Here is a 54,612-nt window from a genome sequence, read left to right as displayed (position 1 = left end):
GGCGTGATCGCCGTTACCTCGGTGTCGTTCCGCACCGGCAGGTCCAGCACGCGGCGATACCAGACAAGGTATTCCATCCACATCGCGCGCGGGATGCGGTCCAGCGCGGTCCAGGCCCTGGCGCCGAACTGCGCCTCGAACCAGGCACGCGGGGTCAGGGCGGGAACGCCTAGGGCGGGGCCCGTGATTTCCTTGGCCGTGCGCAAGGTCCGCATGCGGGCATAGGTCACCCAGGGCCCTTCCCGTCCCGCCGGCGCTCGGTCGAGCAGCACGATATTGCCCAGGCCGATGAACCGCAGCGCGGCGGCGGCGCAAAGGCCCGAAAGCCCGCCACCGATGATGGCGACATCGACCACCCCGGGCTTCGGCGTCAGCCACGCCTTCGCCGGCAGGTTCAGCAGGTCGAGCTGATGGGCCAGTTCCGCTTCAAGCGCCGCCAGGCCGGTCATGATGCGGGTTCCAGTTCCGTGGCCAGGGTTTCCGCGCCATTGGGCTCACACATCCGCAGCCCCGGCACCAGGCCCATCAGCAGCCCCGGCATCAGCGCGATCAAGTCGCGCAGCAGCGGCGGCAGGGTCCGCCCGGTCGTGGTGACCGCGCCGTAGCGGAACGGCAGGGCGACATCGATCGGCCGCATGACCAGCCCCTCCAGCGGCGCACCGGTGGGGGTCAGCGGCTCGATCAGCGCGATGCCCAGCCCCGCGCGAACCGCGCCGAGCGCGCTGAAGGAGGTATTGGTGTCGAGCGGCACCTGCCGCGACAGCCCGGCCGCGCGCAGCGCCTCGTCCACATGCCGACGCTGGCGGTAGGGGTTGGCGGTGGTGATCAGGCGCCGCCCATCCAGCCCCCGCAGCGGCAGCACCGCATGCTCGGCCAAGGGGTCATCCGCACGCAGCACGGCGACGCAATCGACCTCCGCCACCCAATGGATGTCGAACCCCGGGCTGCGCAGTGGCAGGCTGCACAGGCCCAGGTCGCTGATACGGCTCAGCAGCAGGGCCACCACCTCCTCGCCCCCCACGGCGCGCAGGTTGATGGCGGTGTCCTCGATCCCTGGCAGGGCCGCGATCGCCTGGGTCAGCAGCCCCGTGGCAAAGGCCGGGATGGCGGCGATTTCGAGCGGCGGCGTCTCGCCCCGGCGGATGGCGCCGGCGCGGTCGCGCAACTGTTGCAGCCCGGCCAAATGGCGGTCGACCTCGACATGGAACAGGCGGCCCCGTTCGGTCGGCACCACCCCACGGCCGCTGCGATCAAGCAGGCCGAAGCCAAGGGCGGTTTCCAATTCCTGGATCTGCCGCGTCACGCCCGGCTGCGACCGGCCCAGCAACTGGGCCGCGGCCGTGATGCTGCCCGACGCCATGACTGCGCCGAAGGCTTCCAACTGGCGGAGGTCGAGTGCGTCGGTCATGCGATATATGTATGAGTGAACCCATCATATATCGCAAGCGCATGTTTAGGCGGGGTCGCGACCCGCCGCTTCGGCCACCGTCTCCAGTGCCGCCGGCATGCCCGTAAAGACATGCGCATGCATGGCCGCCGCGGCATCCGCAACCCGCCCCTCGGCCAGCAGGGCGATGATGGCCTCGTGCTCCTCCGTCGCGCGGCTGGTGCGCAGGCTGCGGACCAGCAACGCATGGCGCAGCGGCTCCCCCACCTCGTAGATCACCTGCATCGCCCGTTCGAGCGGATCATTCGGCGCATGCGCCCGCAAGGTCGCGTGAAAGGCGATGTTGGCTTCGATATAGCGCTCGACATCGCCGGCATCCCGGTGCCGGCCCATCAGCGCATTGACCGCGCGCAGTTCGGACAGCAGCGCGGGTGTGATGCGGCCGACCAGCCCCTCGACCACATGTCGTTCCAACAGGGCGCGGAGTTCGTAGAGCTGCCGCACCTCCGCGGCATCCACCTGGCGCACGCGAAAGCCGTGGCGCGGCGCATGGGTCACCAACCCACGGCGTTCCAGCAGATGCAGCGCCTCCCGGATCGGGCCGCGCGAACACCCGTATTCGGCCTGCAGCGCCTGTTCGCGCAGCGCGCCGCCGGGCGGGTGCTGGCCCAGGATGATGGCGCGCCGAATCTGTTCCATCAGGTGATAGGGGATCGGCTGCGGCAATAGCCGGGCCTGGCCGTTATCCGGCGGGAGCGTGCTGGTCCTGCTGGCGTGGCTACCCATGGCTGGCTCCCTCCCGACTCTTTTCGCCCGGGGATTGTCGACAAATCACAAAATAGCCCCTAGCGTCCCGGCAACGCAAACATCCGTTCGCCGCATGAGGCGCGACCGGCCAACTGCACACAGGCCGCCATCCTGAGCGGCCAGGGAGAGGAAGATGTCCGTGTTCGCACGTCGTGCCATTCTGCTGGCTTCGGCCGCCGGCGCCGTCCTGCCGCTGCGCGCCCGCGCCGCGGGCTTCCCGGACCGCACCATCCGTATCGTCCTGCCCTTCGCCCCCGGCGGAAATTCCGACATCGTCGCGCGGCTGGTCGCCCCGCAGATGGCGCAACGGCTCGGCCAGGCCGTGGTGGTGGACAACCGCGCCGGGGCCGGCGGCAGCATCGGCGCCTCCGCCGTCGCGCGCTCCAGGCCCGATGGCTACACGGTGTTGTTCGGGTCGTCCGGCCCGCTATCGGTCAATCCCGCCGTGCAGGCGAACCTGCCCTATGATGCGGTGCGCGATTTCGCGCCGGTCGGCCTCGTGTCCCGCACGCCGCTGGCGCTTGCCGTCACCGCGTCCTTGCCGCCCCGGACGCTGCAGGAGCTGATCGCCTATTCCAAGGAAAACCCCGGGCGCGTCACCGTCGCCTCCGCCGGCACCGGCAGTTCCACGCATCTGGCGATCGAGTTGTTCAACGCGGCCTCCGGCGCCGGCCTGGTGCATGTGCCCTATCGCAGCGGCGGCGACCTGATCCCCGACCTGATGGCCGGCAATGTCGCCTCCACGATGACCGAGATCTCCACCGCCATGCCGCTGCACCGCGAACAGCGCATCCGCGTGCTGGCGGTCGGCTCGACCCAGCCCTCCGCCATGGCGCCGGGTATCCCGACCTTCATCCAGGCCGGCCTGCCCGGCTACACCGCCGGCAGCTACGCCGCCCTGGTCGTGCCGACCGGCACCCCCGCCGATGTGGTCGAAACGCTCCGTGCCGCCCTGGCCGGCGCGCTGACCGACCCCGCGCTCCTGACCCGCTTCCGCGAAATGGGCATCGACGCCGCGACGGGCGATGAGGTCACCCCAGCGGGCCTCGCCACGATCCTGCGACAGGAATTGGATGAATCGCGCCGCGCTGCCGACATCGCCGGCGTGAAACCGTGACCGGCAGCGTGCCCTGGTCGGCCGGCAGCGCGCCGGCCCGACTGCGCGCACCGCCCGGCGCCACCGACAGCCACCACCACATCTACGACGACCGCTTCGCCTACGATCCGGCGGCTGCCCTGAAGCCGGGGAATGCGACGGTCGCCGACTACCGCCTGCTGCAAGCGCAGATCGGCACCACGCGCAACGTGGTCGTGCAGCCTTCCAGCTATGGCACCGACAATCGTTGTTTGCTCGATGCGCTGGCCGGCTTCGGCACGGCCGCACGCGGCGTCGCGGTCGTCGATGAATCAGTCACGGACGCGGAACTGCGTGCCATGGACGCGGCCGGCGTGCGCGGCGTCCGCGTCAACATCGCCCGTGCGGGCGGCCCATCGGTCGCCAGTATCGAGGCGCTGGCCCGGCGGGTCGCGCCGCTCGGCTGGCATGTGCAGATCCATACCCTGGCCGATGCCTACCCCGCACTCGCCCCCGTCCTGGCCGGCCTGCCCGTGCAGGTCGTCATCGACCACCTGGGGCGCCTGCCGCAGCCCGAGGGGCTCGGCCACGCCGCCTGGCCCGCACTGCGCGCGCTGGTCGATACCGGGCGCTGCTGGGTGAAGATTTCCGGCGCCTACCACGACAGCCGCACCGGTGCGCCCGCCTATGCCGACACAAGCGCCGTCGCCCGCGCCTGGATCGACGCCGCCCCCGAGCGGCTGGTCTGGGGCACCGACTGGCCGCATCCCTCAGCGACCGCCGGCGAAAAACCGCTGCCCGACGACGCGGTGATGTTCGACCTGTTGGAATCCTGGGCACCATCCGAGGCACTGCGGCAGCGCATCCTCGTCGAGAACCCTGCCCTGCTCTACGGCTTTGCGGAGAGCGATTGAATGCTCAAGGTCTTTCTCACCTACACCGACGAGGAATTCGCCAATTACTACAGCGCGACGGGCCTCGCCGCGCTGCAACAACATGCCAATGTCGTGCGCAACACGACCGGCCGCGTCCTGCGCGATGCGGAACTGGCCGAGGCCGCAGCGGGCTGCCAGGTCATCGTCGCCCATCGCTCCGCCCCCGGCACCGCCGCGACCTTTGCCGCGGCACCCGACCTGGTCGCCTTCCTGCGCGGCGCGGTGGACATCAGCACGATCGATGTCGCCGCCGCTTCGGCGCAAGGCATCCTGGTGACGCATGCGACCGCCGGCTTTTCCGTGGCGGTGGCCGAACTCGGGCTCGGCATGATGATCGACCTGGCGCGCGGCGTGTCGCGCGCGGGGGCCGAGTATCGCGCCGGCCGCATGCCGGCACCGTTCAAGGGCATCCAGCTTTCCAGCGCGATCCTGGGGCTGGTCGGATATGGCGCCATCGCGCGCCGGCTCGCGGCCCTGGCGCTCGGCATCGGGATGCGGGTGCAGGTCTACGATCCCTATGTGACCTCGGCCGAACCGGGTGTCGTCCTCAGCCCGTTCCGCGAGGTCCTCGCGACGTCGGATTTCGTCGTCTGCCTCGCCCTTTCGACACCCGAAACAGCCAATCTGTTCAATGCCGAGGCTTTTGCCGCGATGCGGCCCGGCACCAGCTTCATCAACCTGTCGCGCGGCCAGTTGGTCGATGATGGGGCGCTGGAGGCGGCGCTGGACAGCGGCCACCTGCGCGGCGCGGGACTGGATGTCGGCCGCGCGCCCGACCAGATGCCATCGCCCCGCTTCACCGGTCGGTCCGACGTGGTCGTCACGCCGCATATCGGCGGGCTGACGGCTGAGGCACGCGAACACCAGACCATGGACACCGTGCGCCAGGTGGCGGCCCTCGCGCAGGGGCGCATGCCCGAGAACGCGGTGAACGCCGATGCGGCGCATCGCCTGAGCAGGCCCAAAATAAAGTAAAACAAAATAGGGAAACGGAACCGATGACCAGACCACCATCGCGTCGCGACCTGCTGCACCTGTCGCTGACCATGGCCGCGTTGCCCCTGGCCGGCGCCAGTGCGCAGACCGCCGACCGCTGGCCGACGCGCCCGATCCGCCTGATCGTCGCCTTCGCGCCAGGCGGCTTCACCGACATCGCCGGCCGCTTGCTCGCCCAGGCCCTGTCGGTGGATTTGGGCCAGCCCGTGGTGGTGGAGAACCGCGCGGGTGCGGCCGGGCTGATCGGCACGGAAGCCGCCGCCCAGGCGCCGCCGGATGGCTATACCCTGCTGCTTGGCACCATCAGCACCCATGCGATCAACATGGGGCTGTATCGCCAGCTTCCCTACGATCCGCAGCGCAGCTTTGTCGCCGTATCCGGCGTGGCCGCGGGGCAGCTTGTGCTGGTCGCGCATCCTTCGGTCAGGGCGACCAACGTGGCCGAATTGATCGCCCAGGCCAAGGCGCAGCCAGGCCGCCTGACCTATGGCTCCGGTGGCAATGGCACCACCAGCCACCTGGCCGGCGAATTGTTCAAATCCATGGCTGGGATCGACCTGCTGCATGTCCCGTTCCGCAGCCCTGCGCCGGCGGCCTCGGCGCTTCTGGCGGGCCAGGTGGATTTGATGTTCGATACCGTGCCCACGGCACTGCCGCAGGTGCGCGGCGAGAAGCTGCGCGCGCTGGGCGTCAGTTCGCGCGAACGCGTGCCCGAACTGCCTGCCGTTCCAGCGGTGGCCGAGACCCTGCCAGGCTTCGACACAGGCACCTGGGTGGGGCTCTTCGCCCCAGCCGGCACGCCGGCCGCGATCGTGGCGCGGATCGACACCGCGACCCGGCGCGCGCTGACCAGCCCCGACATGCGGGGCCGCCTGACCGAACTTGGCATGCAGCCCATGGTCGCCGGGCCGGATGACTTCGCGGCCTATGTGCGGTCCGAGATCGACCGCTGGGTGGGCGTGGTCCGCGCGGCGGGCATCACCGCCGACTGACGGGTCAGGCAGCGCTTCCACGGGGCGACAACCGCCGTTCCAACGCACGTTGCACGGCGATGAGCAGCGAGTTCAGGATCAGGTAGAGGACGGCCGCCGCCCCCAGGATTTCAAAGGGGCGGTAGGTCAGCGACACGATGCTATAGGCCTCGGCCGTCAACTCCGGCACCGAGACGAGCGCCGCGAGCGACGTGCCCTTCAGCATCAACGTCAAGTTCGACATCAACGGCGGCAGGCTTGCGCGCATCGCCTGCGGGAAGACGATCCGGCGATACATCCGCCGCGACGGGATGCCAAGCGCCCGGGCCGCTGCGAATTGTTCGGGCGGCACCGCGCGCAGCCCCGCCGCGATGAAGGTCAGGTTGTATCCGGTGCCGGATGCGCTGAGCGCCAGGATCGCCGAGGGCACCGGGTCGAGAAAAATACCCAGTGCAGGCAAGGCATAATACGCGAAGAACAACAGGACCAAGGTCGGGCAGGCGCGCATCGTCCAACTGAATGTGGCAACGGCCAGCGCCGCCGGGCGCGGACCGAATTCGTAGATCACCGCGAGCGGCACCGCGAGCGCCAACGAAATGCCGGCCGTGGCGGCGAAGATCGCGACCGTGTTCCAGGCCCCCCACAGCAGCGCGGGAGCATGGGCGAGGATCATATCCATGCTCAGGTCACCCGCCGGCCAAGCTGCATGCCATAGCGCCGCGTTACCATGACCTCGACCGCCATCAGGATGCTGCTGAGCAGGATGTAGACCAGCAGCGCGATCACCATCGGCTCGAAGGCACGCTGTGTGGATTCCATCACCAGCCGCGCCATCCCCATGATGTCGGTGACCGAAATGGCCGACACGATGGCCGTCCGCTTTAACGCACCGCAGGCATAGGTGACGTAGGACGGCAGCACCACGCGCAGCATCTGCGGCAGGATGATGCGGCGATACATGTGCGTGCGCGGCAGGCCCAACGCGCGCGCTGCCTCATACTGCGGTGCGCCGACCGCGGCGAAGCCGCCACGGAAGATCTCGTAGTCGTAGGCCGTGCCGATGCAGGCGAGACCCAGGATCGCGATCGCCGTCGCCGGCCAGTCCAGTCCCAATTGCGGCAGGACGAGGTAGCAGAACAGCAGCACGATCAGTTCCGGCAGCGACCGGAAAAACCAGCTATAGGCGCCAAGCGCGAAGGCCACGGGCCGCGGCCCGACCTTTTCCAGCAACGCAAAACCCAGGCCGACGACCGTGCCGATACCCGTGCTGGCCAGGAACACGCCGAGCGTCGTCAACAAGGCGCCGCCGAACAGCGGCAGCATCCCGAGCAACCGGGAGGGATCGAATGCGAGACCGTCCATGTGTCGTTCAGCCCGTCCAGGCGCCCTCGCGCTCCCGGAAGGAACGGATGAAGCGCGCGGTCTCGGGCTGCGTCGGGCGTTCCAGGATCACCGCGGGCGGACCGGATTCCACGATGCGCCCGCCGGCCATGAACACGACTCGGTCGGCCACGCTGCGGACAAAGCCCATTTCATGCGACACGATCACCATGGTCATACCCTCCTGCGCCAGGGCGCGGACGGTGCGCAGCACTTCCTCGACCAGTTCGGGGTCGAGGGCGGAGGTGACCTCGTCGAACAACATGACGCGCGGTTCCATCGCCAGCGCGCGCGCGATCGCGACACGTTGCTGCTGGCCGCCCGAGAGTTGCGCGGGATAGTGCTGTTCCCGGTTCTCCAGCCGCACCTTGGCCAGAAGATCACGCGCCAGGGCCACCGCCGCGTCACGCGACAGGCCGCGCACCGCCATCGGTGCCTCGATGATGTTCTCCAGCGCGGTCATGTGCGGGAACAGGTTGAAGGACTGGAACACCATGCCGACGCTGGCGCGGTAGCGCAGAACCTCCGACTCCGGTGCCGGGCGCGGCCCACCGGGGCCTTGCCGCACACCGACCGGCACGCCGTCCAGCAGAATCTCCCCGGCATCGGCGCGCACCAGCAGATTCAGGCAGCGCAGCAGCGTGCTCTTGCCGCTGCCGCTGGCGCCAATCAGCGCGACAACCTCACCGGCATGGATGTCGAGGTCCACGCCGGCCAGCACGTCCGTCGCGCCGAAACGCTTGGTGATGCCACGCGCGGCCAGCACGATCGGCCGTTCGGCATCGGGCTGCATCATTCGCGCACCAGGCTCCAATCAAGGCTGGCGCCGAACCACTTGTCGGTCATCTCCTTCAACGAGCCATCGGCGCGCCATTCGGCGATCAGCGCATTCACGCGGTCGGCCAGCGCGCGCTCGTTGCGGTTGATGACGACGCCGGAGGTGGTGATGCTCAGGGGCTCCGACAGCACCTCGATGCCCGTGCGGCCCTGCGACACCAGGTAGGTGGGCGTGAGGAAGTTGCCGATCAGATAGTCGATCCGGCGATTTTCCAGGTCGAGCAGAAGCTCCGTCCAGCCGGGGTATTCACGCGCCGGCAGCACGCAGGCCTCGCCAAGTTGCTGGCGCGCCGCGCCGATCTCCACCGCGCCACGCACCGCGCCCGCACGCAGGCCGCAGATGTCCCGCCAGCCGTTGATGCGCGTGTCGCCGCGACGCTTGGTCAACGCGATACCATTCACCAGGTAGGGCGCCGACATGATGAAGTCGGTCGCCGCGATCCGCTGCGGCGAGCGCGAGACGGAAGAGGCGACCATATCGAACCGGTTGGCGATCAGCCCCGGCAGCATGGCGGAAAAATCCAGCCGCACGAATTCCACCGGCACGCCGAGCGACGCACCGACACGGCGTGCGAAATCGATGTCGTAACCGATAAGATTACCGCCCGTATCGATCATCGTGGAGGGTGAGGAGGAGCCGGTCGTCCCAACCGTGAGCACACCGGGGCGGACCAGCCCGGATGTCGCATCCTGCGCCATCGCTGGCGTCGCCTGCAGCATCGACAGGCAGATCGCCGCCATGGCGGGCAGCGCGGTGAAAAGGCTTCGTCGCAACATGTCGGTGGCTCCTTGGGACGATGGAACATCGCGCCGTGACAATAGGAAAAACTAGCAAGTGTCGTGCCGAACGGTAAGCGCAATCGCACGTCAATCCATGGCGGAGATCAACGCGGCGGCACGTTCCGCGATCATCACGGTCGGTGCATGCAGCGCCGCATTCGGGATGCGCGGGATGATGGAGGCATCGGCGACGCGCAGCCCCTGGATGCCGCGCACGCGCAACGCCGCATCCACGACCGCCGTCGCGTCGCTGCCCATGCGGCAGGTGCCGCAGTAATGGTACGCCGTGCCGGAAAGCGCGCGTATCTCGGCCTCCGGCGACGCCGGCGCACCACGTTCCGGCACCAGGCCACGCATGGCGGATTGCGACATGATCTCACGCGTGACGGCAATGGCACGCGACAGGATGGCGATGTCGCGCGGATCGCTGAAGGCGCCGGTCCGGATGCGCGGCGGTGCCAGCGGATCCGCCGAACGCAAGGTGACATCGCCGCGGCTGAACGGCGTGCCCTGCTGCACCGCAAGCGTCACGCCATGCTCGCGCGGCAGCAGGCCGAGGCCGCGCGCATCGCCCGCCGGCATCAGGGCCGGGCTCATCACCACCTGCGCATCCGGTGCAAGCAGCGCCGGGTCGGTGCGAAAGAATCCTGCCGCGGCAAAAAGCCCCTCCGCGAGAATCCCGCGCCTTGCGGTCGCATAATCCACCGCCGCACGCAGCGCGCCGAGCGGCGTCACGTAGCGCGCGAGGGAGTCCGGCGCACCCCCACGGTAGCGCAGCGGGAACGACGGATGGTTCTGCAGGTTCCGCCCAACCTCCGGCGCATCGACCTGCACCGGAATGCCGCATGCGGCCAGTTGGGCCGCCGGACCGATTCCCGACAGCAGCAGCAGATGCGGCGTCTTCAACCCACCCGCCGTCAGGATGATCTCCCGTTCGGCACGGAGCAGCACCACACCCCCCTGCCCCGTCACCTCCACCCCGATGGCGCGACCGCCTTCGCAACGGATGCGCAGGACACTGCGGCCCGTCAGCACGGTCAGGTTCGGGCGGTGCAACGCCGGCTCCAGATACGCCGCCCGCGTGCTGGAGCGGCGGCCGCCGTCGATCGTCACATCCGTCAGGCCAAAGGCATCGACCGCATTCGTGTTGAGATCATCCAGGATCGCGAAGCCGGCACTCGCCGCCGCCTCAAGGAAACGTGCCGGCAAGGGCGATGCGGGCATCGAACGGCGCACACGCAGCGGCCCGTCGCCGCCATGCCAGTCCGAAGCACCACGCTCATTCGTCTCCGCCCGCCGGAAGAACGGCAGCACATCGGCAAAACGCCAGCCGGGCTCTGCCCAGGCGTCGTAGTCATATGCATGGCCGCGCGTGTAGACCATGCCGTTCACGCTGCTGCCGCCCCCCAGCACACGCCCCTGCAACAGCACCGGCGGCCGTCCATCGAGACCAGTCTCCGGCTCCGACGGGTGCCGCCACATGTGCCAGGCGCCACGGGCCGCGAAGGCGCCCAGACCAGGAATGGTCAGCAAGGGGCTGCGGCTTGCACTGCCTGCCTCGATGAGCGCCACGCGGCAGTCCGGATCCTCCGACAGCCGCGCCGCGATCACGCAGCCGGCCGCGCCGCCGCCGACGATGATGACGTCGAATGTCATGCCGTGCAGCGTGCCCCGGCGTTGCTGATCGGCGGCCACGCGATCATGCTGCGGCGCGGGGTGTGAACCCGATCCGGCACAGAGGCTTTGAAGCATGCGCATAACGGCGGTACGGGCATGGCTGCTCGATATTCCCCTCGCCACACCCTTCGTCATTTCCCGTGGTGCCGTCCACAGCTTTCGGAACTTGGTGGTGGAGATCGAGACCGACGACGGCATCCTGGGCTATGGTGAAGCCGTCCCGGTGTCGCTCCGCGGCGACCCGATGCGCTATCTGCGCGCGGTGGAGCAGGACTTCGCCCCACGTCTGCTCGGCCGCGATCCCGGTGATATCGAGGCAATCATGGACCGGCTGCTGCAGATGGAGGGCGAGGGCATCACCGCCGCCGCGGCCGGCGTGGACCTGGCGCTGTGGGATATCCTGGGCAAGCGCCTGGATGTACCCGCCTATGCGCTGCTCGGCGGCCTGTGCCAGGATGGCGCGTTGGTGGACTACACGATCAGCGTGGCCCACCCCGCCGTGATGGCCGATGCCGCGCGGGATGCGTCGATGGCCGGCTTCACCGGCGTCGTCGTCAAGGTTGCCTGCCGCGACATCGCAACCGACGTTGCCTGCACGCGCGCGGTCCGCGCCGTATTGCCGGATAGCGCCACCTTGCGCGTGGATTGCAACGGCGGCCATGACCGCGACGGGGCGCTGGCTTTCATCCGCGCGCTCGACGGCATCGATGTGGAATTTGTCGAACAGCCGGTCGCCGCCGCGGATATTGAGGGCCTGGCGTTGTGCCGTGGCCACGGGATGCGGATCGCAGCGGATGAAAGCCTCAATACCCCCGCGGACGCGCTGCGCCTGGTGGCGGCCGGTGCCTGCGACGTGCTGAACGTGAAGGTGCCCAAGGCGGGCGGCTTGCTGCAATCCAAGCGCGTCGCCGCCATCGCCGCGGCGGCGGGGCTGCCGCTCGTCGTGGGCGGCGGGCTCAGCTACGGTATTTCGCGTTTTGCCAGCCAGCATCTGGCGGTCAGCAGCACCGCCGCCTGCGGCGTCTGCCATGAAGGGCCGGGCCCGGCGTCCCAGTCGCTGACCGACGACATCACCCTGCCGGTCGTCACACGCGCGCCGTTGCTGGCGCATGGCGGGCGCATGCCCGTGCCTGCGGCACCCGGCCTCGGCTTTGCGGTGGATCGCGCGAAGCTGTCGCACTACGCGAAGCGGTCGGGGGCGTAGGGAGCGAGCGGCACCGGCGATGGCGCATCGGCCACAAGCGCCGCGACGATACGCCCGGTCATCGCGGCGCCCGTCAGCCCGACATGGCCATGACCAAAGGCATGGAAGGCATTCGCCGCGCGGCGGCTGCGGCCGATCACCGGCAGGGAATCCGGCGTGCTCGGCCGCAGCCCCATCCATCGGGTGATCGTCTCGTCCTGGCGCAGCGCGGGAAACAGGCTGCGGCCAAGCGCAAACAGTCCATCCGCCCGCCGCCAATCCGGTGCTGTATCGGCGCCCGCGAATTCCGCCGTGCCGGCGAAGCGCAGCCCGGTGTCCATCGACGCGGCAAAGACCTTGTCGGCGGTCGAAAACACCGGCCGGCGCAGGCGGATGCCGCAATTCTGCACCTCCGCATGGTAGCCGCGCTCCGCTTCGAGCGGCACGCGGTCACCCAGCCGCGCCGCCAGGCGTCGCGAATGCGCGCCCGCCGCAAGGATGACGGCGTCGGCCTGGATGTCCCCCGCTTCGGTTCGCACCGCCGCCACCCGACCGTCGGTGATTGCGACGTCATGCGCCGCCTGCCGCAGCAACCGCCCACCCTGCCGTTCCAACGTGGCAGCAAACCGTTGCATGAGCCGCCGCGGGTCCGGGCAATGCGCATTGCCGGGCACCAGCCGTCCGCAACGGAAGGCGGGGTCCAGCGCCGGCTCCAGATCAAGGACCTCGGGCCCGAGCGGCGTCGCCTCGATGCCGAGCGCCGCCCGCCGGCGCCAGGATGCCGCCTCGGCCTCCATGGTGGCGATCGATCGATAGACGATCAGGTGACCGTCCTGGCGCATCAGATCCGCCGCATCGGCATAGGCTAGCAGCGGCGCATAGACGGCTGGCGCATCGGCGGTCAGCGCGCGCAGGGCGAGCGTCGCGGCCTCCGCCCGCGCCGGCGTCGCGCTGCGCAAAAACCGCCACAGCCAGGGTGCGAGCGCCGGCAGATGGCGCCAATGGATCGCCAGAGGCCCCAGCGGATCGAGCAACCAGCCCGGCACCTTGCGATGGATGCCGGGCACGGCGGTCGGAAAGATCGAACTGACGCTGATGCCGCCGGGATTGCCCATCGTGGCACCCTCCCCCGGGCCCGCCGGGTCTAGGATTGTCACGTCATGGCCCTGCATTTGCAGCGTCAGCGCGCAACACAACCCAACCGCGCCAGCCCCCACGACCACGACCCGCATGGTCAGCCCCGGCCGGCCAGCACAAAGCGGCGGTCGTCGAAGCCGACGGGCATGACGCCGAGCGCCGCGAGGGCGGCGACGCGATGCGGCATCAGCACGGGGCAACCCAGCATCGCCTCCAACCGCGCGGCCAGGCCTGGCGGGTCGCGGTCGGCCATGCCCAGGCCGTAGCTCCAGACCACGACCAGATCATGCGGCTTGCGCGACAATTCCTCGGCGGCGGGCATGATATCGCCCTCGAAGGACGCGTAGTCGATCTCCAGGCGATCGGCGAAGGACTGCTGCCGCCAGAGGTCCACATCCTGCCGCGCGTGGCCGACGGAACTGGTCAGGCCGAAACGAAGCGGCCCCGCCGCCGCATGCACGCGATCCGCGACGGCGGCGCGCATCAGCGACGCGGGCTTCACCAGCGGCACCGGGCAGCGGAAGGCGTCCTCGGCGAAATCGGTCGCGCAGCACAGCAGGACCGCATGCGCACCGCGCGCAACCAGCCGGTCGATCGCCGCCTGGAAATAGGCCAAGGCCCAGTCCAGCCGGACATAGACATGCGCCCAGCCATCACCCAACCGGTTGCCTGTGGCGCCCGGCACGCGGACATGCGCGCCAAGCCGCGCCTCCGTTTCGCCGCCCAGGTGCTGGCTGATCTCGGGCCATTCCAGCCCTTCCAGGATATGCTCGTCGATCACATCCAGATCGACCCCGAGCGTGGCGGCCAGGCCCTTGTGATAGGCAGGGTATTCGATACGCGGCCCATGGCCCGTGGTGACGACGCCGAGGCGCATGGTGGCAATTCCCAAGATGTTGAGACAGCGCATATGCCAGGCAAGCCTGGCTGCGCAATCATCGCATCAGCGACGGCGATCCCAGACATCTGGCTGCACCAGATGCGGCGGCCGGCGGCCGGCCAGCACGTCCAGGATCTGGTCGGCGCATTGCAGCGCCGTCTCGCGCAGCGCGTCATCGGTCGCACCGCCCAGATGCGGCGCCAGCACCGCGCGGGGTTCGGCCAGCAAGGCGTCATCGACAGGGGCGGGTTCGACGGCAAAGACATCCAGCCCCGCGCCGGCGATACGCCCCTCACGCAAGGCCAGCGCCAGCGCCGCGCCATCGACCAATTCGCCGCGCGCCGTGTTCACCAGGATCGCGGTCGGCTTCATGGCCGCCAGTTCCGCCGCCCCGATGGTGTTGCGCGTATCCGGCCGCAGCGGGCGATGCAGGGACACCACGTCGGCCTGGCGCAGCAGCGCGTCCAGGCTGGTCGCACGCTCGGCGCCGGCCTCGGCCAGCGCGGCATCGGGGGCGCCCGGCGACCAGACCAGCAGCCGCATGCCAAATCCGGCGCGGGCGATCTGCGCGGTCATACGGCCGATGGTGCCGAAGCCGACCAGGCCCATGGTCTTGCCGTGCAATTCCAACATCCCGGGCGCATAGCGCAGGTCCCAGTTCCCGGCGCGCACGGCGGCATCGGCTTCCGGCACGCGGCGCGCGACGGCCAGCATCAGCGCGATGGCATGTTCGGCGACCGAACGCGCATTGGCGGTCGGCGTGAAGATCGTGGGAATGCCCAGAACAGCCGCGTGCGTCAGGTCGATCTTGTTGGTGCCGACGCCATGATTGGCGATGACCTTCAATGCGGTCGCCGCATCCATCGCCGTGGCATCCAGCCCGGCGTTGCGCGTGATGACGGCATCGCAGCCGATGATTTCGCGTGCGATGGTTGCCATGTCGGCAGCGGTCGCGATGCGGGCTATGACACCCCCGTCGCGAAGGCGTTCCAACCCGGCGGGATGAACAGGCTGAACGATGAAGCAGGTCGGCATCAGGATGATTGCACCATGACAAAGTTGACGAATACGCTGAAGGCCAAGCTGGCCGACGGAAAGGTGGCGTTGATCGCCACCTTGCAACTCGCGCGCAATGGCGACACCGCGCGCATCTTCGCGGCCAGCGGGTATGACGCGCTGGTGCTGGACCGCGAACACAATCTGATCCCCGAGGATGCGGTCGCCGACATCCTGATCACCGCGCTTTCCGCCGGCATCGCCCCGCTGGTGCGGCTGCCGGATGCGGCCCCCGGCCCGATCGGCCAGGCGCTTTCGGCCGGCGCCCTCGGCGTCGTGATCCCACGCGTTGAGGACGCCGAAACCGCCGCCACCATCGTCCGCGCCGCGACCTTTCCACCCGCCGGACGCCGCCCGGTGCCGCCGAACTTCCCGCATTTCCTGCGCAACCCGATCGGCCAGGCCGATGCGGTGGCCCAATTGGCGTCGGAATCGATGGTCGTCGTCATCATCGAAACCCTGGCCGGCGTCGCCGCGGCCGATGCCATCGCGGCCATCCCCGGTGTGGATGTTCTGTTCCTGGGCGCGTCCGACCTGATGACCGACATCGGCCGGCCCGGCGCCAAGGATGATCCGGCCTTGTGGGATGCCGCCGCGACCGTCGAAGCCGCCTGCCGCCGCCACGGCAAGACGGCCGGCATGGGCGGGCTGACCGAGGAAGCCCAACTCGCCCGCGCGATCGGCTTGGGCATGCGATACATCTCGGCCGCGCATGACGCGAGCCTGTTGCAGACGGCCGCCACGGCACGCGCCGGCCGTCTGCGCGGCATCTAGGCCGCCCGCGCGGCGGCCGAAGGCAGCGCGAAGGACTGCATCGTGATGGGCGCGGTGCAGTCGCTCAGCAACCGGCCATAGCCTTCGATCCTGTCTGGCAGGCCCAGCATCCGCAGGCAGGCCCAGAAGCAGGACTGGTTGCTGGTCACCACCGGCTTGCCCAGGTCGGCCTCGATCTGGGCAATCACGTCCAGGGTCGGCAGGTTGGTGCAGGAGATGAAGATCGCATCCGCATCGGGCCGGTCGCAGGTGCGCGCCATGCGATAGACGTGTTCCGGCGGCACGCGGCCGATACCGCGGCGTTCTTCCTGCGTCTCACCCAGGTTCAGCCCGTGCAGCGAGGCGACTTCGAACCCGTAGTCCTGCAGGAAGCTGCGCTCGCTCTCATTGACGAAATCGACATAGGGCGTGGCCACCGCCACGCGCCGCGCGCCCAGCGCACGCAGGGCCGCGACCACGGCCCCCGCCGTCGCCAATGCCGGCGCCTTCGCCCGCTCCGTCAGGTCCTGCACGATATCCTGCAGCGAACAGACGATGGAGCCGGAGGTGCAGCCATAGGCGATGACATCGACTTCGGCCGTCGCCAGGTCGTCGGCGGCGGCTTTCACCGCCTCCGCCATGCTGAAGTAGCTTTCGCGCGTGGCCTTGCCCAAGGCCGTCGCGCGCGCCGTGTGGATCGTCACGCCCTTGGGGGCGAGGCGGTAGAACTCAGGCTCGTTGATCGTGTTGGTCGAGGGCACGATCAACCCGATCTTCCCGCGCCAGCCATAGGGGGAGTAGTTCGAAACCGCCTTCATGGTCGCTTCCTTTCGCGCTCAGGCCTTCAGCACCATCGTCGAAAACCGTTCCGCCGCCTCGACGCCATAGGCGAGGGAGGCGTCCCAGATCTGCGCGCCCTTGGCGGCGGAGGCGAAGGTCGGATCGCCCTGGATGCCGAGCGGCGAGTAGTCGGAGATATCCGAGAAGACCATGAAGCTGGACTTGCCCAGCGCGACCTTGCCCGAGGACACCGTCTTCACGCCATCGGTGAAGGCGCGCAGCGCGGCGGGGGCCTTGGCCTGGTCCATGAACACGAGTTCCGGGCAGACATGCATCGCGGCGGAGGTGACCATCTCACCACCATGGCCGGTCGGCGCCTGCTTGGACTCGTAGGTCACGCCCGCGACGTCGCGCATGATCGAGAACACGTCGATCAACCCGCCCACCGCGCCATGGTCCTTACGCAAGCGGCGGCACACGCTTTCCAACGGCCCCAGCGATCCGGCGTGGATGTTGATGAAGAAGAAGTGCCGGAACCCCTGCCCCGCCAACCCGTCGCAGACCTGCGCGACATAGGACTCGATCGTTTCCATGTTGGCCGAACAGGTGCCGGCGTAGTCGAGGAACATGTGCGAATAGTTGAACGGAATGATCGGCGTCACGGCGAAGCCGGTCTTCTCGCCGATCTGCGTCGCATAGGCTTCGCAGAGGCGTAGCTCGGTCCCCATCGCGAGATGCGGGCCATAGCATTCCGTGGCGCCGATCGGCACCAGCACGGTGTCATGCCTGGTCAGGTATTCGGTGACGTGGGTCGTCGGAACGTGGTCGATGCGCATGACAGGTCCTTACTGGTTCCAGGGCCGCGTCGCCCAAAGGGCGCGGTGGGTGGCATTCGCCTCTTGCAGGTAGGCGACGTATTCGGTGGAGGGCAGGAAGCGCAGCGGCTGGAAGGTCCGCTCGCTGACCGCACGGAATTCGGGGTTTTGGAGCACCCGGCCGACCGCGGCCGACAGGCGTTCGGTCACTTCGGGCGGCAGGCCGCTCGGTGCGCCGATGCCGCGCAGCGACCCGCCGCGCAGGTCGTAGCCCGCTTCCTTGAAGGTCGGCACGTCGGCCGCCATGGCGGAACGATTTTCCGACATGACGCCCAGGGTCCGCCAGGGTTGCGCCTGGGCAAAGGTCAGGCTTTCGCCCAGGTTCGCCGTGGTCACCTGAAGGTCGCGCCGCAGCAGCGCCAGCGCGGCCGGGGCCGCACCGGCGTAGCTGACCGGTTCGAAGCGGATGCCGGCCGCCTGTTCCAGCAGCAGCATGCTGATATGCCCCGCCGAACCGACGCCCTGGGTGCCGACCGTGACTTCACCCGGCCTGGCCTTCGCCGCCGCCACCAGGTCGGCGATGCTGCGGATCGGGCTGTCGGGATGCACGGCGAAGGTCGCCGGGTCCTCGACCACGCCCGCGATGAAGGTGAAGCTATCCATCGTCCAGCGTGGCGAACGCTCGATCGGGATGGTTACGATGCCCGGCGTGTTGATGATGCCGATGGTGTAGCCATCCGGTCGTGCGCTGGAAATCGCGGTCAGCCCGATCTCGCCACCCGCGCCGGCACGGTTCTGCGCAACGACGGGCTGGCCGAGGTCCCGTTCCAGGAACTGCGCCATGGTCCGGGCCGATACGTCGGTCCCGCCGCCGGCGGCGAAGGGCACCACCAATTGGATCGACCGGTCGGGCCAGGCCGCGCGGGCCAGGCGGGGTGCCGCAAGCAAGGCGGCGGTCGCGCCAAGCAGCGCGCGGCGGGTTGTCGTCATCGCGGTCATGTCCTTCATCGGTTCCAGGGGGTCGTGGCCCAGAGCGCGCGCAGCTGCGCGTCCATGCCCCCCAACAATTGAGCGTACTCATCGCCCTTCACGTAGCGGATGGCCTGGGTCGCGGCCTCCATGGCCGCGCGGTATTCGGGGTCGGCCATCACGGCATCCAGCGCATGCATGATTTCGGCCACGATCTCCGGCGGCGTCGCGCGCGGCGCGCCCAAGCCGCGCAGCGAACCGGTCTGCACCGGGAAGCCGGCCTCGGCGAAGGTCGGGATGTCGGGGTGGCTCGCCATCCGTTCGGGGGCCATCACGCCCAGGATGCGCCAACGCGCCCCGGAGGCATCGGTGCCACCTTGGGCAAAGCCGATGGCCTCCCCGAAATTCGCCGTGGCGACGGTGATATGCCCGCCCAGCAGCGCGGTCGCGACCGCGGAGGAGCCGTTGTAGGGAATGTGCTCCGCCGTGACGCCGGCAACGCTGCCCAGCAGCAGCATCGCGATATGCCCCGCGGACCCCACGCCCGCGGTGCCGTAGGTGACCATGCCGGGCCGCGCCCGCATGGCCTCCACCAGCGCCTGCACGGAACCGATCGGGCTGTCGGATCGCACCGACAGCGTGCCCGGGTCATCGACAAGATTCGCCAGCGGCACGAACCTGTCCAGGCGGAAGCGCGCGGCGCGTTCGATCGGAATCGTCAGCACGTTGGGGGTATTCAGGATGGTCAGGACCGTCCCATCCGGGGCCGCATCGGCCCCCGCGGCCATGCCGATCTCGCCACCCGCGCCAGGGCGGTTCACCACCACCACGCCGCGCCCGCCCGTGTGCTTGTCCAGGAAGCGGGCCAGCAGGCGCGCGGTCACATCCGTGCCCCCGCCGGCGGCGAAGGGCACGATGATCTGCACCGGCCGTTCCGGCCAGGCAGCATTGGCCGTTGCCAGAGGCAGCGCCACGAACAGGAACAACACCAGCAATCTGATCGACATGGGGCCCCCAAGAGTCCGGGCCGTGTTGTCGTCCAGCGTCCACCTCACGCCACCCTCCCTCATGCCGGCCGTGAACGGATTGGCTGGAGATCGTCCGGGCTTGCCCGGCGATGGTCGACGCATGGTATACCGGCCAGCGACCGCGACCGGCAAGTGGGCATTGGAGGGCTTTTTCTGTGTCTGACGAGTTTGACGGCGTCCTGGCCGCCCCTGCCCGGGGTGCCGGCAGCCTGGCCTATGAAAAACTTGTCGAAATGCTGCTGAGCCGCCGCCTCAGCGCCGACACGCCGGTGGCGGAACGCCGGCTTGCGATCGAACTCGGCGTCTCGCGCACGCCGCTGCGTGAGGCGCTGCACCGGATGGAGGGCGAAGGCCTGCTGCTCCGGCGCAGCGACGGCACGCTGACCGTGCGGCGCCTGGACATCGAGGAACTGCTGGAAGTCCTGAACGTCCGGCGCCTGCTGGAAGTGGAGGCAACCGGTGCCGCGGCCGGCGCCATCCCACGCACACGGCTGGAGGCCTTGCGCGCCCGTGTGCTGCGGCTGCTGGAGGAAGGCGACCCCGAAAGCCCGGAACGCCTGGCGCTCGACCTCGCGATCCACCAGGCGATTGGCGAGGCTTGCGGCAACCGGACGCTGGCCGGACTGATTACCGACCTGCGACGGCGCACCCAGTTGCTGGCGACCCGCCGCACGCCGGAGCGGCTGGAGCCCGTGTGCGCCGAGCACCTCGCGATCCTGGATGCCCTGGCGGCGGGCGACGCGCAGGCGGCCAAGGCGGCGATGGCGGCCCATGTGGACAGCACCCGGGCGGGCATCCTGCGCCGCTTGCTCAGCACCTAGGACAGTGTAACCAGATCATCAGAATCACGACCGGCCTTCCCTCGGAGCCTTTTCACCGCTACCTGCGGGCAGACTGCTGCTGCGCGACCGGACCTGCGCGCCAATATCTCGATGCAACCTGAACCTCGGTAACCATGAGCCTGATTCACGCTCCGACCCCTCCCGCGGCCGATGCCGTCACCACGCAGACGGACGACACCGTCCTGTGGCTTCATGCCGCATTCTGCGAAATGGGGCTGCCGATCCGGGCCGCCCGGGGGAACTGGCGCCGCGATATCGGCACCGGGTCGCTTCGCATCGAACCAGGAACGCCCGAAGAGGCCCCGCCGAGTGGGCGGACCCTCCGGCTGGTGCTGATGCATATCTGCGATGCCGCCATGCGCGCGAACAGCGTCGTGGTGGCGCTTGGGGACACGGCCGCCGCCTTCGCGGATCGGATCGGCGGCGATGCGAAGGCGCGCGACCTGGCCGACCAGACGCAGCGCATGCTGGCGGCGAAGATCTCGGTCGCGGTGGGTGGTGGCCCGGAATACACCATGTTCGATGCGCGCAGCCGCTCGCGCGTGGACAATCCGGAATGGCGGTCCAGCATCCGCCTGACCAGCCGGTTCCTGACGAGCCTGGCCGATCACGCGATCGCCCTTGACCGCCGCGTGGTGAACGAACTGTCCGACTCCCCGCTCGCGCTGGATGCCTATGCGTGGATCCGCTTCTCGCTGCATGGCGAAACGCCGGACAGCACCCTGACCACGTCGTGGGATGAATTGCTGAAACGGTTCGGCACCGCCTCGCAGACCGTCGCCTCCTTCAGGACCGCCTTTGAATTGGCCTTGCGCCTGGTCTTCGATGCGGATCATTCCATCGAACTCGCGGTCGATGATGAGGGCGTGAGCGTGCGACAGGCCGCCGAGGAGCAGGCCGAGGCCGCGGCCGATGTCCCCCCGGCGCCAGCGCCCGCGCCGCCGGCACCAGAGCCCGTGGCGGAGGTCGTCGCCCCCGTCAGCATCGCCCCCCCGCCAGCACCGCCCGAACGCCCACATCCCAGGCCCGCCCGCAACCACCCGGCGCCCACCGCCCCGGCGCCATCCGACGAAATCACCCAGGACAGCATCTGCCTGGCCCGCCACCTCACCGGCCTACCGCAGGGCATCTGGCTGCGGCGCGGATATGGCGATCCCAGCGTCCTGATCGGCGTCACGCCCGGCGCACGTTTCGAACCCGAAAAGCTGACCGTCCTGGCGATGGAGCCGATGGTCCTGCAGGTCAGCGGCGGCCTGTACCAGCAGGATTTCGACCGCGTTTCCGCCTGGGTGATGGCGAACCGCGACCTGATCGATGAATTCTGGGAGGGCGGTATCACCACCTTCGAGGAGATTAACCGTCGCGTGCGCAAGGCCCCCGCCCCCGGCTGGCGCTGACACGCCCGCGCTTTAACCGGCTGTTCAAACGCCTGCGCCACACTGTCCCGGATACGCGCCGGCTCGCCTCGCCCCGCGCGAAAAAAGGGCAGCCGACCATGATGCGCCTCACGCGGCTGCAATGACGACCGCTGGCCATGCCGGGCTGCTGGCACAAATCCATGGCCCGGGCGGTTGCCTGATGCTCTACCCTGATCGCCTGCACATGGTGCGGCACGGCCCCTGGTTCACCGCGATCAACCTGGTCTTCCATCTGGAACGTGAGATGGAGACGACCATCCTGTTGCGGCGCCTGACCGGGGTGCATGTGGTCCGATCGCTGCTGCTGGTGCAGTTCCTGCGCTTCACCTATGCGGGCTGCCCGCATCCCAGCGGGCATTACCTGCGCGATGCCTTCGCGGAAAACGCCTTCCTCGCCAGCTTCGTCGACAACCGGCCGCTCCTGGCCTTGCAGCATGCGGTGACGGCGGCGGCCGAACGCGCCTGATCAGGCCCCAGGTTGGGCTGATGGGCGAAACCAGCGGGTGGAACGGAAGGGCCAGAATCCCTCGGCGCGGGGGGCGAGGGATTCCGACTCCGCCATCGCCGTGGCACGGCGGCGTGCTTCGGCCATGGTCACGTCGGGGCCGGCCAGGCGGCGATAGAGTGTCGCCGCCTGCGTTACGTCCTGGCTGCCGATCTTCCCCGCACGATCCTTGCGAGAGGTGAGGAAGGCCGCGACATCCCGCGCGCCCGCCCGGCCGCCGGCAACGCCCCGCCTCGCGCCCGCCGCCTCCAGCGCCTCGCGCGCAGCCTGGGCCGTCAGGCCGTAGCGCGTGACGCCCTCGCTCAGCAGCGCCAGTTCCGCCGAAGGATCGAGCGGCGCGCCGGCCCTGACCCGCGCGAGCTCCGCAAACCCCGCCGCATCGGCCTGGGCCATGTCGCGTGCCACCGGCGCGATCTCCGCCCCCTGGCCGCGCGATGCCGCGGCGATGCTGACGGCGGCGGGGCCGAAGCCTTCAGCGCGAAAGCCTTGCGGCACGCAAGCGGCGCAAGGCAGCACACGGACAGATCCGTCGAGGTCCATGAGCTTGATCTCGACCAGCAGATCGGGATGCCGCGCCCGCACGGCCTCGGCGGCCTGGTTCAGTACCTCGGTGTGTTGGCGAAATTCCTCCGCCGGATCAGCGGCCAGGCTGCGCCCGGCCCATAGCGTCATCGCACCGCAATCGCGATGGTTCAGGAAGGTGACCTTGCGGATGCCGTGCATCTGGCGCGACGCGGCCAGATTGTCCCAGAAGGCCGCATTCCAGGCCGGGCGATTGGTGTCGATCGCCGCCAGCGCGGCACCGGCGATACGCATTTCGCTGTAGCGATCGGTGCGTCCCAGCGCGTTGAAGTAATGCGTGGTGTCATCGGTCAGCCGCGGGTCGATGCAACTGACGAGGAAGGTGTCCGCCTTGGTCGGAAGCGCGCTGGAAGCGATCATCGGTCGGTCCTTTTTGGACGGGGATCAATACACCTGCTCCACATGCGACACCCCGGCTAGGCGGTGGTGGATGTGGGAATACGACAGCCCGGCGGCGTAAAGCAGCGCCAGCACGGACAGCAGCAGCAACCGGGTCCCGCCCATGTCCGGGCCGTCCGGCAGCAGCGGCGAAATCGCCATGAAACCGGCAAAGATCGCGCCCGTGACCAGCAACACGCCGCGCCGCTTCAGCACGCCGATGACCGTGCCCCAGATGAGGCCATGCAGCAGCACCAGCATCAGCGTGACCGCCAGCTTGGCCCAGAACCCCCCCGCCCCCAACCAGAACCAGTGCCACCAGGAATGACCGCTGGGGTTGTAGACGGCGAAGACGGCGAAGAAGCTGAACAGCACCCGTGCGACCACGCCCTGCCAGTCGAACCGAGTCGTCACGGCACACCCGCCCGCGCGGTGGCCAGTTGGATCAGCCTTGTCGCCGCGGTATCGGCGCGCAGCCGCATGGCGACCTGGGCCCGCCAGGCGACCAGGACCGGCGGGGCGTTCAACCCGTCCATCGCGGCATCGGCGGCCAGGATGTCACCGCGGGCGAGTGCGGCTTCGGCCTGCCGCGCGGCCTCCAGCGCCGGGCTGCCGCCCATGCCGATGGCGGCGCCCAGGCGCATCGCCCGGGCCGCCAGCACGGCGAAATCGCCATTCGGATGGAAACCGGCCTCGTAGGCGATCGTCGCCTCGGCCACCGGGGGGAAGGCCTCGGCCAAGGCGCGCGGCATCGGTGCGCCGGAAGCGGCCAGGGGCGCGATCCCGCGCAGCAGCAGTGTCAGTTCGGCATCGCCCTCGGCCAGCGACAGCGCCAGGGCGTAAGGGCGCGGAAAGGGCGCGCTGCGCGACAGATGCGGCAGCAGCAGTTCGACACCGACCATCGCCAGCCGGTCCTGCGGCGCGATCAGCGCGGGCTGCGGCACGCCGCGCGCCACGGCCGAAACCAGCGCCGCCGCCGACAGCAGGCAGGCGAGCAGCGCGAGCGGCAGCAGCAGCGCCTCCCGGCGCAGGCGTGCGGTGATCCGCCGCAGCCGCGCGGTCAGCCGCATGGCCCCGCCCCCGCCCGCATCGCCACCAGTCGCGCGGACAGCGCCGTGGCCGTCGCGATCCCCGATTGCCCGGCGATCCGCGTCTCGGCCGTGGCGATCGCGGCCAGGGCCTGCGCCTCGAACTCCGTCCGGTTCAACGCGGCATCGATACGGTTCAGCAGCCAATCGATACCCCAGGACAGGCCGACACCACCGGCCACGCCAACAGCCACGCCAGGCGCGCCGCCGACCGCGAAGCCAAAGGTGCCGCCGGCCGCGATCAATGATCCGGCTTCGCTCGCACGGACCGCGACCGCGCCCATGCGCGCCGCCATGGGGCGCATGGAGCGCAGGAAGATCGCGGGCGGCTCGCTGCCGTCGCCGATCACAAGGTCGAGCGGATCGTCGGGGGCCAGGGCGACCAGCGCGGGAGTCATCGGCACGCCGGCGGCCGCCAGGTCGAAGCGGGCGGTCACCGCCATGGCCAGCCCAGGCACGACGGGGCTGGCCAAAACCGGGCTGCCGGTCGCCAGGAGCACGCCCGCGCCCGCCAAGGCTGCGGCCCAGGCGGCGTCCACGATATGTCCCGCATGCTCCAGGTCATCGGCCAGCCGGCCATCGACCTCGGTCGGTGCCAGGACCCGTTCGCGGAACGCCTGGCGCATGGGTTCGGAGATTTCCTGGCCGATCCGCTCCAGCACCGGCGCCTCATCGGCAACCGACCCGGCCAGGCCTTTGCCCAGCCGCCAGAGCACGCGGTAGGAGGTGACGTAGCTCTGCACCCAGTCATAGGCCCAGGCCGAATAGGCCGGCACCTGTTCACGCGCGACGGCGAAACGGGCGGAAGCCGCGTCCTGCATCAGCCGGGCGGCGACACCCGGCAGGCGCGCGGCCTCGGCCTCCAGCGCCGCCTGGGTGCGCGCCAAACGGACCGGATCGACCGCTCGGATCGTGCAGGTGCCGTCGCCAAGGCGGAGCGCGACCGGCACCGGTTGGGCGTCGGCCGCAAAAGCCCGCATGCAGGCGATCAGCGTCAGGCTTGCCAGCAGCAGGTGCTGCGGGGAGTGTGCGGCATGGACATGGCGACGATGCTGGAACCCCTGGCGCTGCTGCTCGCAGGACTGCTCGCGCTGGGGATGGTGCGGCTGGGCGCTCTGCAATACGGGCTGGTGGCGCCGCATGATGCGGAGGCCGTGCCGCTGCTGCATGTGCTGGCCGCCGGCACCGGGCTTGCCGGCGGCATCGCGCTGCTGCTGTCCATGCCCGACCTGACCGCCTTCCTGCCGACGCGGATCTTCACCAACGACTCGCCCTGGTCGGTGACGCTTGGCGGGATCCTGGGCGGCTATGCGCTGCCACGGCTGGTGACGCTGCGCTCGCTGGTCGCCGCCCTCGGCGGTGACGGCGGCCTGGCCCAGGTCGCGGCCGGCTGGATCGCGGTGGCTGGGCTGCTTGCCGGGGCCGTCCTTGCAACGCGCCTGTGGCACGGGCGCGATCGGGTGCGGGCCATCGCGGCCTTCGTGTTGCTGGCTGTCTGGACCGCGCTGATCCTGCACTACGCGGCACACTTGGCGGTCTGGATGATGACCCAGTTGAATTTTTGGCTCTTCGCCGTGGCGCTGGTGCTGTTCCAGCACTGGCGCTATCGCGCGCCCAGCTCGGGACACTAGATCCTGCATCACGACACCTGCATGAGTTCGTAATAGGCGCGCGGGCTGAGCAGCGCCGGATCGCCCACAAACGGAAAAGCCAATTTCAGCGCGACCAGCAGCACCGCGCCCACGATGATCGCGATCACCGCCCCCATGGCGTAGTGCATGCCCTGGCTGCCGCCGCCAAAAAACCATTGGAAGGCGATCACCGCGACCGACACGGTCAGCACCAGGAACCAGATCAAGCCCGACAAGGTGCGCGACATCACCGACAGCCGCGCGATCCGCGCGTCCGAAACATTCGCCACCCACTGCACCGCATTCTGCGCCACCGCCTGCTGCGATGCCGTGGCCGGATCGGCGTCGAGGAAGGCACGCGCCAGGCGCTGGAACGCGCGTTCGGAACCGAGCGCCACGGGCGCACCCGCCTGCATCGCCGGCCAGTCATCCGACACGACCGAGGCCGCATAGCCCCGGATGGCCGCCCGCATTTCCGTCCGCGTGTCCTGCTGCTGCGGAAGGTTGTAGGCGTCGACGGTCAGCGCGAGCATGTAGACCGCCCCGACCTCCTTCTGCAGGGTATCGCGCGCGGTCTGGTAGATCTCCCACGATCCAACCAGGGTCAGCGCCGCGACGACGGCATAGACCTCGACCACGAAGCTATACTTGACCGATCCGACGAAGGCGTTGGCCGTGAATTCCAGCGGCGTGAACAGCGCGAACATCAGATGGCCGAAGCCCAGCGCCAGCAGCACGGGCACGCCGATCGTCAGGATGGCGGCGACACTGTTGGGCAGTGCCGCGATACCATGGGCCGACAGCAGGTCGAAGGGCATGGGGCTCAGTCCAATGCGTCGTGGTGCTGCACCCAGACCCAGTTCCCTGTGACCAGCCCCGCGACACCGCCGATCACCGTCGCCAGGCCGCCACCGTGGATCATGGCCGACCCGAGCACGGCGCCGATGAACAGCCCCGCCCCCAAAGCCACCGCGTGCCCCGGCGAAAGGTTCGGCACCGACGGCAATTGCACCGTCACGGCCGATGACGCCGCCTGGCTGGTGGCGGGTTGGCTGGCCGCGACCTGGTTGCCGACCGGCTGCGTGGCCGCGGCCTGACGCGCCACCGGCGGCCGGGCCGTGGTCTGGGCTGTAGTCTGGGCCGTAGTCTGGGCCATGGCCGGCTGGACGATCATGGGCGTGGAGACGGCCAGCATCATCATAAGGCAGGGAATGCGTCGCATGGTTGGGTGTCCTTTCCTCAGGCTTCGATCGCGCGATACCAGCGCCTGGTCGGCACCAGCCGGCCTGCTCGGCGGGGCGTCAGGTCGGATTGCTCCATCAGGCGCTTGACCCGACGCTCCGCCTCAATCTGGGAAAGGCCCGCGCCGGCGCGGGCGCGGTAGAAGGCCGCGGCCTTGCGGAAATCCTCGCGCGTGACGCGGGAGCGGCTGTCGGCGAGCGTGCGTAGAAGCTGCGCGGCGGAGCGGGAGAGTTCGCGCTCCGTCGCCACCTCATCCTGTTCCGCGGCGACACGCACCGCCCCTGCCGCCTGGTCGAGCGTCAGGGCGTAGCGTGTGACCCCTTCCTCAAGCAGCCGCGTTTCCTGATCGCGGTCGAGGAAGCGCCGCCCCTGCATATGGAGCTTCACAAGTTCCTCGAACTGGCCGCGGGTCGGCGTTTCTCGAGCCATCATGGCAAAGGCTTTCCTTTCTGGAGGCCTGTCGGATGTGGGCGACCTGTCAGAGCGAGGCGGGGCGCACCCTGGGCGGGCTGAGGGGCGGCGTGATGCCAAACCCCTGCTGGCTTGGCGACATGGTCTGGATGCGGGCATTCAGCCGGTCGATCGCGCGCATGATCCGCGCGGATTCGATACCAAGCGGTGCATCGCTGGGGGCCAGCACGAATTTCACGCTGGGCAGGGGGAAGAAATCGACCTCCACCTTGTCGACCGAGAAACTGCCCAGCTCCGATGCGTCGAGCACGGCGCGGACGATCGTCCGCTGCACCACCGCCAGCGGCCCGCCATGCAGCCGCGCGTGGCGTTCCAACTGCCGCTCCACATAATCGCGATCAGCCTCGGTCAGTTCGCGGGCCTGGCCGAAGGTGAGGCCGAGGGTCGGGATGATGCCGACGGAGGACTCGATTTCCTTCAGCTTGAAACCGGCGATGTCCATCAGCCAGGCGAAGTCGTCGCGCATCTGCGCCTGGCGCTGGGCCGCCGCATTGTGGCTGCGCATGAAGCCAGACGAACCGAGCCCCATGCCGAACAGGCCGAGCATGTCGGTCCAGAGCTGTTGCACCCGCTCACCAAAGGTATCGGATGCCGCCAGATCCTGCAGCGGCGCCGTGACGACGGTTCTGCCGGAGGGCGCCGTCTGTGCGGTCCCGATGCCTGGCAGTGCGAGCATGGCCACCAGTGCCAGGGATGTGGCAGAGGCGATCTTGGGCTTGCGGGTCATGGTTGCGGCCTCCCTATGGCGCGATCAGCGGGACATCAGTGTCTGGGTTTCGGCGACGCGGCGTTGCGCAGCCCGTTCGGCGGGGCCAAGCGGCACCAGACCCGCGGATGTCAGGTAGCCGCCTGGGCCGGTGGTGCCTTCGCTCGCGGCCTCATTCAGGAATTCCTGGATCCCGCGCACCACGCCCACGCCCTGCTGGTTCCGCGCATGCTGACGCTTGGCGTAGAGGTAGACGGTGCGGGTCTGCTCGTAGTCGAAGTTCGCGATCGAGGCCGCCGTCGGCACGACCCCGTCGAGTGAAAGCGCCACGAAATTGCCGCCGCTGTTGGAAACCTGCTCATAGGTCAGCACGCCGATGGTGCCGGGCGGTGCGGTGAGCAACGCGGAGGGCGCGTTCACCATGCTGACCGACGTCGCCCGCCCATCGGTGCGCTGCGTGATGCATTTTGCGCGGCGGTAGGTCGCCTCGAACAACAGGCGGATCGGCCGGACGTTGCGGCAGCCGGCCTCCATCACCAGGTCGTCGAACAAGGCGCGGTTGCCGCTGGCGTCGTCCGGGACCATCATTCGGATCTCGGCACGCGGCAGCGTGGGGCTGATGTCGGACCAGGCGCGCACCCGGTTCGGCACGAACTCCTCCTCGACATGGCGTTCGGCCGCCAGCGCCTCCCACACCTGGCGGGAGGTCAGTGCCGGGGTCGCTTCGCCACGGCGTACCGCGAGCACCACGGCGCCAAGGCCGAGGTCCATCTCGATAATATCGCGCACACCGTTTGTGTTGCAGGTTTCGATCATCGCCCGTGGCATGCGGCGCAGGGCCACAAGCATGTCCGGCGTTTGCGGCCCGGTACCGGCGCAAAAGACTTCGACAGCGCGGGCGGTCGGAAGGCTGTGCAGGATCGGCGCGGCGGTTTCGCCATAGCGTTCGGCGAAGCCGCGCGTCAGCCCCTCCGCCAATGCGGCCGCAGAGATCGAGCTGACGACGACCAGCCGGTCGCGCAGCGTCATCGGCGCGGTCAGTTGCGCCTGGGCCGGCGTCGACATGATCGGCGCGATCATGGCGCCGAGGGCGGCAAGGGTCAGTGTGAGATGGCGCAACGGAGTCTCCTGTTTTGGGATGACATGACGTGTCCGGGGCAGCGGCGCCGCGCTAAGCGGGCCGCGCGACCGGGGACAAGGCGTGCAGCAAGGTTTCCTGAATGGCCTGTTCGACCGCCAGCCGCGCGCGCGCCTGGGCGAGCCAGCCGGCGATGAGGGGCTGCACCGAAGCGTCCAGGGTCGCGGCATCGGCCACGGCCGCGGCCAGGCTGCCGCGCCGCAACTGGTTGGCGATGCCGGCCAGCGTCGCGTCGGTCGGCGACGGCGCCGGCGGGCTGACCAGCCCGACATTCGCAAAGCCGCCGCGCACGGTCGAGCCTGCCCGCTCCAGCAACCCGCCGCCGGCCGGCACCCGGGCCGCGAGCACGGGCGTCAGGGTCATGAAGCGTTCGCGCAGATCGGCCTCGGTCGGGATGCCGCGCGCGGCGTGGCTGGCCAAGACCTCCCCCAGCGGGCGCGCCAAGGCGCCGGGCGGGGCGAGTGCCACGACCAGTTCATATTCGCGCAGCCAGGGGCGCGGCGAGGCGATGGCGGCCTGCAGGTGAAGAGCGGCCGCGAAGAAGCGGTCGGCCTGCGGGGCGCGCTGGATGTCGCTGCGCGTGGCAGCGGCGGCCTGGGCCTGATGGCGTGCTTCCAGCGCCAGGAGGCGGTCTTCCAGCGCCACCTCGATACTGGTGGGCCGGGACGGCATCGCGGCCGCGGCATCGGCGGTCTGATGCCGGCCGAGCAGCACGGTCGAGCCGATCGCCATCCCGATCAGGAGGCAGGCTCCGGGAAGGGCCATGCGCCGCCACAGCGGCACGGCAGGCCATTCGGTCACGGGCGGGTTGTCGGTCGGAACGGTCACAGGTCTTCACCGAGCGGTTTGATTGGCACGGGAGGCACTGTGGTCGGCCGCGACTAACAAAGAGTGTAAAGTTCGGCGTGACTCTTCAGGGAAACGACACTTGCCCGTCCTGCGGTGCGCGGAGGGTCGAGACAGGCCAAACGCGGGCGGGCCGCCGGATCAGATCGGGCGGCTCAGCCCGGCAAACGTTATGGGAACATGAACGGCCATCGAATCGGCACGATTCGAGACCTGGATGCGACGCCGACGGTTGCGTCGGTGGCCCAGACTCGGCCTGACCGCCGAGGCGCCACGAATCCCCGGCGGCAGCCGATCCGCTAAAGCGTGATCCGTGCGCGCTCGATGACCTCGCGCCAACGCACCACTTCGTCCCGCAACAGGGCCTGTGACTCCGCCGCCGGCAATGGCGTTGGAATGATCCCCTGTTGGCTCAGCCGCACCGACACCGCCGGGGTTTCGACCAGCGCCACGATCTCGGTGCTCAACCGCGTGCGGATCGCGGCGGGCAGTGCTGCCGGGGCCAGGATGCCGTAGACGGAGGCGACGTCGAACCCGACGACGCCGGCTTCCGTCGCGGTCGGCACATCCTGCAGGACGGGGCTACGTGCCGGCATGGCGATGGCGAGGACCTTCACCCCGCTGCCGTTCTGCATGACATTCGGCAAGGTCGCGAACATGACCTGGACCTGACCCGCGATCAGGTCGGTCATCGCCGGCGCACCGCCGCGATAGGGCACGTGCAGCATCTCGATCCCGGCACGCAGCGCGAAAAGCTCGGCCGCGAGATGTTCGGTCGAGCCATTCCCCGCCGAGGCATAGGACAGCCGGCCCGGGTTCGCCTTGGCATAGGCGACGAGTTCCGCGAGATTCGCCGCCGGCACCGAACCATGCACGGCCACGACGATCGGCACCGCGCCGATCGTGGCGACGGCGGAAAAATCCTTGTCCATATCGAGGTTGAGGTTGTTGTTCGGCAGGCCGGCCAGCATCGCGAAGCTGGTCACCGGCGTCATCATCAGCGTGTAGCCGTCCGGCGCCGAGCGGGCGACGAATTGGGCACCAATGGCGCCACCCGCGCCGGTGCGGTTTTCCACCACCACCGACTGGCCAATCCGCTCACCAAGGCCTTGCGCGACCAGCCGGCCGACGAAATCCACGGCACCGCCGGCAGCGAAGGGCACCACGATTCGCAGCGACTGGGTGGGCCATGCCTGCGCCCGGGCCGAAGCGAGCGGCAACAGCCCCGCCGCCATCGCGGTTCCAAGCAATCCCCGGCGACCGAAGGTGCCGATCGTCCGACTGTCCTGATGTGCCATCGTGATGTCTCCAAGGATGATGGGTGCTCAACCGCTCCTGCGGCGACCAAGCGCGAGGCCAGACGTCTCCAGGTCCCAACAGCCTGCCGTCGTGCGCGGCAGTTCGAGTTTGCGGATCCGCTGCGTGGGCGTGCGCGGAAAATCATCGACGAAGGCGACATAGCGCGGCAGTTGGAAGGCCGGCAGGCGCGGTTCGCACCAGAGCAGGAGGTCGGCGGCATCCAAGGTCGCGCCGGAGGCGATGCGGATGAAGATCTTGATCTCATCCTCGCCCAAGGCGCTCGGCACGCCGATCAGCGCCACTTCCTCGATCGCGGGATGATCAAGCAGCACGCGCTCCACCTCCCAGGCCGAGATATTGATGCCGCGCCGACGGATGGAATCCTTGGCGCGGCCGGCGAAATACAGAAAGCCATCGGCATCCGCGCGCGCCAGGTCGCCGCTGCGAAACCAGTCGCCGCGCATCGCGTCGGCCGTCGCAGCCTCGTTGCGGAAATAGCCGAGGAAGCCGAGGCCCGCGTGTTGCGCGCGGAAGCACAATTCGCCGGTCTCACCGGTCGCGCAGGGCTTGCCATCGGAATCCATGACGGCGGCGTCGTACCAGGACAGTGCCTGGCCAACCGAACCGACGCGGCCTTCAAGGTTGAGGGTGCAGAAGGTGATCAGCTCCGACAGCCCATAGCCTTCGCGGATCTGCACACCAAAACGTTCCTCGACCGGGCGCCAGATCTCGGCCGGGCAGCCGCCGCCCCAGGCGATGGCCACGCCATGGTCGCGGTCGTCGGGGCCTTCCGGCTGCTTCAGCACCATGGGCAGGACGCTGCCGAGGTAATGCACGCGGGCCGCACCCATCTGCTTCGCCTGGCTCCAGAAGCGGCTGGCGCTGAAACGGTCCACCATGCCGAGCGTGACCTTGCCGAGGACCGCGGCGATGCAGACGGCGACGCCGGCGCCGTGATGCAGCGCCTCCCAGAACAGGAAGGTCTCGCCAGGCTGCGCCTCGGTCAGGCGCAGGATGGCCATGGGTCCGGCGCGCAGCGTGCGGTCGGATTTCAGCACGCCCTTGGGCGCGCCGGTGGTGCCGGAACTGGGGGTGATGGCGATGATGTCGTCGGCTGTTGGCTGCACAGCCGGGGGCGATGCGTCGGGGTGTTCGGCCAGCAGGTCGAAACCCTGCCCGCCGGACGGCGGCGTGCCGCGCCAGAAGACACGGCGCAGCGCGCCCTTGGCCAGCACGGGTGCCAGCGTTTCGGCATAGGGCGCATCGGCGATCAGCGCGTCAGCCGCAAAGGCCTCGAACGGGTAGTCGAGGGCCGCGCCCTTGAGGCTGGTGTTGATCGGCACCCGGACCAGGCCGATTTTCGCCAATGCCAGGATGCAGATGATGTGATCGGGATGGCCCGGCAGCATCAGTGCCACACGATCGCCGGGCCGCAGCCCCTGGGCCAGCAGCCCATTCGCCACACGGTTCACCGCGCTGTTCAATTCACCGAACAGCCAGGCCCGGCCGCCAAAGGTGCAATAGACGCGGTCGGGATCGGTCAGCGCCTGCGCGTCCATGACCTGGCGCAGCGTGGTATCGCCGACGGGGGGCATCGTCACCATGTCGTGCAGTCCCTCATTGTCCCTGGAAACGCGGGCGGCGTTTTTCGGCGAAAGCCAGCGCCCCTTCGCGCAGATCGTCGCTGGCTTCGATCCGCGCGAGCAGCGCCTCGATCGCCGGCGCGTGGCGCGCGGGTTCGGCGGTCGCCAGGGCCGTGAAGATGCGCTTGGTGGCGGCGATGGTCAGCGGCGCGCTGTCCAGCATCGGTGCCAGCACATCCAGGGCCGCGGCGACGCTATCGCCCTCGGTCAGCGTGTCCAGCAGCCCGATCTCCGCGGCGGTGGCGCCATCGATGCGGTCGCCGGTGAACAGGATGCGGCGCGCCCAGCTCAGCCCCACCAGCGCCTGCAACCGGGCGCATTGCACCAGCGGATAGACGAAGCCGAGTTTCGCCGCGGGGATGCCGAGCGACGCGGCCGGCGTCCCGACACGGAAATCGCAGCACAGCGCCAGGCTGAGCGCCCCGCCGATGCAGAAGCCGGGAATGGCGGCGACGATGGGGAACGGCACTTCGGTGATCGCGTCGAAGGCCCCGGCGATGGCCGCCGCGTAGCTGGCAGTGGTCTCCGGCGTTTCGCGGGCAAGCGTGGCATCCAGGATGTCGTCGCCCGCGGAAAAATGCCCACCCGCGCCGGTCAGCACGGCGCCGCGCACGCCGTCCTTCGCGAGCGCACGGAACGTGGTGCCGAGCCCCGTCCAGACGACGCGGTCGCAGGCGTTGCGCTTGCTGGGGCGGTTGATGGTGACGATGGCAATGCGCGGATCAGGGCGCGTGACCAGCAGCACCTCAGCCGACATCGAAGGTGACCCCCTGCGCGAGCGGCAGGTCGCGGCCGTAGTTGATGGTGTTCGTGGCGCGCCGCATGTAGCCTTTCCACGCGTCGGAGCCGGATTCACGGCCGCCGCCGGTTTCCTTCTCACCACCGAAGGCACCGCCGATCTCGGCGCCGGACGGGCCGATGTTGACGTTGGCGATGCCGCAGTCGGAGGCCGCGAGGAAACCTTCCGCCTCCCGCAGGTCATTGGTGAAGATCGAGGAGGAGAGGCCCTGCGGCACGTCATTGTGCAGGACGATGGCCTGCGCGAGATCGTTGTAGGACAGCACATACAGGATCGGTGCGAAGGTCTCGTGCCGCACGATCGCGGTCTGCGCGGGCATCGCGACCAGTGCGGGGCGGCGATAGGTGCCGCCGGGGCCATCGATGGCCTCGCCCCCCCAGACCGTGCCGCCATCGGCGCGGGCGGTGTCGAGCGCCTGCTCCATCGCCGCGCCGGCGGCGGAATCGATCAAGGGGCCGATCAGCGTGCCCGCCGCGCGTGGATCGCCGATCGACACCGTGCCATAGGCGCGGCGCAGCCGTTCCAGCAGCGTGTCGCGCAGATCCTCCTGCACGATCAACCGGCGCAGGGTGGTGCAGCGCTGCCCGGCCGTGCCCATCGCGGCGAAGGCGACGGCGCGGACCACCAAGTCCAGGTCGGCCGAGGGCGTCACGATGGCGGCGTTGTTGCCGCCGAGTTCCAGGATGGATCGGCCGAACCGGGCCGCGACGCGGGGCGCCACGGCACGCCCCATGGCGGTGGATCCCGTCGCCGACAGCACGGCGACGAGCGGGCTGTCCACCAGCGCCTCGCCCAACTCCCGCCCGCCGATGAGCAGGGTGGAAAGCCCGGCCGGCACGCCGCCGTACCGGGCCGCGGCGCGTTCGAACAACGCCTGCACCGCCAGGGCGCAGAGCGGTGTCTTCTCCGACGGCTTCCACACCACGGCATTGCCGCAGACCAACGCCAGTGCCGCGTTCCAGGCCCAGACCGCGACCGGGAAGTTGAAGGCGGTGATGACGCCGACCACGCCGCAGGGATGCCAGGTTTCCATCATGCGGTGATGGCGGCGCTCGGTCGCGATGGTCAGCCCGTGCAACTGGCGCGACAGCCCGACGGCGAAGTCGCAGATGTCGATCATCTCCTGCACCTCGCCCAACCCCTCCGACAGGATTTTTCCGGCTTCCAGCGTGACCAGGCGGCCGAGGTCGGACTTGGCGGCGCGCAATTCCTCGCCGAGCAGGCGGATCAACTCGCCGCGCAGTGGCGCCGGGACGTCGCGCCACTCGCGGTACGCGGCATCCGCGCCGGCGATGGTGCCGCGCGCATCAGTGCTTTCCGGCACCATCGCCAGGATTTCGCCGCTGATCGGCGTGCGCGCGGCGAGGCTTCCGCCCGTGAGCGCGGCTGCGGGCACGCCCAGGCGCGCGAGCAGCGCCGCGGCATCATCGACCAGGGGGATCATCGGGCAGGTTCCTTGGCAAGGGAAAGTCGGTCCCAGCAGGCGGCATCCTTGGGCAAGCTGTGCTTGGTGATGCGCTGGCTGGGCGTGCGTTCGAAGGCATCGACAAAGGCGATGTAGCGGGGCCGCTGGTAGGTCGCGAGGCGCGTGGCCAGCCAGTCCCAAAGTCCCTCCGGGTCCAGCGTGGCGCCAGGGCGCGGCTGGACGAAGAGCTTGATATCGTGTTCGCCCACGTCGCTCGCGACGCCGATCATGGCGCAATCCTCGACGGCGGGATGGGCGGCGGCAACGTGCTCGACTTCCCAGGCCGAGACGTTCTCGCCCTTCACCCGCACGCTGTCGGTGATGCGGCCGTGGAAGATGAGGTTGCCATCGGCATCCCAAGCGCCGAGGTCGCCGGTATGCAGCCGCCCCTCGCGCAAGGTCATGGACGTCGCTTCGGGGTTGCGGAAGTAGCCGGGGGTCAGGGCGAGCGGATGCGGGCTGGAGACGATGATCTCGCCCCGCTCACCCGGCGGCGCCAGCACCGCGACATCGAACCAGGGCATCGCGCGCCCGACCGAGCCGATCACGCCGCGATCGTTGAAGGTGGTGAAGGAGGAAGCCTCCGTCATGCCGTAGCATTCGCGGATGCGCAGGCCAAAGCGCTGTTCGAACGCGGTCCAGATCTCCGGCGGGCAGCCACCGCCCCAGGCGATGCGGACGGCATGGGCGCGGTCCTGCGGCGACGCGGGTTGCTTCATCAGGATCTGCAGGATGCCGCCCAGGAAATGAATCTGCGTGGCGCCGCTAGCGATGACGTCCGGCCAGAAGCGGCTGGCGCTGAAGCGCGAGACCATGTGCAGCACGACGCGGCGCAGCAGCGGCAGCACCATCAGTTGCGATCCGCCGATGTGATACAGCGGTTCCCACATGAAGAAGACGTCGCCGTCCTGCGCATCGGAGACGAGACGGGCACCCTCCCCCGCCAGGCGCAGCATCCGGTGCGTGACCAGCACGCCCTTCGGCGGGCCCGTGGTGCCGGAGGTGTAGCTGATGGAGAAAAGATCGGCCGCCCAGGGCGGCGCTTCGGCCCAGGGCGCGCTGTGCGGCAGGTGGGTCACCTCAGCCTCGGTCCACAGCAATGCCGGCAGGGTGGCGCCGCAGTCCTGTGCCAGGGCCATCAGGTCGTCGTCGGCGATCAGGGCGACGGGTGCCGCGTGGTCCAGAATGTAGCGCAGGCCGGCGCCGCGCAATTGCACGTTCACCGGCACCCAGACGATGCCGGCCTTGGCCAGGGCGAGCAGCAACGACAGGGCGGTCGGGCTGTTGCGCAGCATCACCGCGACCCGGTCGCCCCGCGCGACCCCGGCGCTGCGCAAGCCGGAGGCCAGCGCGTCCGAGGCCTGGTGCAGCGCGCCGAAGGTCAGCACCGCGCCGTCGAAGCGGGCAAAAACCCGGTCCGGCTCGGCGCGCGCCATGTCGGCGAAGCGACCGATGAAGCCCTCTGGCTGCATCAGGTCAGGCGGGCTGCTTGCGCTGGGCGCGGGCGGCCAGGAAGGCTTCCATCATCCGCGCCGGTTCGCCGGTGGCATAGGCTTCCCGCTGGTTGCGGACGCCGGCGGCCAGGCAGTCGCGGAAGCCGGCCTCGGTCACCTCGCGGAAGCGGGCCTTGTTGAGCCGCATCGCGTTCGGCGGCTTGGCGGCCAGGTCGGCCGCCAGCGCCAGCGCCGCGGGCATCACCTGGTCCTGCGGGACCAGGCGGTTGATCAGCCCGATCGCATGCGCCTCGGCCGCGTCCATCATCCGCCCGGTCAGGGTCAGGTCGATGGTGCGGGCGATGCCGATCATCTCCCGCATGATCCAGGGGCCGGTGGTGCTGGCGATGCCGGAGTTGATCTCCGGCTGGCCCATGGTGACGCCGGGGTGGCCGATGCGGATGTCGCCCAGCAGCGCCACCTGGAAGGCCGAGCCCGCGGCCACGCCGTTCAGCGCGACCACGATCGGCTTGCTGAGCGAACGGATGCGGTCGTAGAGGCGCTCCCACTCGCCGATCCAGAGTTCGGCGCGGTCGGCGTCGAAGGTTTTTGTCTCGTTCAGGTCCTGGCCGGCACCGAAGGCGCGGTCGCCGGCGCCGGTCAGCACGATGCTGCCGATGCCCGCCTCGGCCTCGGCGTCATCCAGGCGGGCGCGCAACTGGTCGCGCATCGCCATGTGCCAGGCGTTCAGGACCTCAGGGCGGTTCAGCGTCAGGACCGCGACGGCCCCTTCCGTGGAACGCAGGACGAAATCGTTGCTCATGGCTGCTCCTGGCCGCCCAGGTTTGCGACGGCAATGTATTGCAATGCGATAACTAGTATTGCTATTATCATCACGCGAGTGCCACGCGCTTGTCAACGACGATTCACCGAGCCCGGAGTCACCCCGTGACCAAAGCCCCGCAACCCGATTCCGCGCCGGAGGACAGGCTCTATGTCCAGTCGGTGGAAAAGGCCTTCCGCGTGCTCGGCGCCTTCGGCGGCGGGCGGCGCAGCCTGGGGCTGACCGAGGTCGCGGCGCTGACCGGGCTCGACCGCAGCGCGGCGCAAAGGTTCCTGCATACGCTGGAGGGCCTCGGCTACCTGGCGAAGGATCCGGCGACGCGGCGATTCGAACTGACCGTGCGGAACCTGGACCTTGGCGCCGCCTACCTGCGCAACAGCCCGCTGGTGGACCGTGCGCTGCCATACCTGATGGAGCTGAACCGCAGCACGCAGGAGGCGGTCAACCTGACCATCCTCGACGGCACCGACATCGTTTATGTCGCGCGGCTGCTCAGCCGCGCCACGCTGCACGCGAACATCATCGTCGGCAGCCGGCTACCGGCCTATTGCACGGCCCCTGGCATCGCCGCGATGTCGCGCCTGCCGCGGGTGGAGGCGGAGCGTATCCTCGGGGCGTCAAGCATCAGGGCCCATACGCCCTACACCAAGACCGATATGGGCGAGATTCTCGGCAGTCTCGATCTGGCCTTGCGGCGCGGCTATGCGGTCACGGCGGAGGAACTGTTCATCAATGACATTTCCATCGCCGCCCCCGTGCTCAACACGCAAGGCGCGCCGGTCGCCGCGATCAACATCGCCGTGGACAAGCTGCGTTGCCCAATGGAGGAGGCAGAGGCGCGTTACGCGCCGCTGATCACCGGTGCCGCGGCGGCGATTTCGCAGATGCAGGGGCTGCGCGACTAGACCATTTTCCGTTCGCAGGGGCTCACGTCATCTGGTCTAGCCTGTTGTTTTGGCGCATTTTCCAAGTCGCCAGGTGAGGCCACCTGAGCTGAAAATACTCAAAGCGCCGCGACATCGAACCGCTTTTTCGGTGGCCAGAGCCAAGGCCTTCGGCCGTCTACAGTGCCAAAGCATCCGCGATCACCGGCGCCAGCCCACGGAATTCCGCGGCCCTGGCCCCCCGCCCCCGCCACGCCAGGCCGATGCTGCGGCCCTGCGGCGGGTCCAGCGGCCGCAGGGCGATCTCCGCCCCGGCGAGCACGCCGCCCTGCACGGCCAGGCGCGGCAGCAGGGTCAACCCCAGCCCGCCCGCCACCATCTGCACCAGCGTATGCAGGCTGGTCGCGGCAAAGCCATCGCCCGACGCCGCCCCCGGCAGGCCGCAGGCAGCCAGCGCCTGGGCGCGCAGGCAGTGACCGTCTTCCAGCAGCAGCAGCCGTTCCGATCCCAGCGCCGCGACCGGCAACGGGTCCTGTGCCGCCAGGCGATGGCCCTGCGGCAAGGCGGCCAGGAAGGGGTCGGTCGCCAGGGTCAGGGTCTCGATTCCCTCACCCGCCACCGGCAAGGCCAGCAGCAGCAGATCGAGTCGCCCGGCGGTCAGCTCGTCCATCAGCCGATCGGTCTGATCCTCACGCAACCACAGCCGCAGCCGGGGAAAGGCGGTTCGCAGCCGCGGCATCAGGCGCGGCAGCAGGAAGGGGCCGATGGTCGGGATCAGCCCCAGCCGCAGTGGCCCCGATAAAGGCTCGCGCGACGCATCTGCCAGTTCGGTCACCGCCCCCAATGCGGTCAGCGCCGTCCGCGCCCGGCCCAGGACCTCCAACCCCAGCGGCGTGAACACCGGCCGCTTGCCGCCGGCGCGGTCCAGCACCTGCGCGTCCAGCAGCCGTTCCAGCGCCATGATCCCGGCCGACAGGGTCGATTGCGTGACCGCGCAGGCCGATGCGGCGCGGCCGAAATGCCCGTGCTCGGCCAAGGCCGTCAGGTAGCGCAATTGTTGCGGGGTCGGCAGCGGGCTCATCGATCCAGTCGATTATCCTGTGTTAAACTATTCATTGGCATGAATTGCTGCACTGCGCCATATCCCTGCCCAGGCGCACCACGGCGCCCCATTCACGGAGAGACCGCATCATGCTGACCGTTGGCGACACCTTCCCCGCTTTCAACCTGAGCGCCGTCAAGGGCGGTCCCGATGGCCTGGGCGGCCCCGGCGTGTCCTTCACCGAGATCTCCAACGCCACCGACGAAGGCAAGTGGAAGATCTTCTTCTTCTGGCCGAAGGACTTCACCTTCATCTGCCCGACCGAAATCGCCGCCTTCGGCAAGCTGAACGGCGAGTTCTCCGACCGCGATGCGGTGGTCTACGGCGGCAGCACGGATGGTGAGTTCGTCCATCTCAACTGGCGCAAGTACAACGACGACATCCGCGACCTGCCGTTCCCGATGCTGGCCGACACCAAGCGCGAGTTGTGCGATGCCCTCGGCATCCTCGACAAGGACGCGGGCGTGGCGCTGCGCGCGACCTTCATCGTCGACCCGAACGGCACCATCCAGTGGGCCTCGGCCAACGGCTTGAACGTCGGCCGCAACCCGCAGGAAGTCGTGCGCGTGCTTGACGCGTTGCAGACCGACGAACTCTGCCCCTGCAACTGGACCAAGGGCACCGAGACCCTGGCCCCGCAGGCCCTGTTCGACAAAGCGGCGTAAGACACGCCCTCAGGCGCCGGGCGCGCGCTTTGCTCGCCACATAGGCGGCAGCGCCCATTCGGGCTTGCGGCACGCACGAAAGTGCGTGCCGTTTCCCCGCACCACCTTATAATCCCGAAAATTCAAGAGGAGCCCGGCCATGTCGCTGGAAGCCCTGCGCGCGCGCTTGCCCGAATATGCCAAGGACCTGAAGCTCAACCTCGGCAGCCTGGCCACGGAGCCCTTGCTGAACCAGCAGCAGCTTGCCGGCACCTTCATCGCCTCGGCCCTGGCCAGCCGCCATGCCGCGACCACCCAGGCGATCGTCGCCGAATTCGGCCCGAAACTCTCGGCCGAGGCGCTGACCGCCGCCAAGGCGGCCGCCGCGATCATGGGCATGAACAATGTCTATTACCGCTTCACGCATCTGGTCGGCGGCGATTACCCGAACATGCCCGCCAAGCTGCGGATGAACGTCATGGCCAAGCCGGGCGTCGAGAAGGCTGACTTCGAACTCTGGGCGCTCGCCGTCTCCGCCATCAACGGCTGCGGCATGTGCATGGAAAGCCACGAGAAGATCGTGCTGCACGGTGGGCTGTCCAAGGAACAGGTGCAGGCCGCCGTCCGCATCGCCGCGACCGTGCATGCGGTCGCCGCCGTGCTGGATGGTGAGGACGCGCTGGCGGGCTGAACCGCCCGACCGCGAAAAACCCTTCACGGCTTGGCAAGGCCGGTCACGCCATCCTGCGCCATGGCGTGGAGATGACATCGTGATCGTGTCTGACAGGACGATGTCGGACGCCCCCATGCCCGCGGCGCGCGGCGGAGGCGAGGCCGCGCTCTCCGCCCTCGGCGGGCGGGAGCGCTTCGTCGCCTTCGCCTTCGCCGCGGCCGAATGCCTGCTGGAAACCGACAGCCGGGGCGTGATCGGCTTTGCCGTCGGCGCCTTTCGCTCACGCTTCGGGCGCGAGGCCGACAGCCTGATCGGCCAGCCCATCGCCGCCCTGGCCGCCGCCGAGGACCGCGCCCTGCTTGAGGCCGCCATTTCCACCCTGGCCTCCCGCGGGCGCCTGGCCCCCTGCCTGATCCGGCTGGGTGGGCATGCGGTGCTGTCCGGCCTGGCGATGCCAGGGGTCGATGGCCAGTTGCGGCTGTGCCTGACCATCGGCCCCGCGCCGACCGGACTCTCCGCCGCCGCCCTGCCCGGCAACGACGCCCCGACCGGGGCCGGGTTCCTGCGCGCGGCCGAGGCGCGAATGCTGGAATCGCCAAGCAGGCTTGGTCTGCTGGAAATCACAGGCCCGGCCGCCGCGCGGATCGCCGCCGGCGACGCGGCGCTTGGTGGCGCGCTCGCCTCGGCCCTGGCCGAACACGCAAGTCCCGGGGCGCTCGCCGGCAGCATGGCCCCCGGGCGCTTTGGTGTGATGCAGACCGGCGAAGGGACCCTGGCCCTTGATGCCGCCGCCAGCGCCATGTCGCGCCTGCTGGCCGAACGCGGCGTCGCCGGCGGCATCACCACGCTGGAACTGCCGCTGGCGAGCGAGGGCATGAACGAGACGGAAGCCGCTCGCGCGCTGCGCCACGCGCTCAGCGCCTTTACCCGCGGGGGTGGCGCGGGGCTGGCGGCCGCCGGGATGTGCGGCGGGTTGCAGGCTTTCCTCGGCGTCGTGGCGCAACGTCGCGCCGGCTATCGCCGCGCCATCGCCGAACGCCGCTTCCGCATGGACTACCAGCCGATCTGCGGCCTGGCGGACCGCCAACCGCACCACTACGAAGCCCTGCTGCGGCCCGAGCCCGGGCTGCCGGGGGTCGAGGAATTCGTCTCCATCGTCGAGGGCGCCGGGCTGTCGGAGGAATTGGACCTGGCCGTCGCCGGCGTGGCGATCGAAGCCTGCAAGGCCGGTCCCTCCATCGCCTTCAACATCTCCGGCCATTCGGCCCAGAGCCCGCGCTTCCGCGCCAGCCTGCTCGACCTGGTGGATCTGGCACGGGTGCCGCCCGGTCGGCTGCTGATCGAATTGACCGAAAGTGCGGAGATCGAGGACGAACAACAGGCCGCGACCACCATCGCCGCCCTGCGGGAACGGGGCATCGCCGCTTGCATCGATGATTTCGGCGCGGGGGCCGCATCCTTCCGCTACCTGCGCGCCTTCCGCGTCGATTACGTGAAACTCGACGGTTCCTACGTGCAGGCGGCGGCGACGCAGGAGCGGGAGCGCAGTTTCATCGCCTCGATGATCGACCTGGCCCGCGCGGTCGGCGCCAAGACGGTGGCCGAACGGGTGGAGACGGAAGATGACGTGGCCCGCATGATCAAGCTGGGCGTGGACTACGGCCAGGGATGGCTGTTTGGCCGGCCAGGCCCGATGCCCAGTGGCCGCCGTCGCGGCAGCGCCACGGAGACCTGGTCGTAGCGGCCGGAGCGAGATCCACTGACGCGCCCCAAGGGATGACGCACCGCGGGAACGACGGCATAAGGGCCCAAAATCTCTGCCGGAGTGAACGCCCATGTTTTCCCGCCGACAAATGGCCGGAGCCGTGCTCGGCTCGGCCACCCTCGCCACCCCTGCCCTGGCCCAGGCCGGCTGGCCGCACGCCCGGCCGATCGAGATGATCGTGCCCTACCCGCCTGCCGGCGGCATCGACATCATGGGCCGCCTGGTCGCCAAGCATCTGCCGAACCACCTGCCCGGTGCGCGCTTCGTGGTGAACAACCGCGTCGGCGCCGGCGGGCAGATGGGTGGCGAGGCCATCTTCGCCGCCCGGCCCGATGGCTACACGCTCGGCGCGGTCGCCACCCTGTCCTTCGCGACGCGTCTGCTGGATCGGCCGGCGCGTTGGTCGACCGAACGCTTCACCTACATCGCCCAGGTCGTCGATGACGCGGGCGCTTTCTGGGTCAAGAAGGACTCGCCGCTGCAGAACCTGGCCGATCTCCAGGCCGCCTGCCGGCGTGGGGCGGAGTCCGTCTCGGTCGGCTGCGCCGCCGGCATCGGGTCGGACGACCATATCCTGCTGCTGGCCTTCGAGCAGAAGGCGGGGGTGCGCGCGCTCAACGCCCCCTATAACGGCACGGCCATCGTCATCCGCGACCTGCTGGGCGGGACCATCGACGTCGCCTCCTACAACAACAGCGAGGGCGTGGCGCTGCTGCGCCAGGGCACGACGCGCTGCCTTGGCTCGGCCTCCGCCGAGCGTTGGTCGGCGATGTCCGATGTGCCGACCTTCCGCGAACAGGGGTTTGACGTGATCGGCGGCTCGGCGCGCGGCTTTGTCGCCCCGCCGGATCTGCCGCCCGAGATCGCCCAGCCCCTGGTCGCCGCCTTCCGCACCATGCTGGCCGACCCGAGTTTCACCGAGGAAGCCACAAGGCTGACCTTGCCGCTGAGCATCCTCTACGCCGACGAGTATCGCCAATCGGTGCTGCGCGAGGCCGAACTCGTTCAGCAGCTCTATCGCGAGCGTCCCTGGAGCAACAACTGACCATGCGCCGTGTCCTGATCCCCGATGCCATCCATCCGGATGGCATCGCCCTGCTGCGCGACCATGGCGGCTTCGACGTGCTGACGCAGGAAGCCCTGGCCGATCCCGCCGCCCGCACCGCCGCTTTGGCCGGGGCCGAGGCGATGATCGTGCGCGGCATGCCGGTGAACCAGGCGCTGCTCGACAACGCACCGCTGCTGCGCTTCGTCTGTCGCCATGGCGTTGGCTACGACACGGTGGATGTGCCGGCGCTGCTGGCCCATGGCGGCACGCTGGCGATCACGCCGGAGGCCAATGCGCTGTCGGTCGCCGAACATGCGCTGATGCTGATGCTCACCCTCGCCCGCCGGCTGGTGGACTACAATGCCGGGCTGCGCCGCGGCGAATGGCGGGTGCAGTCGGACTCGCCGACCTTCGACCTCGCGGGCCGCACCGTGCTGCTGATCGGCTTCGGCCGCATCGGCACGCGCGTCGCGAAACTCTGCGCCGCTTTTGGCTTGCGCGTGCTGGTGCATGACCCCGCCATCCCGGCCAATACCATCCGGGGCCTGGGCTTCGTCCCCGCGCCGGATCGTGCGGCGGCAATGGCGGAGGCCGATATCGTCAGCCTGCACCTGCCGTCCAACAAGCACACGCGCGGGTTGGTGGATGCGGGTTTCCTGGCGGCGATGAAGCCGGGATCCGTGCTGATCAACACCGCGCGGGGGACGCTGGTGGATGAGGCGGCGCTGGAAGCGGCGCTGCGTTCCGGCCACATCGCCGCGGCGGGCATCGACGTGATCCATACGGAACCGATGACGACACCGATCCCCCTGCTCTCCCTGCCGAATGTCGTGGCGACGCCGCATGTCGCCGCCAGCACGGCGCAGAGCCTGCGGCGCATGTCGCTTTCGGCCGCGACGAATGTGATCGACTACTTCAACGGCTGCCTGGACCCGGATTCCGTGATCCTGGAATAACTATCCCGCGTAGCCCGCCTGGCGCGGCAGCCAGAGGGCGATGCCCGGAAAGGCGATCAGCAGCCCGGTGCCGATCGCCAGCATGATCATGTAGGGCATGATCGACCGGTTCACCTCCGAAAGCGGTGCACCGGTGATCGCCTTGATGACCACCAGGTTCATCGCGACCGGCGGCGAGATCAGCGCCATCTCCAGCGACAAGGTCAGCAGCACGCCGTACCAGACCTTGTCGATGCCAAGCACCTCCATGGCCGGAAGGATCGCCGGCATGGTCAGCAGGATGATGCTGAAGGATTCCAGCACCAGCCCCAGGATGAACAGCAGCACCATCATGGCGATGAGGAAGCCGGTGCGGTCGAGGCCGAGGGCCGCGATCTCCCCCGTCAGTTTTTGCGGCACGCCCAGTTTGGTCAGCATGTAGCCGTAGATCGCCGCCCCCGCGATGATCAGCAGCAGCATGGATGAGGTCCGCGTCGCCTCCTGCACCCCCGCGATCAGGTCGCGCCAGGTCAGGGTGCGATAGATCACGGCGGCGATGAACAGGGCGTAGAGCGTGCCGGTGCCGGCGGCCTCGGTCGCCGTGAAGACGCCCATGTAGATGCCGCCCAGCACGAAGACCGGCAGCGACATCGACCAGCCGGCGCGGGCCATGACGGGGCCGATCGCCTCGGGCGGCGGATCGCCCTCGGGCACCACGGCGCGGCTTTCGGTGATCATCACATAGGCCGCGAACATCGCCGCCATCATCAGCCCCGGCACCAACCCGGCCAGGAACAGCGCGCCGACACTGGTTTCCGTGACATAGGCGTAGAGCACCATCGGCGCCGATGGCGGGATCAGGATGCCGAGCGTCCCGCCCCCGGCGACCACGCCGAAGGCGCCCTTGCGCGACATGCCGTAGCGCAGCATCTGCGGGATCGCGATCTTGCCGACCGTCAGCGCCGTCGCGACCGAGGACCCGCTGATCGCCGCGAAGATCGTGCAGGCAAGGACCGTGGCGATGCCGACGCCACCCCGCACGCGGCGGAACAGCGCGAAGGCCGCGCCATACAGGTCATCCACCACCCGCCCGCGCACCATCACATGCGCCATCAGCATGAACAGCGGGATCGCCACCAGCAGATAGCCATCGAGCTTGCCGATGACCATTTCGCCAAGCGCCGGCACGCCACCCTCGACGGCCAGCAGCACGCCGAGCGGCAACAGGAACAGGGCCGCGAACATCGGCAGGCCGAGGTAGAGCAGGCCGATCAGCGCGACCATCAAACCCAGGAAAAGCACCCGACTACTCCCGGCTGGTCAGCGAATCATGGGTGAAATCCGGCTCGTCATCCGGCTGGAAATCGGGTGTGCCGCCGGTCACGAGGACAATCGCCTGCACCACCGCCACCAGGAAGAGCACGGCGGCCCCGACCGGCAGGATCACCTGGATCCACCATTCCGGCACGCCCTCGATATCGGTCATCAGCCCGACCATGCGGGAGAATTCCACCGCCTCCAGCCCCGCGAAGAACAGGATGGCGGCCACCACGGCGACCGAGACCGCGCCCGCGATCCGGGCGGCGCGTGCCCAGGCCGGGCCGATGCGACCCACGGCGATATCGACGCCGATGTGTTCGAAGCGCCGCTGCGCCTCCGGCGCCGCCAGCAGCACCAGGGCCACGACCAGCCAGCCCGCGACCTTGTCGATCCAGCCCTGCGGCTGGCCGAAGACATAGCGCGCGACGACCGACCAGCCGATCAACAGCAGGCAGGTCACGGTCGCGACGCTGCCGATGGCGCCCGCCAGCCGCGACAGCGCCGCGACGGCGGATGCCAGCGGCTTCACAACGCGCGCAGCAGTTCGAGGATGCGCGGCCCGCCATCCGGCGCCTGGCGCAGGAAGTTCGCCAGCACGGGCGGCTGCATCACATCGCGCCAGGCGGCGGCCTCGGCGTCGGTCTGTTCATGCACGGTCATGCCCTTGGCCCGAAGTTCCACCAGGGCCGCGGCGGCCGTGGCCTCGGTCACGCCGATGGCATCGGTCTCGGACTTGCCCATGGCGGCCTCGATCGCGCTGCGCTGTTCGGTGCGCAACCCGTCCCACCAGCGCGGATTGACGTAGACCTGGGTGAAGACCGCGAAGAAGGGGGCGACGGTGCCGAAACGCTGCACCTCGTAAAAGCGGCGCGACACGGCGGCGGACACGTCGGTCAGCCCGGCGTCCAGCACGCCCGATTGCAGGGCGGCGGTGACTTCCGGGGCTGGGGTCGCGGCCGGGGCGGCGCCGGCGGCGGACAGCCCGCTGTCGATCAGGGCGTTCAGGCCGCGGATCTTCAAGCCACGGAAATCGGCCAGTTCGAGGATCGGGCGCCTCTGGCTGGTGAAGATGCTGGACCGCGTGGTGAACAGCCAGCCCAGGCTGCGCACCGCGCGCCGCGATGTCGCGGCATCGAGGAAGCGCCGCGCATCGCTGCCGGCGAATTTCTGGATACGGTCCAGGCTGGTGAACAGATAGGGGATGGTCGGTGCCGACATCTCCGGGATCGTATTGCCCCAGGTGAAGTTGGTGGCGACCGCGGCCTCGAAGGCGCCACGGGCGACGCCGGGGAAATTCTCGCTGACCCGGGCCAATTGTTCGGCCGGAAAGATTTGGACCACCACACTGCCGTTGCTGCGGATCCCGACGTCGGCGGCAAAGGCCTCCAACAGGCGGGAGATGTGATGCGACGGGGGATATTGGTGCGACAGGCGCATGGTCGCGACGCCCGGCGCGGGCGCTTGGGCATGGGCCTGCCCGGCCGCGAAGGCGGCTGGCGGGATGGCGAGGAGCAGGCTGCGACGGCGCATGATGGGGCCTCCGTTGGGGCAATATGATCGGACGTTCCTGACAGCAATCCATGCGGCGCAGCCCCGGCCCGGTCAACCGGCCAGCCGTCCAGGTTGACGCCGGGGGCGACGGCGACGCAGTTTCCGCCGGCATTGAGAGAGGTTTGGCTGTGACGATCGGAATGCAGGCGTGAGCATGGGCCCGCTGTCACGGATGCTCGGACGGGCGGAGCCGCTGACGCCGCTGATCCCGTCGGCCGCCGATTCGGCCCCCGAGACCCCCTTGATGCCTCTGCTTTCGATGGAAATGCTGCGCAACCCGCCGCACCGGACCTGGCTGGAGGCGGCGATCCGGGCGCGCTGCAGCGCGATCCCGCTGGGCGACGACCTGCTGCTGTGCCGCATCCTTGGCCGCTTCAAGTTCCATGTCGATGCGAAGGATGAGGGCCTGGCGCCCCACCTGCTGCTGGACGGCTATTGGGAATACTGGGTTACCGAATACATCTGCCGTAACACCGAACCAGGCATGGTGGCGGCGGATGTCGGCGCCAATGCCGGCTATTTCACCGTGCTGATGGGTGACCTCGTAGGCGCCAATGGCCGCGTGCACTCGGTCGAACCCGGTGCGCGTTCGGTGCGGTTGCTGGAGCGCAACGTCGCGGTCAACGGTTTTGGCGGCCATACGACGATCCACCCCCTGGCGGTGGGGGCGGAGGCCGGGATCGCCATCCTGCGCAGCACTCTGGCCGAGCCGAAGAACGCCTATACCGTGCCGCCCGGCTACCCGGCCCCGCGCGGGGTGATCGAGGAGCAGGTGAAGACGGCCCCCCTGGACGACCTGATGGACGTGGTCGACATCATGAAGATCGATGTTGAGGGTGCCGAGGAACAGGTCTGGGCGGGGATGCAGCGCCTGCTCGGCCGGTCGCCGCGCGCGCGCATCCTGTTCGAATTTAACGCCGGCCGCTGCCATGACCCGGCAGCCCTGCTGCGCGACATGGCCGGGCGCTTCACGCTGCGGTTCCTGGACTTTGATTCGCTGACCAAGCCGGCCGACGTCGCGGTGCTGCTGGGCAATCGCGAGGACACGATGCTGGTGCTGGAGGCGGGGGCCTAGGCTTCCAACGCCAACAACGCGAAGGTCGCGAGCCAGTGTTCGCCCATGTAGTCGTCGATCAGATGCGACAGGCTGGCATCCAGATGCGCGTCGGCGGCCTGCATCATCACCGCCCCCCGCGGATCCACGGGCGGAAGCGCCGAGGCCAGCGCCCGGAAGCACCAGGCGCGGCTGAGGTTCAGCCCATCCAGGTGGGCGATCTTGCCATCGCTGCGGTCGGTCGCCGCGGCGGGCCGGAACAGCGTGGCGGGTTCGCGCGCCGCGAGGCGCGGCAGGAAGTCGTCAAACCAGGGCAGGAAGCGTTCCGGCGGCAGCAGGCGGCGCATGCACTCGGCCTCGATCAGGGCCGAGGATTGGAAATCATCCCCGCCCGGCTCGCCCCAGGCCGGGCAATCCCTGTCTTTGCCGTACCAGGCCTCGGCCGTGTTGAGCAGAAGCGCGGACAGCGCGGCGTCGCCCGTGCCTTCCGCGTAGTCGGCTGCCATGCGCAGGCCGAAGGCGGTGTTGAAATGGGTGCCGACGCGGACCGGATAGGGCGCGATAGGCAGGAAGTCGCGGAAGCGCTGGGCGAACGTCTCGGCCAAGGGGGCGATGGTCCGGGACCATCGGGGTTCCGGCAGGTGCGACAGTTCATCGGCGAGTTTCAACAGCCAGGCCCAGCCATAGGGCCGCTTGAAACCGCGCGCCGAGGGCCTGGCCAGATAGGCGCATTCACCGGCGATCTTGTCGGGCACCAATTGCCGATCGAACAAGTCCCGGATCGCCGGGGCCTGCGGCCCATCCGGAAAGCGCCGCAGCACGCGCGCCAGCAGCCAGTAGCCATGGACACAGGAATGCCAATCGAAACTGCCGTGGAAGACGGGGTGCAGGGCCGAAGGTGTTGCCGCATCCTGCGGCCCCTCCAGCACGTGTTCCGGCTTGTTCGGGTACTCGCGGGTGACGTGGCCCAAGGTGATGACGGCGAAACGCGCGCCGACTTCGGCCGTCAGGACATACCGCATTGGTCGTCTCCAGCGCATGGGCCCATGAACTAGACCCCGAGGAACACCCGCAGTTCCGCAGCGAAGCCAGCGGGGTTTTCGAGGTTCGGCAAATGCCCCGCCGCCGGCACCTCGACATACCGCGACCCCGGCGTCGCCGCCTGCATCGCCTTCAGCGCCGGGATCAGCCCGACATCGGCGGCACCCGCCAGGAAGGTCACCGGCAGCGCCAACCCGGGGAAATCGGCGCGATGGTCGAAATCGGCGAGTGCCCGGCCGCAGCCGCAATACCCCTCGACCGAGGTCGCCCGCATCATTGCCCGCGCGTGGTCCAGCACCGGGGGCGCGGCGGCCAGGGTGGGCGGTGTGAACCAGCGGTCGATGGTGGGTTCGACCAGCGGTTCCAGCCCCCCGGCCTCCGCCTGCGCGACGCGGGCGAGCCAGGCGTCGCGGCCACCGGGGGCCGTGCCCCACTGCCCGTCGCTGGCCAGCACGCGGGAGGCGACGCCGGGGCGGGTCGCGGCATGGCGCAGAACCGTGGCCGCCCCGATGGACAGGCCGACCAACGCCGGCTTTTGCGCGCCAAACGCCGTGATCACCGCATCCAGGTCGCCCGTCAGCAGGGTGAAATCATAGGCGCCGAAGGATGCCGTGCTCGCCCCATGGCCGCGATGATCGTAGCGCAGGACACGGTGGGTCTCGGCGAGCCAGGCCACCTGCGAATCCCACAGCCGATGGTCGGTGAACAGCGAATTGGAGAAGACCACCCAAGGCGCACCCTCCGGCCCCTCGGCGCGAGCAAAAATCCTTGCGCCGGCGTGGTCGATACGGCGTTCGTCGATCACAGCAATTCCTCCGCGACCGAGTCCGGCGCGCCGATGTGGAAGGTGTTCAGGGTCATCGAGACAAAGGCGTAGTAACCCAGCACGCTGACCAGTTCGACCACGCCCCTTTCGCCGAGGTCCTGCACCCCGCGGGCATAGAGTTCGTCCGGCACGCCGCGCGTATCGAGCAGGCTGCGGCTGATGTCGTAGACCGCCCGCTGCGCCGGGGTCGCCAAGGGGGGCATGCGATGCGCCGCGATATCGGCGATCACGTCGGGGGGGACGCCGGCCTTCAGCGCCTCCTTCTTATGGGCGATCCATTCGTAATGGCTGGTCCAGTGCCGCGCCGTCAGCAGGATGGCCAGTTCCGACAGCGCCGGCCCCAGGGTCGTCTCGTAGCGGACGTATTCGCCCAGCGCCTGCGCACGGCGCGCCAGTTCCGGGCTGGCCAGCCAGGCGATCATCGGCCCCGGGACGCGGCCCCGCTTGCCGGCGGTGACTTCGGCGACGGCCAGGCGCTGGGCATCGCTGAGGGCGGCCTCCGGCGGCAGTGCAATGCGGGCGCGATGGGACACGGGCGGGATCCTCGGGACGTTCGGATCCCGAGGCTAACCCGGCTTTGCCCGCCCCTACAGCCCCGCCGCCCGAAGATGTGGCGCAAGCCGGCCGGTCAGCATCAGCGCGACCAGCCGCAGATCCGACCCCAGTGACCAGAACGGATAGGTGAAGGTCGCCGGGCGGTTGTGTTCCACCAGCATATGCGACCCCCAGGCCCCGGCATAACCCGCGACCACCCCCGCCGGCAGCAGCCACCAGGGGCCGAACAGCAGCCCCCACAGCACCAGCGCCACACCGATCACCGTGCCCACGGCATGGATCAGCCGCGTCGTCGGATTGGCATGTTCGCGCAGGTAATGCGGCCAGAATTCGGCATAGGTTCGGATACGTTCGCCCATGACGCGCATTTAACCACGCCGAGTGGCGGTTTCCAGCGTCTTGTCGGGCGCCCGCTACGGCGGGATGGGTTAGGGTCACACATGGCTTCTGCTTTCGCGCCGCTCCGGCACCCCGCGTTCCGCATGCTCTGGTGGGCGAATCTCGCGGCCAATACCGGCGCCTGGGTACAAAACACCGGTGCCGGCTGGATGATGACCTCGATCGACCCGTCGCCGCTGATGGTATCGCTGGTCCAGGCGTCGTCGCTGCTGCCTGTGTTCCTGCTGGCGCTGCCGGCCGGGGCGCTGGCCGATATCCTGGACCGGCGGAAATTCCTGATCGCGGCGCAGGCCTGGATGCTGCTGGTGTCGCTGATCCTCTGCGCCATGACCTGGGCGGGGGTGCTCGGCCCCTGGGGGTTGCTGGCGCTGACCTTTGCGGTCGGCGCGGGCACGGCGATGACCTTTCCGGGCTGGGCCGCGACCACGCCCGAACTGGTGCCGCGGCACGACCTGGTGCAGGCGATCGCGCTGAACGGCATGGGCTTCAACATGGCGCGGTCGATCGGGCCGGCGCTGGGCGGCTTTGTCATCGGCTGGTTTGGCACCGCCGCGTCCTTCGCGGTCAATGCGGTCTGCGCGGCGCTTCTGCTGATCGCCCTGCTGTTCTGGCGGCGCGAGCCGGAGGAAGCCGCGCGCACCCTGCCCTCCGAACACTTCCTGTCGGCGATGCGCGCCGGTGTGCGCTTTGTCGCGGCATCGCCGCTGCTGAAGGCGACCATCCTGCGTGCCGTCGCGTTCTTCTTCTTCGGCGCGGCGATGTGGGGGCTCTTGCCACTGCTCGTGCGAGAGCAACTGAAGCTGGGCCCGGAATCCTTCGGCTTGATGCTGACGGCAATGGGGGTCGGTGCGGTCGGCGGTGGCTTCGCCATGCCCTGGATGCGGACCAAGGCCAATCGCAGCCAGATCGTGGTGATCGGGGCGATGGTGTCCAGCGTGTCGCTGGCGCTGCTGGGGCTGTCGTTCCATTGGGTGCCGGCCGCTGTCGGCATGTTCGGCTATGGCGTGGCCTGGATCGTGGTCGCCAGCACCTTGCAGGCCTCGGCGCAATTCGCCTCGCCTGGCTGGGTGCGGGCGCGGGCGATCGGCATCTATCAATTGTCCTTCTTCGGCGCGATGGCGGCGGGGTCCACCCTGGCCGGCTGGGCGGGACGGGAGTTCGGGCTGACTGCGACGCTCTGCGCGGCAGGGGCTTTCAGCGCCATCGCATCTTGGGCCGTGCGGAAGGCACCGCTGGAGGCCGCGGCCATTGCCGCCCCCGCGTCCAGCCCCGAACAACCTCGCCCCGATGCGCCGGCGCCTGAACTGGCGTCCCTGCTGCACGGCGATTCCGGCCGGGTACTGGAGGTCGTGCGCTACACCGTCGCCCCCGCCGATCGGGGCCGTTTCCTGGCCGCGATGAAGGATTGCCGCCGGGTGCGCCTGCGCGGCGGCGCCATCACCTGGCGACTGTATGAGGACGTGGCCCACCCCGAACGCTGGGTCGAGTTGTGGGCGATGGAAAACTGGGTCGACCACCTGCGCGAAACCGGCCGCATGACGACCGAGGACAATGCCGCCCTGGTGCGCGCCGCCGCGTTCCAAACCGGCGACGGCCCCCCCGAGGCCGCGCGCTACCTGAACGTCATGAAGTAGCCGCTTCGAGGGTCACGATCTCCGTCCCTTCCTCCACGCTGTCGCCGGCGACGCAGCCGATGTGCGTGACAGTGCCATCGACGGGGGCGGTGATGCGCAGTTCGGTCTTCATCGCCTCGATGACAGCCAGGACTTGGCCACGGGTGACGGTATCGCCGACCCCGACGTTGATCGCGGCGACGCGGCCGGGGATGGGCGCGGACAGGCGGCCCCCGGCGGCGGCGGCGGCCGGTGGGGGCGCGGTCGGGTCGGTGAAGGCGAAGGCATGGGTCACGCCATCCAGCAAGACCCTGTCGGCCTCGACAAAGGCGCGGAACATTGCGTCCCCCCACGTGACCAGCAGCGCGCCGTCATCCAGCCGGCGGGCCGATAGCGGGGCGCCGGCATAGGTCCAGGCGGCGCCATGCGCGCGGGTCAGGGAAACGGGATGGCGGTCCACGACCATGCGCAGGCTGGCGGGGGCGTGCAGGCGAAAACCATCGGCACGGGACCAGGGGTCATCGCCCGCCGCGCGCGGCAGCCGGGCCGCGATGGCGGCGGCCAGCGCGCGGGGTGGGGTGAAGGGCGCCGGCAGAAGTTTTTCCGCGTGGCGGGCGATGAAGCCGGTATCCAGGTCGGCCGCCGCCAGGGCGGGTTCGGCCACCAGTCGGCGGAGGAAATCGAGGTTGGTCGCCGGCCCGGCCACGCGCGCCTCGGCCAGTGCCGCGTGCAGCCGCGCCAGGGCAGCGTCCCGCGTCGGGCCGTAGGCGACGATCTTGGCGATCATGCTGTCGTAGAAGGGGGTGACCGCGTCGCCTTCGCGCACGCCCGTTTCGATCCGCAGATCGACGGCAGCGTCAGGCATGGCGAAGCGGGTCAGGCGGCCGGTCGAGGGACGCCAGTCCTCGGTCGGATCTTCGGCGCAGAGGCGCACCTCGATGGCATGGCCCTGGGGCGCCGGGGGCCAGGACACGGGCAGCGGTTCCCCAGCGGCGACACGCAACTGCCATTCGACCAGATCCAGGCCGAGGACCATTTCCGTGACCGGGTGTTCGACCTGAAGGCGGGTGTTCATTTCGAGGAAGGAGGCCTCCTCCCCCTCCACCACGAATTCCACCGTGCCGGCGTTGATGTAGCCCGCAGCCTGAGCGGCGGCGACGGCGCTGGCCTCCAGACGAAGAATCATGCCGGGTGGCAGGCTGGGCGCGGGGGCTTCTTCCAGCACCTTCTGATGGCGGCGTTGGATCGAACAGTCGCGGGTGGAGAGGGCGACCACCCTGCCCTGCGTGTCGCCAAACACCTGCACCTCGACGTGGCGTGGGCGTTGCAGCCAGCGTTCCAGCAGCACGCGGTCGTCGCCAAAGGCGGCGGCGGATTCACGTCGGGCGGCGGCGAGCGCCGTTACGAATTCGCCGGCTTCCGTCAC

Annotated in this window: 58 protein-coding genes (2 of these 58 running past the window's edge); 18 read left to right on the top strand and 40 right to left on the bottom strand. The window is 69.3% G+C overall.

The genetic code is table 11. The annotated features are described in order from the left end of the window. The 3 genes in view from ACQW02_RS10620 to ACQW02_RS10610 are tightly spaced (at most 45 nt apart) and all read right to left on the bottom strand, a layout consistent with a single transcriptional unit that may run on beyond the window. Positions 1-449: the 5' end (the start) of an NAD(P)-binding domain-containing protein gene (locus tag ACQW02_RS10620; RefSeq protein WP_431285215.1), read on the bottom strand. The gene continues 982 nt to the left of window position 1, outside the view; the window shows 449 of its 1,431 coding nt (coding positions 1-449); it begins with the start codon at positions 447-449; the stop codon falls past the left edge of the window. Beyond that, positions 446-1,408, bottom strand: a complete 963-nt coding sequence (locus ACQW02_RS10615) for a LysR family transcriptional regulator (protein WP_431285214.1) — start codon at positions 1,406-1,408, stop codon at positions 446-448. Before ACQW02_RS10615 ends, ACQW02_RS10620 begins: the two co-directional genes overlap by 4 nt. 45 nt (positions 1,409-1,453) lie before the next feature. Next, positions 1,454-2,173: a GntR family transcriptional regulator gene (locus ACQW02_RS10610; RefSeq protein WP_431285213.1), complete on the bottom strand. Its 720-nt coding sequence runs from the start codon at positions 2,171-2,173 to the stop codon at positions 1,454-1,456. A gap of 154 nt (positions 2,174-2,327) precedes the next feature. Between ACQW02_RS10610 and ACQW02_RS10605 the strand changes: the two genes are divergently transcribed. Genes ACQW02_RS10605 through ACQW02_RS10590 form a run of 4 tightly spaced genes read left to right on the top strand, consistent with a single transcriptional unit; the run spans position 2,328 to position 6,192 of the window. Further along, positions 2,328-3,311, top strand: a complete 984-nt coding sequence (locus ACQW02_RS10605) for a Bug family tripartite tricarboxylate transporter substrate binding protein (RefSeq protein WP_431285212.1) — start codon at positions 2,328-2,330, stop codon at positions 3,309-3,311. Next, complete coding sequence (locus ACQW02_RS10600) at positions 3,308-4,183, top strand: amidohydrolase family protein (protein WP_431285211.1); 876 nt, start codon at positions 3,308-3,310, stop codon at positions 4,181-4,183. The genes ACQW02_RS10605 and ACQW02_RS10600 overlap by 4 nt, the downstream gene beginning before the upstream one ends. Beyond that, positions 4,184-5,179, top strand: coding sequence for an NAD(P)-dependent oxidoreductase (locus ACQW02_RS10595; RefSeq protein WP_431285210.1), 996 nt, complete (start codon positions 4,184-4,186; stop codon positions 5,177-5,179). It begins immediately after the preceding gene. Between the two features lie 23 nt (positions 5,180-5,202). Continuing rightward, positions 5,203-6,192 (top strand): Bug family tripartite tricarboxylate transporter substrate binding protein, encoded by a 990-nt coding sequence (locus tag ACQW02_RS10590; protein WP_431285209.1) that lies wholly within the window; start codon positions 5,203-5,205, stop codon positions 6,190-6,192. Between the two features lie 4 nt (positions 6,193-6,196). Here the strand turns inward: ACQW02_RS10590 and ACQW02_RS10585 are convergent, their stop codons facing one another. The 5 genes from ACQW02_RS10585 to ACQW02_RS10565 all read right to left on the bottom strand — a co-directional run bounded on the left by ACQW02_RS10585 (position 6,197) and on the right by ACQW02_RS10565 (position 10,863). After that, positions 6,197-6,850, bottom strand: coding sequence for an amino acid ABC transporter permease (locus ACQW02_RS10585; protein WP_431285208.1), 654 nt, complete (start codon positions 6,848-6,850; stop codon positions 6,197-6,199). Between the two features lie 2 nt (positions 6,851-6,852). After that, a complete protein-coding gene (locus tag ACQW02_RS10580; RefSeq protein ID WP_431285207.1) occupies positions 6,853-7,533 on the bottom strand; it encodes an amino acid ABC transporter permease in 681 nt (226 codons plus the stop codon). 7 nt (positions 7,534-7,540) lie between these two features. Next, positions 7,541-8,347: an amino acid ABC transporter ATP-binding protein gene (locus ACQW02_RS10575; RefSeq protein ID WP_431285206.1), complete on the bottom strand. Its 807-nt coding sequence runs from the start codon at positions 8,345-8,347 to the stop codon at positions 7,541-7,543. Then, positions 8,344-9,165, bottom strand: a complete 822-nt coding sequence (locus ACQW02_RS10570) for a substrate-binding periplasmic protein (RefSeq protein ID WP_431285205.1) — start codon at positions 9,163-9,165, stop codon at positions 8,344-8,346. Before ACQW02_RS10570 ends, ACQW02_RS10575 begins: the two co-directional genes overlap by 4 nt. Before the next feature lie 90 nt (positions 9,166-9,255). Next, positions 9,256-10,863 (bottom strand): GMC family oxidoreductase, encoded by a 1,608-nt coding sequence (locus ACQW02_RS10565; protein ID WP_431285204.1) that lies wholly within the window; start codon positions 10,861-10,863, stop codon positions 9,256-9,258. 55 nt (positions 10,864-10,918) lie between these two features. Here ACQW02_RS10565 and ACQW02_RS10560 point away from each other — a divergent pair, with 55 nt between their 5' ends. Next, positions 10,919-12,049, top strand: coding sequence for a mandelate racemase/muconate lactonizing enzyme family protein (locus tag ACQW02_RS10560; RefSeq protein WP_431285203.1), 1,131 nt, complete (start codon positions 10,919-10,921; stop codon positions 12,047-12,049). Here ACQW02_RS10560 and ACQW02_RS10555 read toward each other — a convergent pair. The 3 genes from ACQW02_RS10555 to ACQW02_RS10545 all read right to left on the bottom strand — a co-directional run bounded on the left by ACQW02_RS10555 (position 12,025) and on the right by ACQW02_RS10545 (position 15,080). Beyond that, entirely contained in the window at positions 12,025-13,260 is a 1,236-nt protein-coding gene (locus ACQW02_RS10555; RefSeq protein WP_431285202.1) for an NAD(P)/FAD-dependent oxidoreductase, read from the bottom strand. The two genes, ACQW02_RS10560 and ACQW02_RS10555, sit on opposite strands and share 25 nt — an antisense overlap. Positions 13,261-13,262: 2 nt before the next feature. Further along, positions 13,263-14,042: an AroM family protein gene (locus ACQW02_RS10550; RefSeq protein WP_431285201.1), complete on the bottom strand. Its 780-nt coding sequence runs from the start codon at positions 14,040-14,042 to the stop codon at positions 13,263-13,265. A 66-nt stretch (positions 14,043-14,108) separates the two neighbouring features. Continuing rightward, the gene (locus tag ACQW02_RS10545; protein WP_431285200.1) at positions 14,109-15,080 is read right to left on the bottom strand and encodes a hydroxyacid dehydrogenase; all 972 of its coding nucleotides are present in this window, start codon (positions 15,078-15,080) and stop codon (positions 14,109-14,111) included. A 15-nt stretch (positions 15,081-15,095) separates the two neighbouring features. Here ACQW02_RS10545 and ACQW02_RS10540 point away from each other — a divergent pair, with 15 nt between their 5' ends. Then, the gene (locus ACQW02_RS10540) at positions 15,096-15,875 is read left to right on the top strand and encodes an HpcH/HpaI aldolase family protein (protein WP_431285199.1); all 780 of its coding nucleotides are present in this window, start codon (positions 15,096-15,098) and stop codon (positions 15,873-15,875) included. Here ACQW02_RS10540 and ACQW02_RS10535 read toward each other — a convergent pair. Genes ACQW02_RS10535 through ACQW02_RS10520 form a run of 4 tightly spaced genes read right to left on the bottom strand, consistent with a single transcriptional unit; the run spans position 15,872 to position 19,425 of the window. After that, entirely contained in the window at positions 15,872-16,672 is an 801-nt protein-coding gene (locus ACQW02_RS10535) for a maleate cis-trans isomerase family protein (protein WP_431285198.1), read from the bottom strand. The two genes, ACQW02_RS10540 and ACQW02_RS10535, sit on opposite strands and share 4 nt — an antisense overlap. 18 nt (positions 16,673-16,690) lie before the next feature. Next, entirely contained in the window at positions 16,691-17,470 is a 780-nt protein-coding gene (locus ACQW02_RS10530; RefSeq protein ID WP_431285197.1) for a creatininase family protein, read from the bottom strand. Positions 17,471-17,479: 9 nt separating this feature from the next. Beyond that, positions 17,480-18,439: a tripartite tricarboxylate transporter substrate binding protein gene (locus ACQW02_RS10525; RefSeq protein ID WP_431285196.1), complete on the bottom strand. Its 960-nt coding sequence runs from the start codon at positions 18,437-18,439 to the stop codon at positions 17,480-17,482. A gap of 14 nt (positions 18,440-18,453) precedes the next feature. After that, entirely contained in the window at positions 18,454-19,425 is a 972-nt protein-coding gene (locus tag ACQW02_RS10520) for a tripartite tricarboxylate transporter substrate binding protein (protein ID WP_431285195.1), read from the bottom strand. 176 nt (positions 19,426-19,601) lie between these two features. On the opposite strand from ACQW02_RS10520, the gene ACQW02_RS10515 reads away from it, so the two are divergent. The 3 genes from ACQW02_RS10515 (at position 19,602) to ACQW02_RS10505 (ending at position 22,172) form a co-directional block, all read left to right on the top strand. Next, entirely contained in the window at positions 19,602-20,267 is a 666-nt protein-coding gene (locus ACQW02_RS10515; protein ID WP_431285194.1) for a GntR family transcriptional regulator, read from the top strand. Positions 20,268-20,401: 134 nt separating this feature from the next. Beyond that, entirely contained in the window at positions 20,402-21,685 is a 1,284-nt protein-coding gene (locus ACQW02_RS10510; protein WP_431285193.1) for a replication protein RepA, read from the top strand. A 121-nt stretch (positions 21,686-21,806) separates the two neighbouring features. Beyond that, entirely contained in the window at positions 21,807-22,172 is a 366-nt protein-coding gene (locus ACQW02_RS10505) for a hypothetical protein (protein ID WP_431285192.1), read from the top strand. Here the strand turns inward: ACQW02_RS10505 and ACQW02_RS10500 are convergent, their stop codons facing one another. The 4 genes from ACQW02_RS10500 to ACQW02_RS10485 are packed head-to-tail and all read right to left on the bottom strand — an operon-like array spanning position 22,173 to position 25,239. Beyond that, positions 22,173-23,153, bottom strand: a complete 981-nt coding sequence (locus ACQW02_RS10500) for a hypothetical protein (protein WP_431285191.1) — start codon at positions 23,151-23,153, stop codon at positions 22,173-22,175. Positions 23,154-23,177: 24 nt separating this feature from the next. After that, the gene (locus ACQW02_RS10495; protein ID WP_431285190.1) at positions 23,178-23,585 is read right to left on the bottom strand and encodes a DUF6524 family protein; all 408 of its coding nucleotides are present in this window, start codon (positions 23,583-23,585) and stop codon (positions 23,178-23,180) included. Continuing rightward, positions 23,582-24,241, bottom strand: a complete 660-nt coding sequence (locus ACQW02_RS10490; RefSeq protein ID WP_431285189.1) for a hypothetical protein — start codon at positions 24,239-24,241, stop codon at positions 23,582-23,584. Before ACQW02_RS10490 ends, ACQW02_RS10495 begins: the two co-directional genes overlap by 4 nt. Continuing rightward, on the bottom strand, positions 24,232-25,239 hold the full coding sequence (locus ACQW02_RS10485; protein ID WP_431285188.1) for a hypothetical protein: 1,008 nt from the start codon (positions 25,237-25,239) through the stop codon (positions 24,232-24,234). Before ACQW02_RS10485 ends, ACQW02_RS10490 begins: the two co-directional genes overlap by 10 nt. Before the next feature lie 54 nt (positions 25,240-25,293). On the opposite strand from ACQW02_RS10485, the gene ACQW02_RS10480 reads away from it, so the two are divergent. Further along, entirely contained in the window at positions 25,294-25,890 is a 597-nt protein-coding gene (locus ACQW02_RS10480) for a hypothetical protein (RefSeq protein ID WP_431285187.1), read from the top strand. 8 nt (positions 25,891-25,898) lie between these two features. Here the strand turns inward: ACQW02_RS10480 and ACQW02_RS10475 are convergent, their stop codons facing one another. The 12 genes from ACQW02_RS10475 to ACQW02_RS10420 form a co-directional block, all read right to left on the bottom strand. Next, positions 25,899-26,708, bottom strand: a complete 810-nt coding sequence (locus tag ACQW02_RS10475; RefSeq protein ID WP_431285186.1) for a DUF4239 domain-containing protein — start codon at positions 26,706-26,708, stop codon at positions 25,899-25,901. Between the two features lie 5 nt (positions 26,709-26,713). Next, positions 26,714-27,112, bottom strand: a complete 399-nt coding sequence (locus ACQW02_RS10470; RefSeq protein ID WP_431285185.1) for a hypothetical protein — start codon at positions 27,110-27,112, stop codon at positions 26,714-26,716. A 17-nt stretch (positions 27,113-27,129) separates the two neighbouring features. Then, positions 27,130-27,564: a hypothetical protein gene (locus ACQW02_RS10465; RefSeq protein WP_431285184.1), complete on the bottom strand. Its 435-nt coding sequence runs from the start codon at positions 27,562-27,564 to the stop codon at positions 27,130-27,132. 46 nt (positions 27,565-27,610) lie between these two features. After that, positions 27,611-28,330 carry a hypothetical protein gene (locus ACQW02_RS10460; RefSeq protein ID WP_431285183.1) on the bottom strand — a complete coding sequence of 240 codons (720 nt, stop codon included), beginning with the start codon at positions 28,328-28,330 and terminating at the stop codon, positions 27,611-27,613. Positions 28,331-28,354: 24 nt separating this feature from the next. Next, positions 28,355-29,428, bottom strand: a complete 1,074-nt coding sequence (locus tag ACQW02_RS10455) for a PstS family phosphate ABC transporter substrate-binding protein (RefSeq protein WP_431285182.1) — start codon at positions 29,426-29,428, stop codon at positions 28,355-28,357. Positions 29,429-29,480: 52 nt separating this feature from the next. After that, positions 29,481-30,275 carry a mitofilin family membrane protein gene (locus tag ACQW02_RS10450; RefSeq protein ID WP_431285181.1) on the bottom strand — a complete coding sequence of 265 codons (795 nt, stop codon included), beginning with the start codon at positions 30,273-30,275 and terminating at the stop codon, positions 29,481-29,483. A gap of 317 nt (positions 30,276-30,592) precedes the next feature. Continuing rightward, on the bottom strand, positions 30,593-31,591 hold the full coding sequence (locus tag ACQW02_RS10445) for a Bug family tripartite tricarboxylate transporter substrate binding protein (protein ID WP_431285180.1): 999 nt from the start codon (positions 31,589-31,591) through the stop codon (positions 30,593-30,595). A 27-nt stretch (positions 31,592-31,618) separates the two neighbouring features. Further along, entirely contained in the window at positions 31,619-33,196 is a 1,578-nt protein-coding gene (locus ACQW02_RS10440; protein WP_431285179.1) for an AMP-binding protein, read from the bottom strand. A 13-nt stretch (positions 33,197-33,209) separates the two neighbouring features. Next, positions 33,210-33,992, bottom strand: coding sequence for an enoyl-CoA hydratase/isomerase family protein (locus ACQW02_RS10435; RefSeq protein WP_431285178.1), 783 nt, complete (start codon positions 33,990-33,992; stop codon positions 33,210-33,212). Further along, positions 33,982-35,478 carry an L-piperidine-6-carboxylate dehydrogenase gene (gene amaB, locus ACQW02_RS10430; protein ID WP_431285177.1) on the bottom strand — a complete coding sequence of 499 codons (1,497 nt, stop codon included), beginning with the start codon at positions 35,476-35,478 and terminating at the stop codon, positions 33,982-33,984. The genes ACQW02_RS10435 and amaB overlap by 11 nt, the downstream gene beginning before the upstream one ends. After that, the gene (locus ACQW02_RS10425) at positions 35,475-36,971 is read right to left on the bottom strand and encodes an AMP-binding protein (protein ID WP_431285176.1); all 1,497 of its coding nucleotides are present in this window, start codon (positions 36,969-36,971) and stop codon (positions 35,475-35,477) included. The genes amaB and ACQW02_RS10425 overlap by 4 nt, the downstream gene beginning before the upstream one ends. Positions 36,972-36,975: 4 nt before the next feature. Continuing rightward, a complete protein-coding gene (locus ACQW02_RS10420) occupies positions 36,976-37,755 on the bottom strand; it encodes an enoyl-CoA hydratase/isomerase family protein (RefSeq protein WP_431285175.1) in 780 nt (259 codons plus the stop codon). Between the two features lie 125 nt (positions 37,756-37,880). Between ACQW02_RS10420 and ACQW02_RS10415 the strand changes: the two genes are divergently transcribed. After that, positions 37,881-38,681, top strand: coding sequence for an IclR family transcriptional regulator (locus ACQW02_RS10415; RefSeq protein ID WP_431285174.1), 801 nt, complete (start codon positions 37,881-37,883; stop codon positions 38,679-38,681). Between the two features lie 157 nt (positions 38,682-38,838). Here the strand turns inward: ACQW02_RS10415 and ACQW02_RS10410 are convergent, their stop codons facing one another. Continuing rightward, a complete protein-coding gene (locus ACQW02_RS10410) occupies positions 38,839-39,741 on the bottom strand; it encodes a hydrogen peroxide-inducible genes activator (RefSeq protein WP_431285173.1) in 903 nt (300 codons plus the stop codon). 110 nt (positions 39,742-39,851) lie between these two features. On the opposite strand from ACQW02_RS10410, the gene ACQW02_RS10405 reads away from it, so the two are divergent. The 5 genes from ACQW02_RS10405 (at position 39,852) to ACQW02_RS10385 (ending at position 44,848) form a co-directional block, all read left to right on the top strand. Beyond that, the gene (locus tag ACQW02_RS10405) at positions 39,852-40,427 is read left to right on the top strand and encodes a peroxiredoxin (protein ID WP_431285172.1); all 576 of its coding nucleotides are present in this window, start codon (positions 39,852-39,854) and stop codon (positions 40,425-40,427) included. Positions 40,428-40,566: 139 nt separating this feature from the next. After that, positions 40,567-41,097 carry a carboxymuconolactone decarboxylase family protein gene (locus ACQW02_RS10400; RefSeq protein ID WP_431285171.1) on the top strand — a complete coding sequence of 177 codons (531 nt, stop codon included), beginning with the start codon at positions 40,567-40,569 and terminating at the stop codon, positions 41,095-41,097. A gap of 85 nt (positions 41,098-41,182) precedes the next feature. Beyond that, positions 41,183-42,820 (top strand): EAL domain-containing protein, encoded by a 1,638-nt coding sequence (locus ACQW02_RS10395; protein WP_431285170.1) that lies wholly within the window; start codon positions 41,183-41,185, stop codon positions 42,818-42,820. Positions 42,821-42,914: 94 nt separating this feature from the next. Continuing rightward, positions 42,915-43,889, top strand: a complete 975-nt coding sequence (locus ACQW02_RS10390; RefSeq protein WP_431285169.1) for a Bug family tripartite tricarboxylate transporter substrate binding protein — start codon at positions 42,915-42,917, stop codon at positions 43,887-43,889. A 2-nt stretch (positions 43,890-43,891) separates the two neighbouring features. Continuing rightward, positions 43,892-44,848 (top strand): hydroxyacid dehydrogenase, encoded by a 957-nt coding sequence (locus ACQW02_RS10385; protein WP_431285168.1) that lies wholly within the window; start codon positions 43,892-43,894, stop codon positions 44,846-44,848. Here ACQW02_RS10385 and ACQW02_RS10380 read toward each other — a convergent pair whose 3' ends face one another. From ACQW02_RS10380 to dctP, 3 genes are read right to left on the bottom strand one after another with little or no spacing between them, the layout of a single operon-like run. Further along, a complete protein-coding gene (locus tag ACQW02_RS10380) occupies positions 44,849-46,129 on the bottom strand; it encodes a TRAP transporter large permease (RefSeq protein ID WP_431285167.1) in 1,281 nt (426 codons plus the stop codon). A 4-nt stretch (positions 46,130-46,133) separates the two neighbouring features. Next, positions 46,134-46,676, bottom strand: a complete 543-nt coding sequence (locus ACQW02_RS10375) for a TRAP transporter small permease (RefSeq protein WP_431285166.1) — start codon at positions 46,674-46,676, stop codon at positions 46,134-46,136. Further along, complete coding sequence (gene dctP / locus ACQW02_RS10370; protein WP_431285165.1) at positions 46,673-47,677, bottom strand: TRAP transporter substrate-binding protein DctP; 1,005 nt, start codon at positions 47,675-47,677, stop codon at positions 46,673-46,675. Before dctP ends, ACQW02_RS10375 begins: the two co-directional genes overlap by 4 nt. Before the next feature lie 175 nt (positions 47,678-47,852). On the opposite strand from dctP, the gene ACQW02_RS10365 reads away from it, so the two are divergent. Then, positions 47,853-48,773: an FkbM family methyltransferase gene (locus ACQW02_RS10365; protein WP_431285889.1), complete on the top strand. Its 921-nt coding sequence runs from the start codon at positions 47,853-47,855 to the stop codon at positions 48,771-48,773. Here the strand turns inward: ACQW02_RS10365 and ACQW02_RS10360 are convergent. The 4 genes from ACQW02_RS10360 to ACQW02_RS10345 are packed head-to-tail and all read right to left on the bottom strand — an operon-like array spanning position 48,770 to position 51,533. Then, complete coding sequence (locus ACQW02_RS10360) at positions 48,770-49,774, bottom strand: DUF2891 domain-containing protein (protein ID WP_431285164.1); 1,005 nt, start codon at positions 49,772-49,774, stop codon at positions 48,770-48,772. The genes ACQW02_RS10365 and ACQW02_RS10360 overlap by 4 nt on opposite strands. 29 nt (positions 49,775-49,803) lie before the next feature. Further along, positions 49,804-50,598, bottom strand: coding sequence for an alpha/beta fold hydrolase (locus tag ACQW02_RS10355; protein WP_431285163.1), 795 nt, complete (start codon positions 50,596-50,598; stop codon positions 49,804-49,806). After that, positions 50,595-51,152: a carboxymuconolactone decarboxylase family protein gene (locus tag ACQW02_RS10350; protein WP_431285162.1), complete on the bottom strand. Its 558-nt coding sequence runs from the start codon at positions 51,150-51,152 to the stop codon at positions 50,595-50,597. The genes ACQW02_RS10355 and ACQW02_RS10350 overlap by 4 nt, the downstream gene beginning before the upstream one ends. A gap of 54 nt (positions 51,153-51,206) precedes the next feature. Beyond that, entirely contained in the window at positions 51,207-51,533 is a 327-nt protein-coding gene (locus ACQW02_RS10345) for an Mpo1-like protein (RefSeq protein WP_431285161.1), read from the bottom strand. 123 nt (positions 51,534-51,656) lie between these two features. Here ACQW02_RS10345 and ACQW02_RS10340 point away from each other — a divergent pair, with 123 nt between their 5' ends. Then, positions 51,657-53,207 carry an MFS transporter gene (locus ACQW02_RS10340; RefSeq protein ID WP_431285160.1) on the top strand — a complete coding sequence of 517 codons (1,551 nt, stop codon included), beginning with the start codon at positions 51,657-51,659 and terminating at the stop codon, positions 53,205-53,207. On the opposite strand, the gene ACQW02_RS10335 is transcribed toward ACQW02_RS10340, so the two are convergent. Further along, positions 53,197-54,612, bottom strand: the 3' portion of a protein-coding gene (locus ACQW02_RS10335; RefSeq protein WP_431285159.1) for an acetyl/propionyl/methylcrotonyl-CoA carboxylase subunit alpha. 510 nt of this gene lie beyond the right edge of the window; the window shows 1,416 of its 1,926 coding nt (coding positions 511-1,926); its start codon lies beyond the right edge, outside the window; the stop codon is at positions 53,197-53,199. The genes ACQW02_RS10340 and ACQW02_RS10335 overlap by 11 nt on opposite strands.

The organism is Humitalea sp. 24SJ18S-53 (assembly GCF_050632385.1).
Taxonomy (GTDB): Bacteria; Pseudomonadota; Alphaproteobacteria; order Acetobacterales; family Acetobacteraceae; genus Humitalea.
This window is presented reverse-complemented; position numbering and strand designations above follow the sequence as displayed.

Excerpts from the sequence above, each read along its gene's own strand:
- ACQW02_RS10615 (WP_431285214.1), bottom strand. The coding sequence starts at position 1,408 with ATGACCGACGCACTCGACCTCCGCCAGTTGGAAGCCTTCGGCGCAGTC.
- ACQW02_RS10610 (WP_431285213.1), bottom strand. The coding sequence starts at position 2,173 with ATGGGTAGCCACGCCAGCAGGACCAGCACGCTCCCGCCGGATAACGGC.
- ACQW02_RS10605 (WP_431285212.1), top strand. The coding sequence starts at position 2,328 with ATGTCCGTGTTCGCACGTCGTGCCATTCTGCTGGCTTCGGCCGCCGGC.
- ACQW02_RS10595 (WP_431285210.1), top strand. The coding sequence starts at position 4,184 with ATGCTCAAGGTCTTTCTCACCTACACCGACGAGGAATTCGCCAATTAC.
- ACQW02_RS10590 (WP_431285209.1), top strand. The coding sequence starts at position 5,203 with ATGACCAGACCACCATCGCGTCGCGACCTGCTGCACCTGTCGCTGACC.
- ACQW02_RS10585 (WP_431285208.1), bottom strand. The coding sequence starts at position 6,850 with ATGGATATGATCCTCGCCCATGCTCCCGCGCTGCTGTGGGGGGCCTGG.
- ACQW02_RS10580 (WP_431285207.1), bottom strand. The coding sequence starts at position 7,533 with ATGGACGGTCTCGCATTCGATCCCTCCCGGTTGCTCGGGATGCTGCCG.
- ACQW02_RS10575 (WP_431285206.1), bottom strand. The coding sequence starts at position 8,347 with ATGATGCAGCCCGATGCCGAACGGCCGATCGTGCTGGCCGCGCGTGGC.
- ACQW02_RS10570 (WP_431285205.1), bottom strand. The coding sequence starts at position 9,165 with ATGTTGCGACGAAGCCTTTTCACCGCGCTGCCCGCCATGGCGGCGATC.
- ACQW02_RS10560 (WP_431285203.1), top strand. The coding sequence starts at position 10,919 with ATGCGCATAACGGCGGTACGGGCATGGCTGCTCGATATTCCCCTCGCC.
- ACQW02_RS10555 (WP_431285202.1), bottom strand. The coding sequence starts at position 13,260 with ATGCGGGTCGTGGTCGTGGGGGCTGGCGCGGTTGGGTTGTGTTGCGCG.
- ACQW02_RS10550 (WP_431285201.1), bottom strand. The coding sequence starts at position 14,042 with ATGCGCCTCGGCGTCGTCACCACGGGCCATGGGCCGCGTATCGAATAC.
- ACQW02_RS10545 (WP_431285200.1), bottom strand. The coding sequence starts at position 15,080 with ATGCCGACCTGCTTCATCGTTCAGCCTGTTCATCCCGCCGGGTTGGAA.
- ACQW02_RS10540 (WP_431285199.1), top strand. The coding sequence starts at position 15,096 with ATGACAAAGTTGACGAATACGCTGAAGGCCAAGCTGGCCGACGGAAAG.
- ACQW02_RS10535 (WP_431285198.1), bottom strand. The coding sequence starts at position 16,672 with ATGAAGGCGGTTTCGAACTACTCCCCCTATGGCTGGCGCGGGAAGATC.
- ACQW02_RS10530 (WP_431285197.1), bottom strand. The coding sequence starts at position 17,470 with ATGCGCATCGACCACGTTCCGACGACCCACGTCACCGAATACCTGACC.
- ACQW02_RS10525 (WP_431285196.1), bottom strand. The coding sequence starts at position 18,439 with ATGACGACAACCCGCCGCGCGCTGCTTGGCGCGACCGCCGCCTTGCTT.
- ACQW02_RS10520 (WP_431285195.1), bottom strand. The coding sequence starts at position 19,425 with ATGTCGATCAGATTGCTGGTGTTGTTCCTGTTCGTGGCGCTGCCTCTG.
- ACQW02_RS10510 (WP_431285193.1), top strand. The coding sequence starts at position 20,402 with ATGAGCCTGATTCACGCTCCGACCCCTCCCGCGGCCGATGCCGTCACC.
- ACQW02_RS10505 (WP_431285192.1), top strand. The coding sequence starts at position 21,807 with ATGACGACCGCTGGCCATGCCGGGCTGCTGGCACAAATCCATGGCCCG.
- ACQW02_RS10500 (WP_431285191.1), bottom strand. The coding sequence starts at position 23,153 with ATGATCGCTTCCAGCGCGCTTCCGACCAAGGCGGACACCTTCCTCGTC.
- ACQW02_RS10490 (WP_431285189.1), bottom strand. The coding sequence starts at position 24,241 with ATGCGGCTGACCGCGCGGCTGCGGCGGATCACCGCACGCCTGCGCCGG.
- ACQW02_RS10485 (WP_431285188.1), bottom strand. The coding sequence starts at position 25,239 with ATGCGGGCTTTTGCGGCCGACGCCCAACCGGTGCCGGTCGCGCTCCGC.
- ACQW02_RS10480 (WP_431285187.1), top strand. The coding sequence starts at position 25,294 with ATGGACATGGCGACGATGCTGGAACCCCTGGCGCTGCTGCTCGCAGGA.
- ACQW02_RS10475 (WP_431285186.1), bottom strand. The coding sequence starts at position 26,708 with ATGCCCTTCGACCTGCTGTCGGCCCATGGTATCGCGGCACTGCCCAAC.
- ACQW02_RS10470 (WP_431285185.1), bottom strand. The coding sequence starts at position 27,112 with ATGCGACGCATTCCCTGCCTTATGATGATGCTGGCCGTCTCCACGCCC.
- ACQW02_RS10465 (WP_431285184.1), bottom strand. The coding sequence starts at position 27,564 with ATGATGGCTCGAGAAACGCCGACCCGCGGCCAGTTCGAGGAACTTGTG.
- ACQW02_RS10460 (WP_431285183.1), bottom strand. The coding sequence starts at position 28,330 with ATGACCCGCAAGCCCAAGATCGCCTCTGCCACATCCCTGGCACTGGTG.
- ACQW02_RS10445 (WP_431285180.1), bottom strand. The coding sequence starts at position 31,591 with ATGGCACATCAGGACAGTCGGACGATCGGCACCTTCGGTCGCCGGGGA.
- ACQW02_RS10440 (WP_431285179.1), bottom strand. The coding sequence starts at position 33,196 with ATGGTGACGATGCCCCCCGTCGGCGATACCACGCTGCGCCAGGTCATG.
- ACQW02_RS10435 (WP_431285178.1), bottom strand. The coding sequence starts at position 33,992 with ATGTCGGCTGAGGTGCTGCTGGTCACGCGCCCTGATCCGCGCATTGCC.
- amaB (WP_431285177.1), bottom strand. The coding sequence starts at position 35,478 with ATGATCCCCCTGGTCGATGATGCCGCGGCGCTGCTCGCGCGCCTGGGC.
- ACQW02_RS10425 (WP_431285176.1), bottom strand. The coding sequence starts at position 36,971 with ATGCAGCCAGAGGGCTTCATCGGTCGCTTCGCCGACATGGCGCGCGCC.
- ACQW02_RS10420 (WP_431285175.1), bottom strand. The coding sequence starts at position 37,755 with ATGAGCAACGATTTCGTCCTGCGTTCCACGGAAGGGGCCGTCGCGGTC.
- ACQW02_RS10410 (WP_431285173.1), bottom strand. The coding sequence starts at position 39,741 with ATGAGCCCGCTGCCGACCCCGCAACAATTGCGCTACCTGACGGCCTTG.
- ACQW02_RS10405 (WP_431285172.1), top strand. The coding sequence starts at position 39,852 with ATGCTGACCGTTGGCGACACCTTCCCCGCTTTCAACCTGAGCGCCGTC.
- ACQW02_RS10400 (WP_431285171.1), top strand. The coding sequence starts at position 40,567 with ATGTCGCTGGAAGCCCTGCGCGCGCGCTTGCCCGAATATGCCAAGGAC.
- ACQW02_RS10390 (WP_431285169.1), top strand. The coding sequence starts at position 42,915 with ATGTTTTCCCGCCGACAAATGGCCGGAGCCGTGCTCGGCTCGGCCACC.
- ACQW02_RS10385 (WP_431285168.1), top strand. The coding sequence starts at position 43,892 with ATGCGCCGTGTCCTGATCCCCGATGCCATCCATCCGGATGGCATCGCC.
- dctP (WP_431285165.1), bottom strand. The coding sequence starts at position 47,677 with ATGCGCCGTCGCAGCCTGCTCCTCGCCATCCCGCCAGCCGCCTTCGCG.
- ACQW02_RS10365 (WP_431285889.1), top strand. The coding sequence starts at position 47,853 with ATGGGCCCGCTGTCACGGATGCTCGGACGGGCGGAGCCGCTGACGCCG.
- ACQW02_RS10360 (WP_431285164.1), bottom strand. The coding sequence starts at position 49,774 with ATGCGGTATGTCCTGACGGCCGAAGTCGGCGCGCGTTTCGCCGTCATC.
- ACQW02_RS10345 (WP_431285161.1), bottom strand. The coding sequence starts at position 51,533 with ATGGGCGAACGTATCCGAACCTATGCCGAATTCTGGCCGCATTACCTG.
- ACQW02_RS10340 (WP_431285160.1), top strand. The coding sequence starts at position 51,657 with ATGCTCTGGTGGGCGAATCTCGCGGCCAATACCGGCGCCTGGGTACAA.